Source organism: Rathayibacter sp. AY1D2 (genome assembly GCF_002932695.1).
In the GTDB taxonomy this organism is placed as follows: Bacteria; Actinomycetota; Actinomycetes; order Actinomycetales; family Microbacteriaceae; genus Rathayibacter.
The window spans coordinates 1-53,035 of sequence record NZ_PSVX01000022.1; the positions used below are offsets into that span (position 1 = coordinate 1).

A 53,035-nucleotide genomic window follows, 5' to 3' on the forward strand; every position below is an offset into this window, starting at 1 on the left:
CATGGACGACCTCCTCGGTCGCCACCGCCCTCAGCCAGGCCGCGACCGGATCCGCCCCGACGGCGATCCTCGACCTGTCCTCCCTGCCCGACACCACGGAGAGCACGAGGGTCGTCGTCGGGACGAACGCGGCGAGAGCGCGGGTGGTGCGGGTCACGGACGGTCCAGTTCTGCGGGCTCTGCGATGCGCCCGCCTGTGATTACTACCATTAGCGTGAAGAGCTCTGCACCCCCGCTTCCGGGTGGAGTGCCGCGCAGCGCGCCAGCGGGGCTCGGCCGTGCTCGTGCGCCCACCTCTTCGACGAGGCGGCGCTGAGCCGGATCGATCAGGCGACCGATCTCCTTCTCGGGGAGCACCTGCGGGGGAGCGGCCGTTCCTTCCCGCCCGCGGAGATCGACGTGACGGCGCTCCCGCCCAGGCCCGGCACGTCCTTCGGCCTCTGGAGCCCTGAGCCGCGCACATCGAGCCCGCACTCGCCCTGCGCGTCGGATGATGCGCCGCACACGCAGAGGAGGATGCGCCCGCGGGCACTCCCTTCTCCGTCACGACCGGTCGACCGGCCGCCGTGCGCTCAGCAGACGCGGGCCGGGTAGGCCACCGTCTGCGCGAGGGTCTCGGAGCCCGCCGTGGCGGTCACCGTCACCTGGCTGCCCGGCATGCTCGCCAGGCGGGTGGTGAACGCGGCCGATCCGCTCGCGCCCGCGGCCACCGCGGTGACCGTCTTCGAGCCGTAGGCCGAGGCCATCGCGACGTCGATCGGAGCGGTGCCGCCGTTCTTGGCGAGGACCCGGTCCGCACGCCGCCCCTGCTCCACGACCTCGACGGAGTGGACGTCGACGTCGACATCACCCCTCCCGCGCAGCCCGGCTCCCTCTCGCTCTCCGTCGCCGCCGACGCCGTCGACCTCGCCGAGTCGGGCTCCACCGCCCTCCAGCGCCGGTTCACGGGCGGGCTGCCCACGGTCACCGTCACCGACTCGCGCGTCGGCGCGCAGAACAACTGGTACGTCCTCGCCTCGGCGAGCGCCCTCACCGGCCCGAGCGCCTCGATCGGAGCCGACCACCTCGGCTGGACCCCGCGCCTGATCACCGGCACCGGCGCCGTCGCGGGCGATCCGGTCGCCTCCTCCCTCGAGGGCGGCGCGGGCCTGCGCGACGCGCTGCTGCTCGGAGCCGCCGGCGGGGCCGGCACCTGGAGCGCCGACGCCGAGCTGCGGCTGCTGGCCGAGCCGGACGTCGAGGCCGGCTCCTACCGCTCGACGATCACGCTGTCGCTGTTCGCCTAGGCGCGGACCAGCGCAACGGCCGGGGACCGCGCCCCGCGGTCACTCCTGAGCGACCGCGACCGCCACGACGAGCGCGGAGTGGACCGTCGGCTCCGAGACGGCGAAGTAGCGGCTCGAGCCCTCGATCCAGGCCTCGGTCGCACCCTCCCTGGTGCGGAAGCGGACGGGCTCGTCGCTCGAGGTCCCACGCCCGTCGGCCTTCGCGACCGCCTGCGAGCGCAGATCGGCGAGCACCTGCTCCGCCGTCGTCGCCCCGGAGGCCACGCGGTCGCGGACGGTGCGGGCGCGCACCGCGTCGATCCCGATGTCGCGTCCGGTCGCCAGCGCCGCGACCACCGCGCCGTCGCAGTGCGCGATGCTGATCCGCATCCGCTCCAGCGCCGGGTGCTCGCCGCGGAGCACCGGGCGGCCGTGCGGTCCGGAGCAGCGCTCGCAGTGCGCGTCCACGGCGACCTCGAGGGGATCGATCCCGAGCGTCTCAGCAGCCAGCTCGCGCACGAGGACCCGGCCGAGGAGGAAGCCGTCCCGGACCTCGCGCCGACTCGTCGCCTCGTAGCGCAGGCGCTCGGCGAGGGTGAGCAGGCGCAGCATCCGGTGGCGGGCGGAGTCGAGGACCTCGGGCCGCGCCCAGCGCAGCTGCACGTCGTCGGTGGCGAGGAGGGGGAGTCCGGTCATGCCCCGGACGCTACGCACGCCAGGCGACATCGGCGTGACGGGAGGGTGGCCGGAGGGAGACGGGCCGCTGTTGACTGGGAGGCGTGCAGACCTTCCTCCCCTACCCCGACTTCCACCGCAGCATCCGCGCCCTCGACGGCAAGCGGCTCGGCAAGCAGCGCGTCGAGACGCTGCAGGTCATGCGGGCGCTGACCGTTCCGGGGTACGGCTGGCAGAACCACCCCGTCACGCGGATGTGGCGGGGCTACCGACCGGCGCTGATGACCTACCAGCGCGAGACCTGCGCGGAGTGGACGGAGCGCGGCTTCGCCGACACGTGCCTCGTGAAGACCGAGGAGGCCCTCGCCGCTGCCCCGGAGGATCTCGCCGCCTACCTGACCGGCGACTACGCGCTCCCGCCGTGGTTCGGCGACGAGCGGCTGCACCTCTCGCACCGCTCGAAGCTCGTGGCCAAGGACGAGGACCACTACGGCCCGCTGTTCCCCGGCACGCCGTCGGGGCTCGACTACCTCTGGCCCGTCGGCGCCTGAGCTCAGGCCGCGGGCGGGCGGAGGAACGGGATCGCGATGCGCGGACGGAACACCTCGCGCTGGTTCGCCTTCACCAGTCCGCAGATGATCAGCACGAAGTGCACCAGCCAGAGCACGGCGAACAGCGTGATCGGGATGCCGATCGGGTAGAAGTCCTTCGCGAGCGGGGTGTCGGAGGCGGCGAAGAGCAGCACGACGTGCGCGCCGAGCGTCACGACCCCGATCAGGATCACCGTCAGGCCCCAGTTCGCCGCGTTCCGCGCGTTCTCGGCGGCGAGCCCGCCCTTCCTCCGGGCGGACGGGTACACGGAGGCCATGACGATGCCGCCCACGATCAGGCTGAGGAACGGGATCCCGATGAACGCGAGGAAGCCGAGAGCGTACGAGAGGGCGCCCGTGGGCGGTGCGGGGACGGCCTGCGGAGGCGCGACCGGAGCGGCCTCCGGGGTCGTCGCGTCGGCCGGTCGGGGGTCGGAGGAGGGGCTCGCCATGCCGACAGCCTAGGGAACGCCGTCCCCCGGGTGGCGGTCAGGGTCTTTTCAGGCCTCTGGCCGGGCCTTCGTCTTCGGGGGCTCTCGGGTTAGTCTGTCGAGGTTGACCTGCCGCACGGAGCGTGCAGGGCGTCGGCCGCGGTCGTCGCAGCATCCGGGGGGATTCGCGAAGGAGAAGGTTTGGCGTCCGACAGAAGGACCACCGGTGGTGTGGTCAAGGCGATCGTGGGCTTCCTGGGCATGAGCGTCGTGGCCGGAGTCCTCGTGACCGCCACCGTCACCCCGGCCGTGGCGCTCGCCGGAGTCGCCGCGAACCAGTCGATCGGCGTCTTCGACGGCCTGCCCGACTACCTCGAGGTCGACAAGCTCTCCGAGAAGAGCAACATCTACGCGACCGGCTCCGACGGCCCGCAGCTGCTCGCCTCCTTCTACGTCGAGAACCGCGTCGAGGTGCCGCTCGACCGCATCGCCCAGGCCGCCAAGGACGCCGCCGTCTCGGGTGAGGACCCCCGTTTCTACGACCACGGCGGAGTCGACCTCCCCGGCACCCTCCGCGCCGTCGCGCAGACCTACGTGCTCGGCAACGACGTGCAGGGCGGATCCTCGATCACCCAGCAGTACGTGAAGAACGTCCTCGTCGAGAAGGCCGTCCGCAACATCTCGGACGACGCCGAGCGCGCGGCCGCGATCGACGAGGCCACCCGGACCTCCCCCGAGCGCAAGCTCCGCGAGATGAAGCTCGCCATCGGGCTCGAGAAGCAGTACACGAAGGACCAGATCCTCCAGGGCTACCTCAACATCGCGTTCTTCGGAGGCACCACCTACGGCCTCGAGACCGCCGCGAACTACTACTACGCGACCTCGGCCGCGGATCTCTCGATCGCCCAGGCCGCGAGCCTCATCGCGATCGTCAACAACCCGGCCGTCCTGCGGATCGACCAGCCCGACAATCCGGACAACGGCGCCGCGAACGGCTACGTCCGCAACAAGGACCGCCGCGACTACATCATCGGCAAGATGCTCGAGGAGGGGAAGATCTCGCAGGAGGACCACGACGCCGCCGTCGCCGCTCCGATCGAGCCCCGCATCACCCAGCCCAGCACCGGCTGCTCGACCGCGGGCAACGCGGGCTTCTTCTGCGACTACGTCACCAACGTCCTGAAGAACAACGAGATCTTCGGCGCCGACGAGGACACCCGCTGGACCAACTTCCGCCGCGGCGGCCTCGACGTCTACACGACGCTCGACGTCGGCCTGCAGGACGCGGCCGTCGCCGCCGTCGACGCGCAGGTCCCGCAGACCTGGAACTTCGACGTCGGAGCCGTCTCGGTCAGCGTCGAGGTCGGCTCCGGGCGCGTGCTCGCGATGACGCAGAACAAGAAGTACTCGCAGGATCCGGACGTCCTCACGACGGACCCGTCCTACAGCGCCGTGAACTACAGCACCGATCGGGCCAACGGCGGATCCTCCGGGATCCAGCCGGGCTCGACCTACAAGCTCTTCACCCTGGTGGAGTGGCTGAAGGAGGGCCACAGCATCAACGAGTCGGTCGACGGGACGCGCAAGTCCACCTGGGGCACCTTCACGGACTCCTGCGTCTCCGGCGGCACCGACACGAGCAACGAGACGAGCGCGAAGAACGACGAGGGCGGCACCGGCGAGGTCGGCACCCCGGTGTCCTTCACGAAGACCTCCCTCAACACCGGCTTCGTCGGCATGGCCCGTGAGCTCGACCTGTGCGGCATCCGCGACACCGCGGTCGACATGGGCGTGAAGCAGGGCAGCGGCGAGGAGCTCGAGCACAACCCGTCGTCGGTGCTCGGCACGAACTACGTCTCGCCCCTCTCGATGGCCGGCGCCTTCGCCACCATCGCCTCCGGCGGCACGACCTGCGACCCCGTCGCGATCGACCGCATCACCGACTCCGCCGGAGCCGACCAGCCGGTGCCCCCGGCGAACTGCCGCCAGTCGATCGACCGCAACGTCGCCGCCACCGCGGCCGTCGCGCTGCAGGCGACCTTCACCGGCGGCGGGACGGCCGTGGCCTCCCGCACCGGCGACGGCGTTCCGCTGATCGGCAAGACCGGCACCACCGACGACGCGAAGGCCACCTGGATGACCGGAGCGAGCACCCGCGTCGCGACCGCCGTCGGCGTGTTCAACGTGAAGGGCGACGCGAACCTGCGCCTCGGCCGCTACTCCTTCGACTCCGGATCCGCCGCCACCGCGCGCCACCGCATCTGGCCGGTCGTCATGCGCGCCGCCGACGCGACGTACGGCGGGACGGACTTCCCGGAGGCCGACGGCTCGCTGCAGGTCGTCCCGAAGGTGGACATCCCGGATGTCGTCGGGCTCTCCTCCGCCGACGCCGAGGCCAAGCTCGAGGCGGCCGGCTTCGGCGTCGTGCAGGGCGGCACGGAGGCGAGCGACGCCGCGGTCGGGACGGTCACCCGCGCCGCCCCGTCGGGCTCGGCCCCGCGCGGCACCGCGATCACCGTGTTCACCAGCTCCGGCAACCAGAAGACCGTGCCGAACGTGACGGGCCAGGACCTGGAGGCCGCGAAGAACGCCTTCGGCGCCGCCGGCTTCACGAAGATCACGCTCGCCTGCGCCGAGGACCCGAAGGCGCCCGACGCCGGCCAGGTCACCGGGCAGGAGCCGGCCGGCGGCTCCCCCGTCGCTCCGGACGCCACGCTGAAGGTGACGATCACCGCGAAGAAGTGCCCCTGACCGGCGCCTGACGGCTCGCGAGAACGCGTCCGGCCCGCGAGGATCCTCGGATCCCGCGGGCCGGACGCGTTCCTGTCGGACGACGGCGTCGGAGCCGGGGCTACTGCCCGCGCCCCCGGATCGCGCCGACGATCGCGACGGTCGCGAAGTAGACGATGAGGGCCAGCACGCCGAACGAGGCGAGCGCCCCGCTGGCCTCGGCCCAGGGCCGTCGCTCGTCCGTCATGGTGCCGGGCATGACGATGTCGAGGGCGAACATGCCCACCGCCAGGGCGAAGCAGACGAGGCTCAGCACGAGCAGCGCCCGGACCGCCTTGCCCACGGGGTCGTAGTAGCGCGGGTTCGACATCGTGCCTCCGGTTCTCGTGCTCTCGTGTCTATCCCGCCCGGACCGCTGTGGCAAGCCGTGGGGACGCGAAGACCCCCGCCCCCCTCCGCGGGCGCCGCTCGCGACGACGGGCGGTGCCGTCGTCACGAGCGGTGTCTCGCGGAAGGAGGAGGGACGGGGGTCGGAGCGGGACCGGCTACGCGGCCAGCGGGAGGGCGGCGGCCGAGGTCACCAGCAGCTCGCCGGCGACGGAGTCGACGCGGACAGCGACTCCGTCGGAGACCTCGCCGCTGACGAACAGGTCGGCGATCCGGTCGTCGATGGAGCGCTGGACGAGGCGGCGCAGGGGCCGGGCGCCGTACTGCGGCTCGTAGCCGTTCTCGGCGAGCCAGTCGACGGCCGCCTCCGTCACCTCGAGCGTCACCTCGCGGGGAGCGAGGCGGGAGCGCGTGGTGTCGAGGACGATGCCGACGATCTCCCGCAGCTGCTCGCGGCCGAGGCGGCGGAACAGGACGATCTCGTCGATCCGGTTGAGGAACTCGGGGCGCATCGCCTCGCGGAGACGGCCCATGACGCGATCGCGCAGGTCCTTCTCCGAGGCGAAGCCCTCGGCCGACGCGTCGCTCTGAGCGACGAAGCCGAGCGCACCCGACCGCGAGGCCAGGAACTCCGAGCCGAGGTTCGAGGTCATGATGATCACCGTGTTGCGGAAGTCGACCGTCCGCCCCTGGCCGTCGGTCAGACGCCCGTCGTCGAGCACCTGCAGCAGCAGGTTGAACACGTCGGGGTGCGCCTTCTCGATCTCGTCGAACAGGACCACCGAGTACGGGTTCCGGCGCACGCGCTCGGTCAGCTGACCGGCCTCGTCGTAGCCGACGTACCCGGGAGGGGCGCCGACCAGCCGCGAGACCGTGTGACGCTCGCCGAACTCGCTCATGTCGAAGCGGATGACCGACTGCTCATCGGCGAAGAGGGAGCCCGCGAGGGTGCGCGCCAGCTCCGTCTTGCCGACACCGGTCGGGCCGAGGAAGAGGAACGAGCCGACCGGGCGCGAGGAGTCGCCGAGGCCGGTGCGGCTGCGGCGGACGGCCCGCGCGACCGCGGTGACCGCGTCGTCCTGGCCGATGACCCGCTGGTGCAGCTCGGTCTCGAGGTGCGCGAGGCGCTCGCGCTCCCCCTCTGTGAGCCGCGACACCGGGATGCCGGTGGCGCGGGCGATGACGGCCGCGATCTCGGTCTCGCCGACGACCGCCTCCGCGGGGGCGCTGCCGGTGGCCGCGTCGAGCTCCGCCTGCACAGCGCTGATCTCGTCGCGGACGCGGGACGCCTCCTCGTAGTGCTCGGCCGAGACGGCCGCGTTCTTGTCGGCCTCCAGGGTCGCCAGACGCTCGAGCAGAGCTCCGGTGTCGACGCCGGCTCCGAGGCGGAGGCGGAGGCGCGCGCCGGCCTGGTCGATCAGGTCGATCGCCTTGTCGGGCAGCACGCGGTCGGTGAGGTACCGGGCCGAGAGCTCGACGGAGGCGCGCAGGGCCTCGTCCGTGAAGCGCACGCGGTGGTGCTCCTCGTAGGCGGGGCGCAGGCCGTGCAGGATGGCGACCGCGTCCTCGATGCCGGGCTCGCCGACGCGGACCGGCTGGAAGCGCCGCTCCAGCGCCGGGTCCTTCTCGATGGTGCGGTACTCCTTGAGCGTGGTGGCGCCGACGAGGTGCAGGTCGCCTCGGGCCAGACGCGGCTTGAGGATGTTGCCCGCGTCCATGCCGCCCTCGCCGCCGCCGCCCGCACCGACGACGGTGTGGACCTCGTCGATGAAGACGATCAGCTCGCCGGAGTGCGCCGCGATCTCGTCCATGGTGCCGGTGAGGCGCTCCTCGAAGTCGCCGCGGTAGCGGCTGCCGGCCAGCATGCCGGGGAGGTCGAGCGAGATCACGCGCTTGCCGCGCAGCTGCTCGGGGACCTCCTCCGCCACGATCGCGCGGGCCAGGCCCTCGACGATGGCGGTCTTGCCGACGCCGGCCTCGCCGACGAGCACCGGGTTGTTCTTGGTGCGGCGGCTGAGGATCTCGACGGTCTGCTCGATCTCGTCGGCGCGCCCGATGACCGGGTCGAGCCGGCCCTCGCGGGCGAGAGCGGTGAGGTCGGTACCGAACTTGTCGAGCAGCGGAGTGTCGGAGGCGGGCTGTCCCGCCTCCTGCTGCTGCGGGGCCTCGGTCTCGCGCATGCCCTGGGTGAGGGCCTCGGCGGTGACGCCGGCGCGGGCGAGGACCTGCCCGGCGGGGGCGTCCTGGCCGAGCACGAGCGCGAAGAAGAGGTGCTCGGGCTCGATGTAGGTCGAACCGCTGGAGCGGGCGACCTGGTAGGCGTGGAACAGCGCGCGCTGCGCGCTGGGGGTGATGGTGGCCGCGTTCTGCGAGGCGTGGGCCTCGTCGGCCTGCGGGAGGCGCGCCTCTGCGGCGGTGGCGATGGCGGCGGGGTCGACGCCGATGCGGCGCACGGCCTGCGAGACGGTCTCGTCGTCGATGAGCACGCGGAGCACGTGCAGGGCGTCGAGCTCGGTCTGGCCGCGCTCGAGGGCGAAGCGTCCTGCGGACTGCAGGATGTCGCGGGTACGGGCGGTGAGGAATCGGCTGAGGTCGATCAACCGCGCCGCGCGGGCGCGCTCACCGTCGAGGTAGCGGGCGAGGAAGTCGTCGAACGAGCTCGCTCCGGCCTCGCTGTAGTTGTCGGGCACCTGTCCTCCTGAGGAAGTTGAGTCGGTTACGCTCAAGTTCAACGCAGGGATGCTGTTCCTATTCCCGCCCCTCCCCCGCGAGATGCCGCTTCGGTCCACGGCACACCGCGGCGGGCGTTCCGACCGGCGTCTCGCGGGGACGGGAAGAGGCACGGACTCCCCGGAGTCCGTGCCTCTCTGCGCCGACGCGCATTTCCTCCGGGGTGGGAGCTCTAGGGGACGAGGTAGCCCGCCGCGCGGAACAGCTCGTACCACTCCGGGCGCGTGAGCGGCAGATCGGAGCCGAGGGCCGCATCGCGCACGCGCTGCTCGTTGGTCGTGCCGAGCACGACCTGCATGCCCGCCGGGTGGCGGGTGATCCAGGCGGTGGCCACGGCGATCGCCGGGACCCCGTACGTCGCTGCGAGCCGGTCGATGACGGCGTTCAGCTCGGGGTAGGCCGGGTTGTCGAGGAAGACGCCGGTGAAGAACCCCGCCTGGAAGGGCGACCAGGCCTGCACGGTGATGTCGTTCAGGCGGCAGTAGTCGAGGATGCCGGCGTCGCGCATGACGGACTGGTCCTCGCCGACCATGTTGGAGGCGACACCCTGCGCGATCAGCGGCGCATGGGTGATCGAGAGCTGCAGCTGGTTCGCCACGATCGGCTGGTTCAGCGACTTCTTCAGCAGCTCGATCTGGTACGGCGTCTGGTTCGAGACGCCGAAGTGCTTCACCTTGCCGGACGCGTGCAGCTCGTCGAACGCGCGGGCCACCTCATCGGGCTCGACGAGCGCGTCGGGCCGGTGCAGGAGCAGCACGTCGACGTAGTCGGTGCGCAGCGCCTTCAGCGAGCCCTCGACCGAGGCGATCAGATGCTCGTACGAGAAGTCGAAGTAGGGGCCGTCCGGGACGATGCCCGCCTTGGTCTGCAGGACGACCTGCTCGCGCTCCGACGGGGTGAGCGCCATCGCCTCGGCGAAGCGCTCCTCGCAGCGGTGCAGCTCGCCGCCGTACACGTCGGCGTGGTCGAAGAAGTCGATGCCGGAGTCGCGGGCGGCGCCGACGAGGCCGCGGATGGCCTCGTCGCTCATCTCGGGGATGCGCATGAGGCCGAGGACGACGTTCGGGGAGTCGACACCGGAGGTGCCGAGGGGGACGTGCTTCACAGGGAGTGCTCCTTCGTTGGATGCCTCGTCCACCGTAGGTGCCCCGGCTGAGCGCCGTCCAACAGGGGGTGCTGGTGCGATTCATCCGGTGGAGTGGTGAATCGGCGGAGTGCGTTCACGATGCAGGACGAACGTGGTGCCACGACCCCGATTCCGCGGCAGGGAGGAAGTCCTTCGTCGTTCGTCCTGAGTTCTGAACGGCTTGTCCGCGCACCCCGACGGTGGAAGGCTGCCGCCATGACGATCGAGGTGCGCGCAGCCACCGTCTTCGACGAGCTGGCGACGATGGTCGGCCCGAAGCGGAATGCATTCGCATCGACCGGAGCGAGTTGCGGAAACCTGTGGGGGTGCGCGAGGGCGATGGCTTCGTTGATCGTTGTCTTCCCTGCACCATTGGCACCGAGCATCAAGGAGAAGCGCCCAGGGAGCTCACAAACAATCGGCGCGTTGGCGGAGGCACGATAGCCTTCGACCTCAACTCGTCTCAGATGCACAATGCCACCCCGACCAGACCTCGGGCGCGGCAAGGATTGGGCACCAAGAACTCCAGCATCAGATGTCCTCGCGGATGTAGGTCACGCCGAATGCCTTGACCTGGCGGAACTCCTGGCGCGTCGTTCCGAAGTCGAACCAGCCGCCCTCAGACTTCTGGAAGATGTCGAGTCCACGGCCGAGGTTGATCCGCCAACCCATGTCGGTACGGATCCATCGATCGTGACCGCCGGGGTCCTTGCCGACCTCGACCTTGATGCCCTGCTGCGCCGCACCGTTCACGATCTGGTTGAGCATCTGAAGCTGGCGCTGCTGGTAGTCCATGTCATCTTCGAGCAGGGTGAAGAGCTTGAACGTGACTTCGTCAGCGGGGTCCTTGGCCGCAGCGATCAGAGCCAGCAGCTCTACGAGGTTGCGACCTTGGTGAGGCTGGCGGATGTACGGATCGTGAAACTCGATCTCGGTCGCGCCCTGCAGGTACGGCAACAGCAGGTTCTCGTAGGAGATGCCTCGCTGGTTCTCCACGAAGTCACGCTGCCCTTGGAACAGCTCCGCCCGCACCGGCTCGGGTGCAATCGGACGGTCGGCTGCACCCGCAGGAGCTTCTGCTGCGGGATCGACACCGGGAGCAACTGTCCGGCCGCGATAGTAGTGCGACGGGTACTCGTCCTCTTCCAGGGTCGTGACGGCGGTCCAGCCCGCGGTGAGCGAGTTGTACCCGAACTTCACGTCGACCATCGTGTCGTCGATTCGCAGGATCTGATCCTTGACCCGCTTGCGGCCCTCGATCGCGAATCGCAGGACCTCCTCGATCTCTTCAGTCGTTGCCTGCTCGTGCGGGTAGAGCAACTTCATGAGACCGGAGAAGGTCTTGTGGATGCCGTCGCGATCACGAGTCGAGATGTCCGAGCCGAGGGTGAAGTACTGCTGGTACCTGTCGGAGTAGTCGAGGTTGCGCATCGACTTGAGCACCTCGGCGATGTAGTCGACCACGAACCCGTAACCGTTCGAGAACATCTCGCCGCGGATCGTTTCGATCTCCCACCCGGGGATGTAGAAGTGCAGACGATCGAGGAAGGCAGGGTCGTGGTAGCTCTCAGGCAGCTGGTCGAACAGGTCAGAATGCTTGAGCATGTATGGAACGGTATGGGAGGTGTTGCCGATGAACACCATCGAGGCTTCAGCGCCCTGGGGATCGTTACCGCGCGAGAAAGACTTGTTGGCGAGATAGTTCTTCATGACGTCGACCAGGTTCTTATCGACCCGCTTCTTTTTGCCTGCGAACTCGTCGAAGGCCACCACGTCCCAGTACCCGACAAGGCCGAGGCGACCATTGGCGTTGTTGACAAACAGCTTGGGCACGGTGACCTCGCCGCCGGAGATCAGCATGCCGTGTGGCGAGAACTCCGAGTAGATGTGCGACTTGCCAGTGCCCTTCGGACCGAGCTCCACGAGGTTGTAGTTCCGCTCGACGAACGGGATCAGACGGATGAGCTGCAGCAGCTTGGCGCGGCGTCCAAACATCTCGGGATTGAACCCGATCGACTGGATAAGCAAGTCGATCCACTCGTCCGTGCTGAACTTCGCGCGGGACTCGAGGTAGCCCTGGTAGTCGAAGTTCGACATCTGAATTGGCTTGAGTGATCCCAGAATCCACGGAGAAACGCGAACATCTTCAGATCGGAAGTACTCCATATCGCACAGACACCAGACACCACCGACGAGCAACTTCTCGTGTGACGTAACGGTCGCTGGGCCGACAAGAATCCCGTTGATCCCCAGGTTCGCAAACGAGGCTTCGTAGGTTCCTGTCTTCTCGTTGAAAGTGACACCAACCTTGTCGATGACCCTGTACCTGCCGCGCTGCTCAATCTTCGACTTGACGAGTTCCGACTCGTTGCGGTGCACGTAGTGCTGCGCGAGGATGCCCCGCACCTTGTCGATGCCCGCTTGGATCGTCGCCTCGTCGTCGGACGCCGCATATTGGCCGAGCAGGTATTCCAGCACATACGACGGCACGATCGCGTTGCCCTTAACAGCCTTGACGAGATCCTTGCGAACAACGGCGCCAGCGAAATGCTCGTTGATCTTCCGGTCGAGTTCACTCTCCGGGGCAGTCTCCTGCGTGGCCTCGCCATCGACAGCCTCCGCGAGAGGCGGGGCTGCGGTGAGGTCGATGTCGTCGCTCATCAGAAATCCCATCCGTCGTCGCTCGCGAAGGTGCGCTTTACCGTGTACGGCACACCCCGATACTTCTTCCACTGGTCGGTGCCTTCGATTGGTTCCGACAGCCGGAACTCAACGCTCTGGTTGTTCGCGCTGTCGGCGTCTTTGCTCAGCAGCAGTGTCACGCTTTGGAACCGGTCGCGTCCTTCAGTGCTGTCCGAGTCGAAGGTCATCTCTTGCTCGTTCGAGATCAGTTGGTCCCCGAAGTAGAGTCCAGCGCGTAGCCGCCGCGCGGGCCGGTTCGGCGCCACCTTGGTCGACTGGTACAGCTTCACCACGACCTGCCCGGTCGTGATCTTGTCGGACTCCGGATGGATCTCAACGTTGACGGACTCGACTGTGTCGCTGCGACCCTTGTTGATCGAGATGACGGGCACGACGATCTCCTGCAGTGACGCTCCCCCATGCACGAACTGGAACCCGGCACCCGGCTGCACGATGCGCTGAATCGAGTTCGGGATCTGCACCTCGAGGTCGCTCGAAAGCCCGATCTGCTCCGGCTGGAATGTCCGGAATGCTGGATCCTGCTTTAGACCCCGGCCGAGCACGTAGCGACGCTTCTCAGCCACGATCTTCTCGCCCTGCGGCTTCACGGTGAGGTTGAACTGTGGCGCCAGCGTCGACCTTTGGTAGAGGAAGCCGTGGTCTGCCGTCACGAAGATGTTCGTCGCGTTCGAGCTCGCGAGCTTCTTGATGATGTCGAGCAGCTCGCGGATCGCATCCGTTGCGGCGGCGAATGTGCGGTGCTCTGACACTGCCTTGTCGCCGGTGGCGTCGATCGTGTCGTGGTAGACGTACAGCACCTGGTGGGATGCGTACAGGTCTCGGCGATCGCCCGGCTTCATCTCGATGAAGGTCTTAGCTTGGATCGCCGCTCCACCAACTGCGCCGAGAATCTTCGTCCGGTTCGAAGTGCCATCCGACTTCTGTCCATCGACGAGCACGGGATCGCCGTTTGGCGAGTGGGCCAGCGTCTGGTTCGGCAGCAGAGATGCCATCCCCAGCTGGGTGTAGCTCGGAAGCACACCCAGCATCGCTTCGATCTTGGCTTCGAACTTGTTCTCGCCGCGAATGCTCGACGTGAGTTCTTCAGCAACCTCGTACCGCAAAGCATCCGAGATGACGACGACTGCCTTTTTGCGGCCCTTGAGGATCTTGGCCACGTAGTGCTCGTAGAACGATGATTGCGGAGGGACGTTCAGGGTGCGCCAGCGCTCGACCCCGTCGACCTGCGCCTGCCAGCTCACGCCGAGTTTCGCCAGGAAGTCTGTGACGTATGCGTTCTCCACGAGGTCACCCAACGCTTCGAGCGGCTGTTTGAACTCCGCGGTCAGGTATGCATGGGTGAACAGGCGGTAAAGCTGATCGATGCGGAACCACTCATCGCGATACCGCGTCAGCCCGTCGTCGAAGGATGCGATCTCAAGTTTCGCAGTACGGATCGCCGGGATCAGTTCTGCCGCGGCGCTTAGTCCGTCGTATAGCGTCGCGTAGTCGTCGGACCAGAAGCTCTCGCGGCGTCGAGCGCTGATCGTGTCGAGGACATCTCGCGTCGGCATGCTTTGCGACGCGACGCTCTCGACGAGGCGGTGGATGACTTCACGCTCGGATGCCTCAAAGACGTCTGCGTCTTGGAGCGTCTCCCAGGGCAGCTGCGTAGCGACGTCCTTATAGTTGAGGTCGTCTTCGATCTTCCGGGCAAGTACCTTCATCGCGGGTGCGCTCCGCTTTGAATCGCGGAAGCTGCGGAAGTCGATGGCGAGATTTCGCGCCTTGTTTGAGGAGGCGGTATCGAAGCCCTCGGCGGCGCGTTGGAACATCCAGAGCGCGAAGCCCGCGATGGTCGGCACGTCCGTTGCATAGCCGTAGATGTGCTCGGCGCCGCCCCAATGGAAGTCTGCGAGCTCGTGCTTCTGAAGGGCATCCACCCCGGCAGTACTGCCGTCTGCGTACTGGATGAGCAACGCGCGCGTGAGCTCAGAGAAGCTGTGCTCCTTCTGCCCTAGCAGGGCCGCGCACATCTTGGCACGCACGACAGTCGGGTCGTCTCCAGGCGAGAGCAGTGCTCGGAACCTAGACACCAACCTGTTGTCCCCGAAGAACCTGGAATGCTGCGCGACGAGTTCGGTGGCACCCGGTCCGGTCAGGCCGAGGGTCGCCCCCATGAGCGCGCTGCGGTCGGCGGTGAAAATCGGGCCGTTCGCGAGCTCAATGTCCAGCAGCCAGTTCCCCACACCCTCAGGCACCCTGCCGGTGCGATAGACCAGGAACTTCGACACCCTGTCCTCGCGCAGGATCCGATGTTTGAGGGCGAACTCATTGTCGGCAACGCGCAGCACCGTGACGCCGACGGGCACCTGACCGTCAAGCTCGTCGGCATAGCTGCCGTCAGTATCGTGCCACACGACGATGCGCGCACCCTCGAATCGGGCCGCGAGATGATCGGCAATGGTTGGCGTCTTGCTCATTTGTCTTCCTCATCGTCTCGGCCTGGACCGAGCGCTCGGCGCGCGACCCGTTCCTGGGCTGCGCGGTAGATCTGTGCAATGCGCTGCTGCAGTTCTTCCTTGGACGGGAGGGCCGTCCAGTACTCCGCCACGACGATGCCGTCTTTGTGCATCTCGAGCAACTCGATCTGCTCACGACTCGTCTCTGTGCACAGGATGAGTCCGAGCGGCGCCTCCTCATCGTTTCGACGCTCGTAGCGATCGAGCCACTTCAAGTACAGATCCATCTGCCCCTTGTACGCAGGACGGAACTTGCCGACCTTCAGCTCGACCGCAATCAAGCGATGCAGAGGTCGGGAGTAGAAGAGTAGGTCGAGGTAGAAGTCGTCGTTGTCGACAGCCATCCGCTTCTGCCTCGCCACGAAGGTCCAGCCGTTCCCGACTTCGAGGAGGAATGCCTCCATCTCGCGGATCAGTGCCTCTTCCAGGTCGCGCTCCGCGAAGGTGTCTTTGAGCCCGAGGAAGTCCAGGAAGTATGGGCCACTGAAGGCGTCCAACGGCACCGCGGATCCGCCGGGAGTCTGTGCGTTAGCGATCTCCCGGCGCTCGAAGCCCTGACGTCCAATTAACTCGCGGAGGGCGCGAACGCTGAGCCGCGCATCGAGTGCCTGCTTGATGTAGAAGGCTCGCGCCTCGTCGGAGTAGACCGGAATGAGCGCCTTGAAGTGAGTCCAACTCAATCGTTGCCCCAGCGAGGCCACAATCTCGACGTCGGGGAAAACCTGAGCAAACTTGATCATCCGGTAAAGGTTGGCGCGGTCGTAGCCGCGTCCATACAGTCCCGTCAATTGTTGCCCCAGCGAGGCCACAATCTCTTCGGCATACCCGGCACGCTGATCTCCGAGTACCTCCGCGTCAATGAGATGGCCGATCTGCCAGTTCATCATCGTGAGCGCAGCGTTCGCCTGTGACGCCACGGACGCGCGAGTCTGCTCGATCAGGGCCGCGACACGATCGAACAGGTCGCTCGCTCCGCCGTTCTCGATCCTTTCTAGGTCAGCCATCGCTCGCCTCCAGACCGGCGATCCTCTTCACCGCGGGGTAGAACTTCGGGTAGTTTGCCTTCACGCCATCATCAAGGTCGATCGCGATCTGCTGGGTTGCGAGCGGGTAGAGAACATCGTGCTCGTAGTCTCGCAGCTCCGCGAGCACCTTGCGGATCCGGTCGGCTTCTTTTTGGTCCTTCGCTGACCCGCCAACGACAGCGGACGATTCAGCCTGCTGGAGAGCGACTGTGAGCTTGGCCTCGTACTCGCGCAGGTACTCGTTGAGGACCGTTGAGACCGTCGACGGCGTGTAGCGGTGCAGGTAAATCAGCGCGTTGAATGATCCTTTCGGGCTGGAGAACAACCAGTAGATCGGCCGCTTCTTGTAGCGCTGCACGTGATCGTCGTAGAACTTCGACTTGCCCGACTTCGTGATGAAGTAGTCGCGCAGATTCTTCACGCCAAGCGACTCCTCCACGAAGCGCAGATTCGCCTCGAAGTGCTCAGCGCCGAACGCCGAACGCAGGAACTGGCGGAACCGATCGACGATGTCATCTTCGAACCACCCGTCGTCAACGAAAGGAATCACGTTGTCAGTGTCGGGTCGGAACGACGGCGACGGAACCCTCGCGAGGTAGTCCCGGAGCGTTGCACCCTGGTCGGCGAGGATCAGGCCCGGCTCGTCGAGGCTGTAGCGACCGAACATGTAGCCAATGGCGAGCGAGATCAGATCAACAACAAGCTCGTGCGCTGCCTCGCGCTCGGGATCATCGGCGGTCCCGAATGTGTACTGTGCATTGCCGAAAAGCATGATGTCCGAAACCGCGACCAATGCCGAACTATCATTTTCCTCACCCAACGCTTCACCAACTGCATCCTGGACTCCTTGCTCGATCCCGAGCAGAGCTTCGGTGCGTTCCCGTCCTAGCGAGCGACAGCGCTCAACCCATGACGACACTTTGCCTGGCTCCAAGGCAACCGGAGGCCCCATGAACTCCGGAGCAGTCTCCTGCGTCAGCCAGTCATTTCGAGCGATCTCGATCGCCTCAATAGCCTGACGCTCGATCTGCTCGGCGTCGATCTTGGGAAGTGGAAGGCGCGCAAAGTCACCAGCCTTGAAGTGATGGGTCGGGTTCAGGAGGTCGGCGAATTCCGACCCATATTTGGTGTTGACCAGGGCCAGCGCGGCAAACATGGTCTCCCGCCCAGAGCGAGGATAGGCGCACAGGCCGGTCGCGTCGAAGAGGTAGCCAGGCGGGTAGTACCTCAGAGCAAGCCCACGACTCGTGATGGACGACCACGAGACAGATTCCTTGAAGATGAACTCCAAGTTGAAGTTGTGCGCCCAGATGCGCGAGCCACTCGGATGCAGGGTGGTCTGAAGTTCGGTCCCATCGTTGTACCAGTCGACGACGAACTCGTCGTGACCGTACCAACGCCTGGGCCCACCTCCCTTGTTGTATGGGAACCAGCGCTTTCCGCTCGACTTTGCAGCCTCACGACTATCCGCCGACCGGTTCGTCACAGACGCCGACACCTCCCACCAAAATCGAAGATATCGAGCGTTGTTTCCCGTCGCCATTCCCTCTCTAGGGTTTAGCACGTCACCGAGGTAGGGGCCTGAGGCAAGAGCGGTAAGCCCGGCGTCTGACATCCAGTAGCAGATAGGAGCGCCAGGGATCGCGAGGAAGTCACTGAGCCTGCGCCGGAAGACCCTTCGGGAAGCCGTGATGGCGTCACGCAGGATCAGCTCCTTTTCTGACTCATTCGTGCCATCAACGAGACGGGCAAACCAACACTCACGGCCTGAGTCGTCGAGCCTCAAGATGAACGCTGCAGTAGAGGCTACTTCGCCACTCAGGCTGTCGAACGCACCAGCACCAAAGTGCAGAACTTGCTCAAGTTGATGAGCCGCCAAGAGCTTGCTGCGAAGTGAGGAGAAGGCGGGACGGAAGAGCCAATTCTGTTTGGCGATCATCGCGACAATGCCCCCGCGCACGGCGAGGGTCAACGCCCGCTGAATGAAAGTCGCGAAGAGATCAGCTTTGGCGTCGGCCATATGGTGCTGAATGAAGTCTTCCAGCACACCAGCCATGTTTGACGAGCCCATGTATGGGGGATTTGCCACCACAATGCAGTAGCGCTGGCTCAGATACTCGGCCTGCTCAACAACCCGGAGAGCCCGATCCACAGCGTCGCTAAGGAACAGGTCGCCGTGGTCATCGAGGGTCTCAAGGTGTCGCCTGAGCGGTGCGATCAGCGCGGCCTCGGGCTGGATGAGGGAGCCGAGGGTATCCGCCTCGGCGAATTGGTTCCAGAACTCTTCCACGGCGTGCTTATCGCCACCCTTGCCGATGAGAAACTCAACCTCATCCGGGCTAAACGCGATCGGCTCGATCACACAGATCTGCGGTTCTATAGCACGAGCAAGGAACCGGCGGTCCTTCGCCCGCGCCTTCATGGTGAGCGCGAACGCAGCAAGCGCACCAGCACGAGGGTCGATCTCAGTGCCGTAGACGTTGTGCGCAAGGATCAGGCTCGGGATATCGGAAGGCGCATATCCCTCCTCCTCATAGATCGCATAGAGGAGATCGAAGGCATAGGTGAGCATATGACCCGAGCCGCAGGCTGGATCAATCACGCTCAGCTCTTCCGGCCCGGAGAGCTTCAGGAAGTCCGTTTCTACGTCGACGGGTGCGATGTAGTAGTCCATGCGATCGACGAGTCGAGAGGCTGGCCTGTTGAGCATCCATAGCCTGCCGACGGAGTTCTCGACGAGGTAGCGGACGATCCAGTGCGGGGTGAAGAGCTGCGTCGCGGCAGGAATCTCGTCGGCCCCAGCCTTCTTGTTCTTCTTGAACCCGGCGAACACCTCGTCTTTCCGCTCCGAGATGTAGAATTGGTAGAGCCAGCCGATGACCTCGACGTCGTCACAGACCTCTTCGGTGAGCACGTTACGTGCGCGGGCCACGATGGCGCCATCGGCGAGCAAGCCCGCGGGGACGAGCAGTTCGGTGTAGTCGCCTTCGCGTTCGAACATGAACGGCATCGACTTGTGCCAGTAGCGGCAGTACTCGGTGAGTAGCAACGCGTACGCTTCGCCCTCCGCATCGGTGCTGCGGCGAGTGCCATCGAGCAGTCCGAGAATGGCACCTCGCGTGGCAGAGCTCGTGACGACATCGGCGTCGATGTCTCCGTGCTTCGCATCGGCGAGAATCTCGGGCTGGCCGTGTACTTGGGCTAGCACGGGCGAGACAATCCCAGCGCCCGTGTAGCCCTTCGCGTCCATGAACCGCAGTGCGATGAGTCGGTTGAACCAGGTGTACGCGACCTTGTCGATCACGTGCTCGTGGCCGTGTTCTGCGATCTCGGTTTCGAGTCGACGCACCGTCTCCGCTCGCTCAGTTCGGGCGACGGATCCGGGGGCGAGCACTGCCGACGCCTGCGCCGAGACCGCAGCGATCAGTTCGCGGCGAGCAGCTTTCGCAAAATTCTCCAGGGCTTTAGTGTCCATGCCTGTTCCTTAGAGCGTGATGCGCTTGTTGTCGTTGATCGTGTTAACGAGTAGCGCACGGAGTTCGCCGAGGTACGCGTTGATGTCGTCCTCGGTTTCGAGCAATCCACCGGCCATCGGAAGCGAGAGCTTCTTGATCGAGATGCTCTGCTTCAGCAGTTGCTTCGGAGGGATGGGACCGTCCGGTGTCGATTCAGTGTCGGGTTCCACAGAAGGATCCGGGTCCAGCGGCGGCTGTCTCGTCGATTCCAGCTCGTCCAGGATGGCCGGGTAGGTCGTGTCGGCGAACTGCGCTGCGAGATTGCGGATCGCCGGGATCTGCGTCTCGTGCTTCACCCGCTCGAGCACGGCCTCTGCTTTGCGAGTCACGGACTCCCGAGAGGCCTCGGTCGCACGCTCAAACGCTGCGCTGACCGGCACCTGCTTCCAGTAGTCGTTGATCGACCCGATGGCAGCGTCGCGCTCCGTGGAGACGATGCCGCCGAGCTGCGCCTGCAGGTCAGTGATCGCAGCCCCAAGCTGGGTCGTCCTATTGCCACGGAAGATCTGCGCATCTTCGAGTGCGATCTCGATTCCATCGGAGATGCTGGCCGTCAAGAAGCCAAGGTTCGTGCGGTTGAGCTGCATGAACTTCGCTGCGTTGTCGTAGATGCTGCGCTGATTCCCGTTGAGGAACGCCTTGATCGGATCGATCGCGTTGTCCTTCGCGTCTAGCAGTTCGTCCGCCGTGGTGGCAGCCTCGTTGAAATGCTCCAGGAACCAATCCGAGCTGTTTGCCGTCAGTTCACCCAACAGCCGGATCGGTTCGTCCAGCTGGTCGATGAACGGGTACGCAGCTGCACCGGACCGCAGTGCCTTCAGCTCGACGAGCTTCGATTCGAGGTGTTCCTTCCCTAGACGTCCGAGTTCAGCCGCATCCTTCGTGAGGCTTCCGTCGTTCGTGAACTCGATGACGAACTTGCGGAAAGCGTTCACGATCTTCTGGTCATAGACCCTCTGCGGAGCGACGACGAGGTTCGGGTATCGCTGCGTGTTGCGCAGCGTCCCGGTTATCTCGGTGCGAGCGAGTGTCTTGCCGTCGAGCTGCAGCTCGATCTTCGACTGTCCAGCGAGGTGGGCCACAACCGCAGCGATCGACCATTGGTCCCAGCCAAAGGGCTTGGCGGAGTACCGGTCGACGAGCTGCTTCATCGTGACCATCTCATGCCGCTTGCCCCGCATCTCCAGGTGCCCGAGCACATCATCGGCGGGCACCTCCAAAATGCTGAGGCTCTCATCGAACATCCCGTCTGCCGGGTTTACCAGTCCATTGAGACCCTGCTCGCTGAAAGTCTTGCCCCCCAGCATGCTCAGATTGGTGTACGTGGCCGCAATGACCTTCGCGAAGCCGTCATTGATTCGATTCTGTGCGTCGCTGGCGGTGACATCGATCACTGCGGCATTGTGAATCAGCGTCGCGCTGCCAACGGCAGTGCGGAGCCTTTCGACGATCTCCTTCTCGCGCTCGGCGTTCTGGGTGCCCTTCTCGCCGAGGATGCGGGTCTCGATCGCCGTGCGACTCGAACCCTGCGCACGCTTGACGTACTTCTCGGTCTTCAGCAACAAGCGAAGATCGGCGAGGATCCGGTTCGCCTCGACCGGGAGAACAACGCGCAGCTCATCGAGACCCGCGCTGTGCGCCTTGATCTGATCCAAGCTGAACTCGGTCTCGGGACTGGTGAAGTGCAGCGCCAGCTCGTGCTGCTTGCCATACGGGGTGCCATCGAGCTTGTAGCCGAACGGGAAATTCTGGCCATTCTTCGCGACCGTCTTGGTCGTCTTCACGACCGACTCAGCGAGAAGCTTGTTGAGCTTCGCGGAGACCTCGGAGTTGTCGATGTCGACGTCCTTGATCTCCTGCTCAATCTTCTGCTCTTCGTTCGTCAGGTAGTCGTACAGGTCGCCGTTGCGCTGAATGTAGGTCTGCGCCTCGAGCACGTTGAGGGCTTCGTTGACGTCCTTACCGAGCTGGATGAGATCCGTACCGAAGCGGTCGTATACCAGGACCGTGAGATTGCGGGCCGTGGCCTTGAAGCTGTCGACGTACTTGACCAAGAACAGCGCCTTCAACAGGCGCACCGCGAGCGCGCTGAGCTTGCCGCTGCCGGTGGCGCTCTCGGCGTTGATGATCGCCCGCTGATTTGCCGATTTCAGTGAGGCACGGATGCCCTCGAACATCTGATCGAACGATGCCAACGATCCGAGCGGCCGATCGGCAAGGTGGGTTGCGACCTGCTGCACGACGCCGAGCATCGACCGCTCGCCCACCGAGCTGTTGCGTCCTTCGAAGATGTTGTGGTCGCTGATGCCCTCGATCGCGGCTTGGAAGAGGGGGAACTGGTACGTCACGAACGGGTACGTGCCGACGAAGTGTGACTCGTCGCGATAGTTCGGGTAGTGGCGGCCCTCGACGAAGTCGAACAGCGTCTTGAAGTTCGCGTGCTCGCCGTCGTAGACCGCTGCGACCTCACTGGCAGCGGCATCCGTCTTCGCGAGAAGACGCTTGCGGATGACCTCTTCGACGTCCTGGCTGGTGAGCTTGAGCCGGTTCTTGAAGCGAGCCTGGATCTTGGAAAAGTCGTTCGCCTGCTGCTTGGTCCGGTCGCCGCCGACCTTCTCCATGTCCTCCTGCGAGGTCACGAAGATCCACGCCCGGCCGTTGCACTTCGTGGCAAGTGACTCGGCAATGGTCTGCAAATTCAGCATGAGCTGCGTATTCGTACCGATGAACTGGCCGACCTCGTCGACGAAGAAGTTCAGCCGGAAGTCTGCTGGTTGCTTCTCAAGCCAAGCCGCGACCTCTTCGGCGAAGTCTTCGATCGATACCGAGTAGTTGGCGCTGTACTGACGGATGATGCCCGGGCTCTCCACGCCGTTCACCTCAGCGAAAGCCTTGTCGATGTTCCCTGCTTCGAGCGCCGCCTGTTCGCGGCCACGCGCCCATTCGATTCCCGCAGCGCGCGCGAACGCCGCTTTGAAGTCGTCATACTGGCCACGCGAATCAAGGTCCCGCTCGAATCGAGCGATGTGCCCCTGGTTGCCGTAATATCCCCGCGCTTCATCGAAGATCTTCACAAACACCTTCAGCAGGGCATCGTTCTGATCCTTGGAGATCAGCGTTGCCTTCTGATCGATGTTGAACAGCAGGCTGCGCGACTGGATCCGGTCGGCCTTCTCGATCAGTGCGGGCAGGAACGCGTCGTCGGCCTTGGAACGGAACTGCTCAGACACGAGGGCACGAGGGAAGTCATGGCCTTCGATGTCCCCCAGCAGGTGCGCCAGCATCTTCAGCAGGTGCGACTTACCGGATCCGAAGAAGCCCGAGATCCACACGCCGTTGGCATTCGTGTAGTTGGTGTATGCCTCAAGCACATGCTCAAGCCCCTTGGCGGCTTCGTTCGTGAGGACGTACTCCTCGACCTCCGTCGCGAGATGCGAGGTGTCATCTGCCTTGATGACACCCTCGATAGCGCGGCCGATCGGCTTCGCGAAAATCTCATTGATCACGGTCGCGCTCATGCTTCTTGCTCCAGAATGTCTTTGGCCCGGTAGTAGCTGTCACTGGCGCTGAGATTCAGCGCGCGCAACTGATGGCCAGCCGTCTGTGTGAACTCGTACGTGCCGGGGAACCACGCAAGCATCGGGCGCCGCACCACAACGCTCTGCAGGTTCTCCAACACCGTGTGGGTGCGGATGAAGGGGAAGACCTCGCCAAGTCCGGTGAGGAAAACGATGTCGCTCGACTGGCCCTGCAAGCGAATACGGATGGCTGGCGCGATGTGATCGTGCGGATCGAGCATCCCCTGCAGTACCTCACGGAACTCGCCCTTGTCCATCGTCGGCTCCAGCTCGACGACTCGCTCCCAGACGCCTCGCTCGGTGAGGAGCTCAACGGCGAGATCGTACAAATCGATCTGGGCGACAGTGAGTCCGTCGTCACTCTGGAGCTTCGTCCGCACCCGGTCCCGCATGCTCTCAACGTCGTGCGTCCACGAGGGCGGGAAGTGGTAGATGAAGAAGGGGACCTCTTTCGAGAGCCCCTCCATCTTCAGGAATCGCTCGCTTCGGAGCACGTCGTAGACGTGCCTCTCGTCGCTCTGCAAGCTGCGCTTCGTCTGTGTCATTGCTCGGCCCCTGCGGATGTCGTCGTCGGGAAGAATCGGATGTCGCTCGGGGTACGCCTGTTCAAGGTCTCAATGACACGTTCCGACATCACCGCGGGAACGATGCTCCCGCTCTCCGTGAGCAACCCGGCGTCTTGCAGCATCCGGAATACGTTCTGACGCAGCTTCATACTCGTCGATGGCTTCAGCTCGTCCAGCTCGGGACGCCACAAGCTCTTTCCAACGAGGAAGCGATCGAAGTCGTCTGTGCTCAAGCTCGGCGTCATCAGCAGGAACCGTTCGCGGACGACCTCTTCGGCGAACTCCCCGATCAAACCGTACCGACGGCATGCTGCGGCCCACATCAGGATCTGCTGCTCACTCGGGCCAGCGTCTGCGAGCAAGCTGATCTCGGCGTCTGTCAGCACGGATAGCCGCTGGACTGTTTCACGGATCACCCGCACGCTTGAGGAGGAAGTGCGCGCCTGCAGGACGTTTCGCTCGACGGCGATCTTCCGCACCTGGCCCCAGTCGCGCTCCGCGAGGTAGAGGGATGCGAGCACGGCGGCTTCGCGCATCAGGAGACCACCGCTCGTAAACGACAGCGCATAGCGCTCGGGGGAGTCAGCGAGCACGGGACCTCCTCTCGTTTTTGGGCAGTGGATCAGGATACAAGGGACCGCCGACACTGCTGTGGGCTGCTGTGGCTTGGGCTGTTCGTCAGGGGGATTCGGCTTCGTCTGGCGCGGCAGCTCCACCGCGGCGCACCCAGTCGTCGACCTCGCTCGCCTGGAACTTCCAGAGGCGCCCGATCTTGTGCGCGGGCATGCTCTTCTCGGCGATCCAGGCGTAAACGGTGTCCTTGGTGACCCCAAGATGGGAAGCGATGTCGTCGGCAGAAAGCCACGGCTCAGTCACTAGGGTCCTCCCTCTCGACCTCGGCGGGCCGACGTTCCCGATGATATCGGAGCAATACCGGGTTGAGTAGGGTTTTTCCGGGTGTGGCCGCTCTACGTCAGTCAGCCAGGTTCCTCAACAGCCATGAGCTGACAGTTGAGCGCCACCTCTCTGAAGCCGAGTTCCAGGCAAGCGTGTGCCCCGCGTCGAAGAACACCAGCTCCACGAGGTCGGGCCGTCGATCGCGGAGCGCATCCGAGACGCGAATCGGAGCCGAGTCGTCTCGGCTGCCGTGCAGGATCAACGTGGGTACGGAGAGTTCTCCGGCGCGGTCGATCCAGTCCATTTCCCGAAGCGGGATGCCTCCCTGCAGCCCGGCCGTGCGGGCGAGTGGATCAATCGTCAACCACGGTGTAGCGAGATGGCCCCCCACGACAGGAAGACCGCTGCGCACGCAGTTGGCCTTGATCACCTCGATCCAGCTGAGAACTGGAGAGTCCAAGACCAGCCCCGCGATCACGCCGCTGGAGCGCATCCGATCGGCTGCTCGTAGCGCGATGGCCGCACCCATCGACCACCCGAACAAGACGATGCGTTCGGCGCCGTGCTCGACGGCGTACTCGACCGCAGCCTCAACATCGTCGGCCTCAAAGTACCCGAGTGTCGAGCGCCCGGTCCCGGTCCGCGGCCCTTCGCCATCATTGCGGAAGCTGACGACGAGCGAGGGGTAGCCAAGCTCAGTGGTCACCTGCACGCCACGTAGCGTGCCGCGTCGGCTGCTCCCCATGCCGGCCGCTCGCCAACCCGAAATTTCAGGTGCCGGACCCTCTCGCCTCCTTGAGGGAGGTGTGCTCGTGCCACCCGCATGCCCCACCGAACGGGTATTCCTGGTCACCTCTGTCCTCCTCTGTCATTTCGAAGAGGGCACGAAAGAGGCCCGAGACCGCGAGATTTCGCGGATCCGGGCCTCTGACCAGGTGTTCGCCGGGGCCTCAGAGAGAAGCTCTCAGAAGTCCCAGTCCTCGTCTTCGGTGTTCACGGCCTTGCCGATCACGTAGGAGGAGCCGGAGCCCGAGAAGAAGTCGTGGTTCTCGTCCGCGTTGGGCGAGAGGGCCGACAGGATCGCGGGGTTCACATCGGTGACCTGCTTGGGGAACATCGGCTCGTAGCCGAGGTTCATCAGCGCCTTGTTGGCGTTGTAGTGCAGGAACTTCTTGACGTCCTCGGTCAGGCCGAGCTGGTCGTAGAGGTCCTGCGTGTACTGCGCCTCGTTGTCGTAGAGCTCGTAGAGCAGCGAGAACGTGTAGTCCTTGATCTCGTCGCGCTTGGCCTGGTCGACCCGCTCGAGTCCCTTCTGGAACTTGTAGCCGATGTAGTAGCCGTGCACGGCCTCGTCGCGGATGATCAGGCGCACGAGGTCGGCCGTGTTGGTGAGCTTGGCGCGCGAGGACCAGTACATCGGCAGGTAGAAGCCCGAGTAGAAGAGGAACGACTCCAGCAGCGTGGAGGCGACCTTCCGCTTCAGCGGGTCGTCGCCGCGGTAGTAGTCCATCACGATGGACGCCTTCTTCTGCAGGTTCGGGTTCTCCATCGACCAGCGGAAGGCCTCGTCGATGTCCTGTGTGTTCGACAGGGTCGAGAACACCGAGGAGTACGACTTGGCGTGGACCGACTCCATGAACGCGATGTTCGTGTAGACGGCCTCCTCGTGAGGCGTGATCGCGTCCGGGATGAGCGAGACGGCGCCGACGGTGCCCTGCACGGTGTCGAGCAGGGTGAGCCCGGTGAACACGCGCATGGTGAGCTGCTGCTCCTGGTGCGTGAGCGTGTTCCACGACTGGATGTCGTTCGACAGCGGGACCTTCTCGGGCAGCCAGAAGTTGCTCGTGAGGCGGTTCCACACCTCGACGTCCTTGTCGTCCTGGATCCGGTTCCAGTTGATCGCCTGGACGGAGTCGACGAGCTTGAGCTTCTCGGGGGGAGTCATGATTCCTTCTCGCTGCTGCGGATGGGTCGTGCGGAGGGGGGTGGGGCTGCGTGCTCTAGAGCATGCACGAGACGCACTGGTCGAGCTCGGTGCCCTCGAGCGCCAGCTGACGGATGCGGATGTAGTAGATCGTCTTGATGCCCTTGCGCCAGGCGTAGATCTGGGCGCGGTTGACGTCGCGGGTGGTCGCCGTGTCCTTGAAGAAGAGCGTGAGCGAGAGGCCCTGGTCGACGTGCTGCGTGGCGGCGGCGTAGGTGTCGATGATCTTCTCGTAGCCGATCTCGTACGCGTCCTGGTAGTACTCCAGGTTGTCGTTCGTCATGAACGGCGCCGGGTAGTAGACGCGGCCGAGCTTGCCCTCCTTGCGGATCTCGATCTTCGACGCGATCGGGTGGATCGAGGACGTCGAGTTGTTGATGTACGAGATCGAGCCGGTCGGCGGGACGGCCTGCAGGTTCTGGTTGTAGATGCCGTGCTCCATGACCGAGGCCTTGAGCGCACGCCAGTCGTCCCGGGTGGGGACCGCGATGCCCGAGTCGGCGAAGAGGCGGGAGACGCGCTCGGTGGCCGGCGCCCACTCCTTCTCGGTGTAGGTGTCGAAGAACTCGCCCGAGGCGTACTTCGAGTCGGCGAAGCCCTCGAAGGTGGTGCCGCGCTCGATGGAGAGGTTGTTGGAGGCACGCAGGGCGTGGAACAGCACCGAGTAGAAGTAGATGTTGGTGAAGTCGATGCCCTCCTCGGATCCGTAGTGGATCCGCTCGCGGGCGAGGTAGCCGTGCAGGTTCATCTGGCCGAGGCCGATGGCGTGCGACTTGTCGTTGCCGTCCTCGATCGAGCGGACCGAGGTGATGTGCGACTGGTCGGACACCGAGGTGAGGCCGCGGATCGCGGTCTCGATGGTGCGGCCGAAGTCGGGCGAGTCCATCGTCAGCGCGATGTTCAGCGAGCCGAGGTTGCAGGAGATGTCCTTGCCGATCTGCGCGTAGGAGAGGTCCTCGTTGTAGGTCGTCGGAGTGTTGACCTGGAGGATCTCGGAGCAGAGGTTGGACATGTTGATGCGGCCCTTGATCGGGTTCGCCTGGTTCACCGTGTCCTCGAACACGATGTAGGGGTAGCCCGACTCGAACTGGATCTCGGCGATGGTCTGGAAGAACTCGCGCGCCGAGATCTTGGTCTTCTTGATGCGCGGGTCGTCGACCATCTCGCGGTACTTCTCCGAGAGGGAGATGTCGCCGAAGGGGATGCCGTAGACGCGCTCGACGTCGTAGGGCGAGAAGAGGTACATGTCCTCGTTGTTCTTCGCGAGCTCGAACGTGATGTCGGGCACGACGACGCCGAGGGAGAGCGTCTTGATGCGGATCTTCTCGTCGGCGTTCTCGCGCTTGGTGTCGAGGAAGCGGAGGATGTCGGGGTGGTGCGCCGAGAGGTACACCGCTCCCGCGCCCTGGCGCGCGCCGAGCTGGTTGGCGTAGCTGAAGCTGTCCTCGAGGAGCTTCATCACGGGGATGATGCCCGAGGACTGGTTCTCGATCTGCTTGATCGGGGCGCCGGCCTCGCGGATGTTCGAGAGCGAGAGGGCGACGCCGCCGCCGCGCTTGGAGAGCTGGAGCGCGGAGTTGATGCCGCGGGCGATCGACTCCATGTTGTCCTCGATGCGCAGCAGGAAGCAGGAGACGAGCTCGCCGCGCTGGGCCTTGCCGGTGTTGAGGAAGGTCGGGGTCGCGGGCTGGAAGCGGCCGGCGACGATCTCCTCGACGAGGGCGGTCGCGAGCGTCTCGTCGCCCTGGGCGAGGCCGAGGGCGGTCATCACGACGCGGTCCTCGAAGCGCTCGAGGTAGCGCTTCCCGTCGAACGTCTTGAGCGTGTACGAGGTGTAGTACTTGAACGCGCCGAGGAAGGTCGCGAAGCGGAACTTCTTCGAGTACGCCAGGTCGTTGAGCTGCTGGATGAACTCGAACGAGTACTGGTCGAGCACGGCCTGCTCGTAGTACTCCTTCTCGACCAGGTAGTCGAGGCGCTCCTTGAGCGTGTGGAAGAACACCGTGTTCTGGTTGACGTGCTGCAGGAAGAACTCGCGAGCGGCCTCGCGGTCCTTGTCGAACTGGATCTCTCCGTTCGGGCCGTAGAGGTTCAGCATCGCGTTGAGCGAGTGGTAGTCCATCTGTGCGGCGTCGCGGGGAGCGTCGATCACTGCTGCGTCCAAAACGTGTCCAATCCTTCGTCGACGGCGCGGACGTCGTCGGGTGTTCCGAATACTTCGAATCGATAGAGGTGCGGCACCTCGCACTTGCGGGCGATGATGTCGCCGGCGAGGCAGTACGCCTCGCCGAAGTTCGTGTTGCCGGCGCCGATGACGCCGCGGATCAGGGAGCGGTTGCACGGATCGTTGAGGAACCGGATGACCTGCTTGGGGACCGCTCCTCCGCCGTTGCCGCCGCCGTAGGTGGGGAGGACGAGCACGTACGGCTCGTGGACGTGGAGCGTGTCGAGGGCGGCTCCGTCGCGGCGGGCGTGGAGCGGGATGCGCTGCGCCGGCCGTCCGAGCTTCTCGATGAACCGGTGCGTGTTCCCCGAGCTGCTGGAGAAGTACACGAGCCCGCTCATCCTCCGGCCCCTCTCCCCGTCAGCTGCTGTTCTCGGTCCCGCCTCCGAGGCGGCTGCGCGGTGAGCCGCAAGGCGGAGGAGGAAGCCGCAGCGGCGCTACGGCGCCCGCCGACGACGCTGCGGATCGCCGTCCGTGCGCCTCAGAGGGTCGCGATCTTGTCGGGGCGGAAGCCGGACCAGTGGTCGTCGTCCGTGATGACGACCGGCGCCTGGAGGTAGCCGAGGGCCTTGACGGCCTCGAGGGCCTTCTCGTCCACGGAGAGGTCGAACACCTCGTAGTCGATGCCCTTGCTGTCGAGGGCGCGGTACGTCGCGGTGCACTGGACGCAGGAGGGCTTGGTGTAGACCGTCACAGCCATGGGTGTCGCCTTTCGGAGGGGGTGTCCCGGTGCCGCTCCCCGACCGGCGGCTCGCGATGCGGGCGGGGTCGGAGGGTGGTCCGGGTGAGTTCTTGGTGCCGGTGGGGCTCTCGCTCCGACCTGCTCAGCAATACTACATATAGGGGGCGGGCCGGCGTCAGCCCACTAGACGTAGTAGTTACAGCCGTGTAGTTATCCACCGGTTCCTCCCCCGTTCATCCACAGGCCGGAGCCCGTGGAACCGCGGAAGGACGCGGATCCGGACGAACCATCCACAGGTGTGGACAGAAGGATCCCGTTCACTGTGTACAACGCGCCACGGCGTGTCGGCATGCCCGACCGGTGGGGTCCGCGCGGCGGCTCGACCACAAGATGTGGTGGTCGGATCGCATCGCGGGGCATGCCCGGACGGTACGCCCGACCACCGACAACGCGAACGGTCAGAGGAGCTGCGCGGCCCACTCCCGGGCGACGGCGCGCAGGTGCGGGAACGGGTCCGCGAGGGCCGCGGACGAGGAGCCCGCCGCTTCCGTCAGCGACACCGCCGCGGTGAAGCCGGGAGTCGGCGCCGCGATCGCCCCGGCGACGAGGAGCGTCCGCACCCCGGCCGCCTCGGCGAGCGCGAGGACGTGCACCGGGACCTTGCCGGCGGCGGACTGCGCGTCGAAGCGCCCCTCCCCCGTGATGACGACGTCCGCGCCCGCGAGGAGCGCCGGGAGCCCGATCGCCCGTCCGACGGCGTCGGCGCCGGAGGTCGGGCGCGCGCCCCAGGCGAGCAGCCCGAAGCCCGTCCCGCCCGCCGCCCCGGAGCCCGGCGCATCGGGATCCGCGTCCAGGTGCGCAGCGAGACGGCGGAGGCCGCTCTCGAGGAGGAGGACGTCCTCGGGGCCGGCCCCCTTCTGCGGTCCGAAGACGCGGGCCGCCCCGGAGTCGCCGAGCAGCGGGGTCGCGACGTCGCTGAGCACGACCGCGCCTCCGGGCGGCAGAGGACGCAGCGCGCGGAGGTCGGCGGCGGCGAGCGCGGGCAGCGCACCGCCTCCCTCGCCGAGGTCGCGGCCGGAGGTGGTGGAGAAGCGTGCGCCGAGCTCGCGGAGCGCTCCGACTCCGCCGTCGGTCGAGGCGCTGCCGCCGATCGCCAGCAGCAGGGCGTGCGCCCCCGCGTCGAGGGCGGCGGCGATCGCGCGGCCGAAGCCGCGCGTGTGCGCGGTGAGCGGTCGGAGCGGGTCGAGCAGCGTGATGCCGCTCGTGGAGGCGAGCTCGACGACGGCTGTCCCGTCGGGGAGCAGCAGCCACCAGGCGCGGACCGGCCGGGAGTCCGGGCCGGGGACGACGACCGGCCGCCGAAGCGACCCCGGGACCGCGAGTGCGAAGGCCTCGACCGTGCCCTCTCCTCCGTCGGCCATCGGCGCGAGGACGATCTCGTCCCCCGGGCGCGCAGCGCTCCAGCCCTCGGCGATCGCCCGCGCGACCTCGACCGCGCTCGCCGACCCCTTGAAGGAGTCGGGCGCGACGACGACCCTCAGCCTGCCCACGCGCTCAGTGTGGCACCGCGCCGCCGCTCAGAGCGGGGTCGCGAGCCGGTAGCCGCGCTTGATCACCGTCGCCACGAGCCGCGGTTCGGGGAGGGCCTGACGGAGGCGGCTGATAGCGACGTCGACCGCGTGGTCGTCGAGAGCCTCCGGCGCGGAGGCCGCGAGGACGTGACGCGCGACGGTCGCGCCCTCGGCGGCGACGAGAGTCCGGAACAGCGCGAGCGCGACCGGGGTCAGCGCCACCCGGGTCCCGGCCAGAACGGCGTGCCGGCCTCGGAGCTCGAGAGTGCCGAAGGCCGTCTCGATGCGGGGCGACGCCTGCTCGAGGTGCTCGCAGGTCAGGCGGATGAGCGCGCCCATCCGGAACCGGTCCGGCACGACCGGGAGGATCCCTGCCTCGACCAGGGGTGCTGCGGTCACCGGGCCGACGGCGGCGGCGACCACCGTCTCGCGGAAGGCCGCCTGGAGGTCGTCGAGGCGGCCCGCGGCCTCCGCGACCGTGAAGAGCGCCTCCACCGCCGGCGCGCTGGTGAAGGTGACGGCGTCGATGCCCCCTCCGCAGACCGCGTCGATCAGCCGCAGCACCCGGGCGGAGTCCTCGTGCACGCTCCAGCGGTAGGGCGCGGCCGTGAGCACCCGGGCGCCGGCGTCGCGGAGACGCTGCAGCTGAGCCGGGTCGGTGAATCCGTGCAGCTGCACCGCGATCGTGCGGCCGGCGACGCCCTCGCGCAGAGCCAGGTCGACGAGGGAGGTGGTCGTCTCGCGCTCGCTCATCCCGTGGTCGTCGAGACCCGCCGCACGGATCGCTCCGCGCGCCTTGGGCCCGCGGACGAGGATCCGCGCGGAGGACAGCGCGTCGGCCAGCTCGATCCCCGCGGCGTCCGCGGCCTCGAGCCAGCGCCGCAGGCCGTAGGAGGTGGTGGCGAGGAGCACGTCGGGACGGGCGGCGACGATGGCGCGGGTCTCCTCCTCGAGCGCGCCCTCGGTGTCGACGCCGCGCATTCGGATGGTGGGGGCGTGCGTCACGGCGGCACCGCGGCGCTCGAACGCGGCGATCAGGTCCTCGGAGCGGCGGTCGGAGGTGACCCCGATGCGGAAGCCGTCCAGCTGGTCGGGTCGGAACCCCACGGCGGCGTCGGGATCAGTGCCGGTCATGCTCGGCCCCCTCGAGATCTCACGCGGTCAGTGCATCGACCGCTCGGGCGATGCTCTCGGGGTCCCCCGCATCATGGCACGCGGCCTGCCGGACCACCTCGCCGATGACGATCACGGCGGGCGAGCGCGGTGCCAGCTCGGGGAGCAGGCCGAGCACTCCGCCGACCGACGAGACCGTCGTGCGCTGGTCGCGCGACCAGCCCCGCTCGACGATCGCGAGGGGCGTGTCGGCGCGCATCCCCGCGCGCTGCAGCCCGGCGACGAGGTGCGGGAGGGTGTTCACGCCCATCAGCACCACGATCGTCCCGCCCAGCCCGGCCAGATGGCCGAGCTCCTGCTCGCTGAACGGCGCATGGCCCGAGACCACGGTGAAGGCCCTGCTGACCTCGCGATGCGTGACCGGGATCCCGGCGGCGGCGGGCACCGAGATCGCGCTGGTCACTCCGGGGACGACCGTGGAGCCGACGCCGGCGAGCCGGCACGCGCGCACCTCCTCCGACCCGCGGCCGAACACGAACGGATCGCCGCCCTTCAGGCGCACGACGTCCAGACCCGCGAGGGCCCGCTCGATCATCAGCCGCTCGATCTCGTGCTGCGGCACCGCGTGATGACCCGGCGTCTTGCCGACGTCGATCAGCTCGGCGCCGGGCGCCCACTCGGCCAGGCCCTCGTGCGGACCGAGCCGGTCGTAGAGCACCACGTCCGCGTCGCGGAGGGCGCGGCGGGCGGCGAGGGTCATCAGATCCGGATCGCCGGGGCCGCCGCCGACGATGCTGACGTGCCCGACCGGCCGGGTCGGCGCGGGGGCCTCGTCGACGATCCAGGGGCAGAGCTCGGCCGCCGCTGCTCGGAGCGGCGCCGGCCCCTCCACCCACACGATCAGGGCCGGGGGCGCCGTGGTGAGCGCGTCCTCCGCCTCGTGCCGCTCGACGAGTGCGCCGGCGGCTCGGTAGCGGGCGAGCACGCGGCGGGTCCCGGAGGCTGTGCCGATCACGAGCACACGGCGTCCGGCGAGGTCGAGGGAGAGCTGCATCACGAGTCCGATCCGATCCCGGCCGGACCGACGGGGATCCTCGGCCCCGCGACCAGCACGGGTCCGTCCGGTCTCTCGTCCCGGCCGGCTGGCCGGACCTGCCCGCGCTCGCGCACGGTCGCGACGCGCGGATCCGCGGTGTCCGGGGCGTTCACGAAGGAGCGGAAGCGGCGGAGCCGGTCGGGATCGGCGAGGGTCGCCGCCCACTCGTCGACGTAGGTGTCGACGTGCGTGGCCATGGCGGCCTCCAGCTCGGCGGCGATGCCGAGCGAGTCCTCGCAGACCACCTCGCGCACGTGCTCGAGTCCGCCGGGGAGCTCCTCCTGCCAGCGTGCGGTCCGCTGGAGCCGCTCGGCCGTCCGCACGTAGTACATGACGTAGCGGTCGATGTAGCGCACCAGGGTCTCGTCGTCGAGGTCCTGCGCGAGCAGCTGGGCGTGCGCCGGCTGGTAGCCGCCGTTGCCGCCGACGTAGAGGTTCCAGCCGAGGTCGCTCGCGATGACGCCGATGTCCTTCCCCCGCGCCTCGGCGCACTCGCGGGCGCAGCCGCTGACCCCGAGCTTGAACTTGTGCGGCGAGCGGAGACCCCGGTACCGCTCCTCGAGGAAGACCGCCATCCCGACCGCGTCCTGGACTCCGAAGCGGCACCAGGTCGATCCGACGCACGACTTGACCGTGCGCAGCGACTTGCCGTACGCCTGACCCGACTCGAAGCCGGCGTCGACGAGGAGGCGCCAGATCTCGGGCAGCTGCTCGAGGCGGGCGCCGAACATGTCGATCCTCTGCCCGCCGGTGATCTTCGTGTAGAGGCCGTACTGCTCGGCGACCTCGGCGATCACCTTGAGCTTCGCCGGCGTGATCTCGCCCCCGGGGATCCGCGGGACGACGGAGTAGGTGCCGTCCTTCTGCATGTTGGCCAGGGCGCGGTCGTTGGTGTCCTGCAGCGGCGCCTGGCCGCCGTCGAGGATGTAGGCGTTCGTCTGGGTGGCGAGGACGGAGGCGATCACCGGCTTGCACACGTCGCAGCCCAGCCCGGAGCCGAAGCGCTCCATCACCTGCTCGGCCGAGTGCAGCCCGAGGATGCGGACCGACTCGAACAGCTCGCTGCGGCTGAGCGCCACATGCTCGCAGAGGGCGCGGGAGACCTCGACGCCCGCACGGATCAGCTCCGTGTCGAGCAGCTTCTTCACCAGGGGCACGCACGATCCGCACTGGGTGCCCGCGCGGGTGCAGGCCTTGAGCGGCCCCAGCTCGGTGCACCCCTCGCCGATCGCGTGGCGGACCTCGCCGACCGAGACGTTGTTGCACGAGCAGACCTGGGCGTCGTCCGGAAGGTCGCCCGAGGGCGCCTCCGCCCCCGCCGCCGCGAGGTAGGCGCCGGGCTCGGCCGGCAGCTCGCGCCCCAGCAGCGGGCGGAGGGAGGAGTAGGGGCCCGCGTCGCCGACGAACATCCCGCCGAGCAGCGTGCGCGCATCGTCCGAGACGACGACCTTCTGGTAGAGACCGCGGGCCGGATCGGCGTAGACGACCTCGAGCGCTCCCTCCGTGGTGCCGAGGGCGTCGCCGAAGCTGGCGACCTCCACGCCCGAGAGCTTGAGCTTGGTGGCGTCGTCGACCCCCGGGAAGGTCGCGTCGCCGCCGAGGATCCGGTCGGCGACCACCTCCGCCATCGCGTTGGCGGGTGCGACGAGCCCGACCGTGCGGCCGGCGATCGCGGCGACCTCGCCGATGGCCCAGACTCCCGCCCTGCTGGTGCGGCAGGCCTCGTCGACGACCACGCCTCCGCGCGGTGCGACCTCGATCCCGACCGCTCGGGCGAGCTCGTCGCGCGCCGTGATCCCGATGGAGAAGACCACGAGATCGGCGCTGATGCTGCTGCCGTCGGTCAGCGCGACGCCGAGCACCGTCCCCGTCGGCGAGGTGAGGATCGCGGTGGGCCGGTTGCCGAGGTGCAGCGCGATCCCCTGCGCCGAGATGATGCGGCCGAGGGCCTGCCCGGCGCCCTCGTCGAGCTGCGCGCTCATCAGCCAGCGGCCGGAGTGGACGAGGGCGGTGCGCGCACCGAGCCGGTGCGCGCCTCCCGCCGCCTCGAGGCCGAGCAGACCGCCGCCGACCACGACCACGATCGCGGGGCGGCCGCGCCGGGCGCGGAACGCGGCGAGCTCGGCGACGAGCCCGTCCACGTCCTCGAGCGTGCGGTAGACGCGGCCGTGCTCGGCGCCCTCGATCGGCGGGACCGTGGCGGAGGAGCCCGTCGCCAGGACGATCTCGTCGCCCTCGAGGGAGCGGCCGTCCGCGAGCTCGACGCGCAGGCGGTCGGGATCGATCGCGACGACACGGGAGGAGGTGATCAGCCGCGCCGACTCCCACAGAGCGCCGTCGCCCAGAGTCAGGTCGTGCTCGCCGTCGAGGCGCTTCGAGAGTGCGACGCGGTCGTAGGGACGGTGCACCTCCTCGCCGAGGACGGTGATCTCCAGCGCCTGGTCGCCGGCCCGGGCGACGAGCGCGTCGACCAGGCGGTGCGCGGCGGGTCCCGCTCCGACGACGAGCACGCGTCGGGGCCGGGCGGCTGGGTTCGCTCCAGGAGTCATGACGTCCACCGTAGGGACGGCCCGTTTCCCCGCCGTTGCCCCGGTGTAACAGCGTGTGACGCGCGCCTCTCGGCGAGCGCCGCAGGCCGTGAGGGCTTCGTTACGCCCGTGACACCGAAGGCGTGCTCGCACGAAACGCGCGATCCCTACCGTTGCCTCATCGCGTCCGACCGGATGCGGTGGCCCACCCGCAGGAAGAAGGCGCAGCGATGACCCTCCTCGATCGGCTCGCCCCCGCGACCGCCACCACCTGGGTGCCGGTCTGCGCCGTCGGCGACCTCGAGCCGCTCTGGGGCGAGGCCGCCCTGGTCGGCGGTGTGCAGCTCGCCCTGTTCCTCCTGCCCGACGGGCGGGTGCGGGCCGTCTCGAACCTCGACCCCGCGACCGGCGCGGCCGTGCTCTCGCGCGGCATCGTCGGCTCGCGTCTGGTCGACGGGGTGCAGCGGCCCACGATCGCCTCCCCCCTGCACAAGGACGTCTTCGACCTCGAGACCGGCGCCTGCTTCACACGAGCGGAGCTGCACCTCGCCACCTGGCAGGTGCGCGAGAGCGACGGCACGATCGAGGTCGCCCAGCGGACCGCTCTGGTCGCCGCGTCCCACGGGACCTCCGACGACGACGGGAGGCGTGCCGTCGCCGCGCTGGTCGAGGCGGTCCGCCGGGCCAACCCGGCGCTGGACGTGCTCGACTCCTTCGTCGACGTGCAGCAGCCCGACGTCCCCGCGACCCTGGGCTCTCTCGAGCCGGGCCGGCCGGCGGTGGTCGTGCCGCTGCTGCTCTCGGCCGGCTACCACGTGCACGTCGACCTCGCCGAGGCCGCGGCGGAGGCGGAGCGGCCGGTGCGGGTCTCGGGCGCGCTCGGACCCGATCCCCGCCTGGCGCGAGTGCTCGCCCGCCGGCTCCACGAGGCAGGGCTCGACGACGGCGACCGCGTCGTGCTCGCCGCTGCCGGCTCGAGCGACGCCGGTGCCGTCGCGGACTGCTGGACCACCGGCCGCCTCCTCGCCGCCGAGCTCGGCCGCGAGGTGAGCACCTCGTTCATCTCGGCCGCCGAGCCGCGGATCGCGGAGGCGGTCGCCGCCGAGCGCGCCGCCCACCCCGGCGCGCGCGTCGTGGTCGCCACCTACCTGCTCGCGCCCGGCTACTTCGCCGGCCTGGCCGCCTCCGCGGGGGCCGACCTCGCCTCCGCTCCCCTCCTCACCGCCGTCGATCCGCCCGCCCGCGAGCTGGTCGACATCGTCTCGGAGCTGTTCGGGCGCAACGCCTGACGCCTCCTCCCCGCACCACCACCGCTCCACCTCCCCGTCCCGAGCGCGCCCTCGCGCGCGCCGCCCACCCTCCGGAGGACCACGATGACTGCTGCACCCCCGACCACCGTCCCCACGACCGCCGCCACATCCACCGGCATCATCCGACGGCCGGGCCGCTGGATCGACGGCTGGAACCCCGAGGACCCCGCCCAGTGGGAGGCGGAGGGACGCTCCGTCGCCGCCCGCAATCTGAGGTGGTCGATCTTCGCCGAGTTCCTCGGCTTCGTCGTCTGGCAGCTCTGGTCGGTCGTCGTCGTCTCGCTGCCGGCGGCCGGGTTCGCCTTCGACACCGGGCAGATCTTCTGGCTCATCTCGATGCCGAGCCTCGTCGGCGCCACCCTCCGGATCCCGTACACGTTCATGGTCCCCCGCTTCGGCGGCCGCAACTGGACGATCGTGTCGGCGGGCCTCCTGCTGATCCCGAGCGTCGGACTCGGCATCGCGGTCTCGAATCCGGAGACCCCGTTCGGCGTCATGCTCCTGGTGGCCGCGCTCGCCGGCTTCGGCGGCGGCAACTTCGCCAGCTCGATGGCGAACATCACCTTCTTCTACCCGCACGCGCAGAAGGGCTGGGCTCTGGGGCTCAACGCCGCGGGCGGCAACCTGGGCGCCTCCGTCGCGCAGCTCGTCGTGCCGATCGCGATCACCGTCGGCGCCGCGGCCACGCTGAACCTGCCGATCGCCGGCTTCCTCTGGGTCCCCCTGATCGTCGTGGCGATGATCGGCGCCGCCAAGCGCATGGACAACCTCTCGACCGCGAAGTCCGACGTCGCCGCCTCCCTCGCCGCGCTCCGCGAGCCGCACCTCTGGCTGCTGGCCGTGCTCTACATCGGCACCTTCGGGTCCTTCATCGGATTCGCCGGCGTGTTCCCGAAGCTCATCGCCGACACCTTCCCCGAGTTCTCCGGCTTCGCCGTCGGCTCGGCGACGGTCGGCCTCGCGTTCCTCGGCTCCCTGGTGGGCTCGCTGTCCCGCCCCTCCGGCGGCCGTCTGGCCGACCGCTTCGGCGGAGCGCCTGTCACGGTCCTCGCCTTCGTCGCCATGGGCGCCGGGATCCTCGGCGTGATCGCGACACTGCCGCTCGGCAGCTTCTGGCTCTTCCTCGCCTGCTTCCTCGTGCTCTTCTCGGCGGCCGGCATCGGCAACGGCGCGACCTACCGCATGATTCCCACGGTGTTCGCCCTCCGCGCCCGCCAGCGCGGCGACGACGGCATCGGCGCCCAGCGCACGTCCGCCGCGGCGCTCGGCCTGATCTCGGCGATCGGCGCCTACGGCGGCTTCGTGATCCCCCAGCTGCTCGGCTTCTCCAAGACCGAGTTCGGCGACTACACCACGGCGCTGGGCTGGTTCGTCGGCGCCTACGCGGTGATGCTCGCGATCACGGCCGGCGTCTACCTCCGCCTCGCCGCGAAGACGGGGACCCGGATCTGACGATGAGCGCACCCGCCCCGACCGACTCCCACTGCCCGTACTGCGCCCTGCAGTGCGCGATGACGCTGACACCCGCGGCGGGCCCCGTGCCCCTGGCGGTCGAGGGGAGGGAGTTCCCGACGAACCGGGGCGGGCTCTGCGCCAAGGGCTGGACCTCCGTCGAGCTGCTGGCGAGCGGACAGCGCCTGGTCTCCCCGCTGCTGCGCGGCGCCGACGGCGTCCTCGCGGAGGCGTCGTGGGAGGAGGCGCTCGACGCGGTCGCCGGGGCGGTGCGCGGCGTCCGGGAGCGGCACGGCGCCGACGCGGTGGCCGTCTTCGGCGGCGGGGGGCTCACCAATGAGAAGGCCTACCAGCTCGGGAAGTTCGCTCGGATCGCTCTCGGCACCTCCCGGATCGACTACAACGGCCGCTTCTGCATGTCCTCGGCCGCGGCGGCCGGCAACCGCGCCTTCGGCGTCGATCGCGGACTGCCGTTCCCGGTGTCCGATCTCGACGACGCCGACACGATCCTGCTCCTGGGCTCGAACGTCGCCGCGACGATGCCGCCGCTGCTCGCCCACTTCGCCGGTGCCCGCTCGCGGGGCGGCCTGGTGGTCGTCGACCCGCGCCGCTCGGCCACCGCGCGGCTGACGGAGGAAGGCGCCGGCACGCATCTGCAGCCCGCCCCGGGGACGGATCTGCCGCTCCTGCTCGGGCTGACCCACCTGGTCTTCGCCGAGGGCCTCGCCGACACCGCCTACCTCGCCGCGCGCACGACCGGCGCCGAGGCGGTGCGCCGCAGCGTCTCGGCGTGGTGGCCGGAGCGCACGTCCGCGGTCACGGGCGTGCCGACCACGCTCCTCCGCTCCCTCGCGCGCCGGCTCGCCGCGGGGCGGTCGTTCGTGCTGACCGGCCGCGGGGTCGAGCAGCACGTCGACGGCACCGACACCGCGACCGCCGCGATCAACCTCGCTCTCGTGCTCGGCCTGGTGGGCCGCGAGGGGTCGGGGTACGGCACGCTCACCGGTCAGGGCAACGGCCAGGGCGGACGCGAGCACGGCCAGAAGGCCGATCAGCTCCCGGGGTACCGCTCCATCCGCGATCCGGAGGCGCGGCGCCACGTCGCCGCCGTCTGGGACGTGACGCCCGAATCGATCCCCGGCCCGGGCCTGCCCGCCACCGCCCTGCTCGCCGAGCTCGGACGCTCCGTGCACTGCCTGCTGGTGCACGGCTCCAACGTGGTCGTCTCGGCTCCGGACGCCGACGCCGTCCGCGCCGGGCTCGAGGCCCTGGACACGCTGGTCGTCTGCGACTTCTTCCTCTCCGAGACCGCCGCGCTGGCCGATGTGGTGCTCCCGGTGCCGCAGTGGGCGGAGGAGGAGGGCACGATGACCTCGCTCGAGGGCCGGGTGCTCCGCCGCCGCCGGGCGATCGACCCGCCGGCGGGAGTGCGCAGCGAGCTCTGGATCATGAGCGAACTGGCGCGCCGTCTCGACGCCCCCTCGAGCTGGTCGACCGTCCCCGCGGAGGTGTTCGACGAGCTGGCCCGCGCGTCCGCGGGAGGCGTGGCCGACTACTCCGGCCTCTCGCACGTCCTGCTCGACACCGGGATCGCCGCCCACTGGCCCTACCCCGCGGGCGGCACGGGGACGCCGCGCCTCTTCGCTGAGCGCTTCGGGCACCCCGACGGCCGGGCGCGCCTGGTCGCCGTCATCCCCGCCGTCCCCGTCGTCGTGGACCGCGGCGAGGAGCTGACCCTCGTGACCGGCCGCTACCTCCAGCAGTACCAGTCGGGCACCCAGACCCGGCGGGTCGCGGAGCTCGATGCGGCCCGCCCCGAGGCTCGGCTCGAGATCCACCCGGCGACCGCCTCCCGGCTCGGCGTCCGCGACGGAGCACCTGTGGCGATCGGGAACGCGCGCGGCGTGGTCCGCGCCCGCGCGAGCGTCACCGCGGACATCCGCCACGACACGGTGTTCCTGCCCTTCCACTACGCGGGTGAGCAGTGCGCGAACCTCCTCACCGAGGCCGTCGTGGACCCGGTGTCGTCGATGCCCGAGTTCAAGCGCACGCGGGTCTGGGTCCGCGCGGAAGGGACGGCACATGCCTGAGACACCTCCCGAGCGGATCGTCCTGATCGGCTATGGCCCCGTCGGCTCGCGCTTCGTCGAGGAGCTGCTGCCGGCCGTGCGGGCCGGTCTGGTCGCGCTGACGGTGGTCGGCGCCGAGAGCGACGACCCGTACAACCGTGTCCTGCTCGCGGAGTACGCCGTCGGCCGGGCGACCCGCGAGCGCCTCGACCTCGGCGACCGGACGGCGGCGGAGGCGGCGGGCGTCGTCCTGCGCCTGGGAGCGGCCGTCGTGGGGATCGACCGCGCGCGGAACGTCGTGCGGCTGCACGACGGCGAGCGGCTGCCCTACGACCGCCTCGTCCTGGCCACCGGCGCCCGGGCGAACGTGCCGACCCTCGCCGGGATGGAGCGGTCCCGACGCGAGCGGACGGTGCGCGCCGCCGATCCGGAGTCGCTCGACGCGGGCTCCCGGCCCCTCCCGGAGCGGGTGGTGGCGCTGCGCGACCTGGCCGACGCCCGGGTGGTCCGCGAGTCCGTGCGCTCCGGCGCGCGCCTCGTCGTGCTCGGGGCGGGAGTGCTCGGGATCGAGTTCGCCCTCGCGGCCGCCGAGCAGGGCGCGCAGGTGGTGGTGGTCTTCCACGGCGACATCCCGATGGCCCGCAATCTCGACACGGGCGGGGGCCGGATGCTGGCCGCGGCCGCCCGCGCGGCCGGCGTCGAGATGGTGGCGCACGCCCGGTCCGAGAGCGTCCTGCTCGCGCACGACGACCGCGGCCGTGCGCACTTCCAGGCGCTCGTCTGCGCTGACGGCAAGCAGATCGAGGGGGATCTGCTGGTGCTCTCGTGCGGTGTCGGTGCGCGGGTCGAGCTGGCCGCGGGCGCGGAGCTCGCCGTCTCGACCGGGATCCTGGTCGATGAGCAGCTGCGCAGCTGGAGCGACCCGGACGTCTTCGCGATCGGCGACTGCGCGCACGTCGCCCCCCGCGGCTCGGCCCTGCCCGACGGCCGCGTGCCCGGCGGACCGAGCGGACTGATCGGTCCGGGATGGGAGCAGGCGGACCGGCTCGCAGCGCGGATCCGGGCGGAGGCGGAGGGCCGCTGCGGCGAGGAGCGCGTCCCCGACGCCCGACCGGCGGTCGTGATGCTGAAGGCCGAGGGTGTCGACCTCGTGGCAGGAGGCGACGTGGCCCCGGAGCCGTGGGACCCGCACCGCCCGGGCGAGGAGCACCTCGAAGTGACGCTATGGGCTGACCCCGCCCGCGGGGGCTACGCCAAGCTCGTGACCGCGGGAGGAGTGCTGCGCGGGTTCGTCTCGGTGGGTCTGCCCAGGGTCGGCGCCGAGCTCAGCCTCCTCTTCGAGCGGGGCTCGGAGCTGCCGGCGGACCGGTCGAGCCTCCTGCGTCTGGACGCCCCGGATGCGGGTGCCGCGGCGACCGGCGATCCGTTCGCCCCCGATGCCACGGTCTGCTGGTGCAACGGCGTGACGGCGGCGGTGATCACCGATGCGGCTGCGGCGGGACACGGGACGGTCGCCTGCGTCGGGCGGGCGACCCGCGCCGGCACGGGCTGCGGCGGCTGCACCGGGCGCATCGCCGAGCTGCTCGCGCGGACGGCGGTCCCCGCCTGATCGCCGCGAAAACCGGGCCTCGCCGCCTCAGCGGTCGAGCGCCTCCGCGAGGCGCCGGGTGACCGCCCGCAGTTCGAGCTCGGCCCCGCGGACGCGCTCGTCGAGAGCCGCCGCGGTGTCGGCAGCCTGCTCGGCGGCCGCCGCACCCGCCGCCTCGGACGAGGCTCGGTCGGCCGCGACCGACGCGCTGAGCTCGTCCAGCGCCTCCCGGAGGCCCGCCGACTCGTCGCGCAGCACGGAGACGTCGCCCTGCACCGCGCTCAGCTCGCCGCGGAGCCCGGCCACCTCGTCGCGCAGGGCCGCCGTCTCGGCGCGCAGCTCCTCCGTGCGCAGCCGCGCCTGCTCGAACCAGGGGGCGACCAGCCGGTGCACCGCATCGCGGAGCACGACGCCGCCGCGGCCGAGCCGGGTGGGCGCGGAGCCGGGGTCCTGGAGGAAGTCGTGGTCAGTGGTCATCGTCGTGGTCCCGTCCGGAGAAGCGGCGGTGGAGCACGTCCATCGCCCGCAGATCCTTGTCCATGATGTCGGCCTCGAGGGTGGTGTCGGCGAGGCGGTCGGCGAGGCCAGGCCGGGAGCGGCGCTCGAGCGAGGCCTCGATCAGCTCGACGGAGCGCTCGAACGAGAGCGGTCCGCGCGCCGCGGCCCGGCCCCGCCGACCGAGCGCCTCGAGGTCCACCGCCCCGCTCGCCACGTCCCGCATCGCCTCGAGGAGCGCCGGGGCGGAGCGGGTGATCTTGATGCAGTCGACCCCGTCGATGAGGAACTCCGCGACTCCGCTGGCCGCCGTCACGATCGGCACGGCGCCCGCCGCGGCCGCCTCGACCGGCGCGACGCCGAACGCCTCTCCGGCCCAGGTCGGGAAGAGGAACGCGTCGGCGCGGCCGTGCGCGGCGAGCACCTCGGCGTGGGGCGTCGGTCCGTGGAACTCGACCAGGCCGTCCAGGCCCGCCTCGTCCGCCCGGGCGCGCCAGCCGTCCACGTCTCCGTCGCCGTAGAGGTCCACGCGGAAGTCGCGGGTCTCCTCCGCGAGAGACGCCGCCGCCTCCAGCACCAGCCCGACGCCCTTGTGCTCGCCGAGCGACGCGGCGAACGTGAACCGGGTGGTCCCGCCCTCGCGGTAGCGCCGCGGCTCCGCGGTGTCGGGGGGAACGGACACTCCCCGCCCGATCACCTCGACCTCGCCCAGGCTCAGCCCGCCGGCCTCGATCGCGTCGACGAGCGAGCGGCTGACCGCGACGATCTCGCCGCGGTCGAAGTGGTCGGGGGCCTGGGCGCCGTAGACGCGGAGCACGCGCTCGGGCAGCCCGTCGACCAGGGCGTTCGGGATGCGGTCGCCGAGGTTCCACATCCACGGGGCCTCCACCGCCCGCAGCAGGTCGATCAGCGCGAGGCCGCCGATCCCGAGCAGGTTGAAGGCCACCACGTGGGTCGGCGCGAAGTCGCGCAGCTCCTCGAGCAGGATGCGGGTGTTCTCGAACCGCGAGACGGCGCTCTCGTGGTGCAGCAGCTGAGCGATCTCGCCGCCGGTCTGCGGCAGCGGGAAGTAGGTGCGCAGGCTCAGCGTGCGGTGCACCTCGACGCCCGAGGGCTCCGGCGGCAGGTAGGTCGGCGTGGTCAGCACGCGCACGGTGTGGCCGCGGGCCGCCATCGCCTCCGCGACGCGCGCACAGGTCATCTCGTATCCGCCGAGCACCTGCGGCGGATAGAGGTTGCTCACGAACAGCAGGCGCATCACCGCACCTCCCCTCTCGCGGAGGCGTCCGCCGCGATCCGCGCCGTCACCTCGGGCGTGTAGGCCGCGCGGGCCTGGCGGTCGTTGCCGCCGTCCCAGTAGTTGACGAGGTAGAGCCCGGACTGCTGCGTGCGCGGCACGAACGGGAACAGCTGGGCCCGGGGCTCGATCTGCGCGATCCGGTAACCGGCGTCGACCGCGCGCACGTGCAGCCAGATGTCGTCGGCGTCCGGGGCGATCTCGCGGAACGCCTCCCCGTGCGCGGCGATCTCGCCGAGGAGCGCGGCGGGCAGCAGCTGCCCGGAGACGGAGGTGCCGAAGACGTCGGTCGACGCGCGCGTGTCGGCGACCGGCGTCCAGCTCGTGTACGGAGCCACGGCGCCGTCGACGATCCCCACCCGGTGGGCGCGGTAGCAGAGCACGGTCTCGCGGGGGTAGCGCGAGCGGGCGTCGAGCAGGCCCCTCAGCCAGGTGCGCGGGTACACGATGTCGTCGTCGGAGGTGACGAGGTCGCGCTCCCCCGCCCGGCCCGAGAGCAGGTGCGGGTAGTACTTCGTGTGCACGCGGTAGCCGTCGACCAGGCGGATCTCGACGCCGCGGCGGCGGAGGCGGCGCAGCGGCGCGGGCAGGTCGGCGTGCAGGGCCGGGTCGTCGAGCCAGAGCACCAGGCGCGCGGGCCGGGCGTCGCCGCGGGCGATCGACTCGAGCGCCACGTGGACCCGCTGCAGCCGCTCGCCGTGCGTGGTCATCGTGACCACGACCTCGCCCGCCGGATCGACCGCGGAGCGGCGGGAGAAGCGGTTGGCCAGGTCGAGCAGCAGCAGCTCGCGCCGGAGCGCGGGCGAGGGGTGGTCGATCGGCCGGGCGGCGATCACGGCGGCGCGGCGCTCCGAGAGGCGCTGAGGGGCGGAGCGGACGACCCGGGCCGCGGAGCGCAGCCGCGTGCGGGGGCGGACACGACGGCCCAGCGCCGCGAGGCGCGTGCGGGGCCGGACGCGCCGGCCGACGGCGGCGAGAGCGGGATGCATCGGTCCAGGTTAGCCGGAGGCGCCCGGGCGCCCTGCGCCGGTCAGGGCTCGTCGACGACCGCGAAGGCCCGCACCGGGAAGGTCCCGAAGCCCCGCACCTTCGGCGGCACGGCGGTGAAGCGCGCCCCTGTCGCCGGCAGCCCGCCGAGGCCGGTGAGGTGCTCGACGACGTGCACTCCCGCAGCGAGGAGAGCCGAGTGCGCGGGCCGCGATCCGCCCGACTCCGTGTCGTCGATGTTCACCGAGTCGATGCCGACCAGCACCGCGCCGGCGGCGACGAGCGCCTCCGCCGCCTCGCCGCTGAGGAAGGGGGCGCCCCTGCCGTACCCGGGCGTGGCGAAGTGCGCGTCCCAGCCGGTGCGGAGGAGGACGGCGGCGCCGCGGACGTCGAGTCCCGCGACCGCGTCCGCACTGATGCCCCGTCCGGTGGCTCCGGTCGCGTCGACCACGACGGCAGGCAGATCGACCAGCGTCTCGAGGCGGAGAGCGGCGAGATCGGCTCCTCCCTCGTAGCGGTGGAACGGGCTGTCGAGGTAGGTGCCCGTGTTGCCGATCATCTCGATGACGTCCATCGCGAACTCGGTGCCGGGCGCGTAGGAGGCGCGGGACGCCTCACGCGTGAGGTGTGGCCGGATGCGCGGAGCGGGCAGGCCCGGGTAGGTCACCAGCCCGTCCGCGACGGTGTGGCTGAGGTCGACGAAGCGGCGCGAGGAGGTCATGCGCCCGATCCTGGCAGGGGCCGGATCGGGCGCACCATCGAGATGCCGCCCCGCGGGGCGGCGTTCCCGCCTCTACTTCTTCGGCAGCGCCGCCGACAGGTCCGCGATCAGGTCGGACGAGTCCTCGAGGCCCACCGAGAGGCGCACCAGCGACTCCGAGACCTCCAGCGGCGTGCCCTTCACCGACGCGTGCGTCATCTCGCTCGGGTAGCCGATCAGCGACTCGACGCCGCCCAGTGACTCCGCGAGCTGGAACAGCTCGGTCGACTCGGCGAACTTCCGGGCCGCGCGCGGCGTCGCGAGCTCGAGCGAGAGCATCCCGCCGAACCGCGACATCTGGCGCTTCGCCAGCTCGTGGCCGGGGTGCGAGGGCAGGCCCGGGTAGTGCACGGCCGTCACCGCCGGGTGCTCGACGAGGAACTCGGCGACTGCCTGCGCGTTGACGGAGTGGCGCTCCATCCGCACCCCGAGGGTCTTGATGCCGCGGACCGTGAGCCACGCGTCCATCGGGCCCGAGATCGCTCCGACCGCGAACTGCAGGAACGCGATCTTCTCGGCCAGCGGCCCCGAGCGCAGGGCGAGCGCGCCGCCGACGACGTCCGAGTGGCCGCCGAGGTACTTCGTGGTCGAGTGCACGACCACGTCGGCACCGAGGGCCAGCGGCTGCTGCAGGGCGGAGGAGGCGAAGGTGTTGTCGACGACGACGATCAGGTCGTGCGCGTGGGCCAGGTCGGCGAGCTCGGCGATGTCGCTGATGGTCATCAGCGGGTTCGACGGGGTCTCGACCCAGAGCATCTTCGTCTCGCCGGGGACGATCGCCCGCTGCACCTCGCGGAGGTTCGACATGTCGACGGCCGTGTTGCGCACGCCCCAGGCGCTGTGCACCCGGTCGATCAGGCGGTGGCTGCCGCCGTACGCGTCATTGCCCAGGACGACGTGGTCGCCGGGCGCGAGGGCGGCGCGCAGCAGGGTGTCCTCGGCGGCGAGGCCGGAGGAGAAGGAGTAGGCGACGTCGGCGCCCTCGAGCGAGGCGATGAGCTCCTGGAGCGAGTCGCGCGTCGGGTTCGCCGAGCGGGCGTACTCGTAGCCGCCCCGGAGACCGCCGATGCCGTCCTGGACGAACGTGGAGGTCATGTAGACGGGCGGCACGACCGCCCCGGTGGTCGGATCGAACTCCTGGCCGGCGTGGATGGCGCGGGTGTCGAAGTGCTGCTTCTTGGGCATGGTGCGGGCTCCCTGGGTCGGAGGTGCGGAGGCGGCGGCCGTCAGGCCGTGGCGTAGGTGAGGAGGTCCTGTCGGGTGATCACCGCGACGGGCTTGCCCTCGTCGGTGACGAGGAGGGCGCTGTGCTCGGTGAGCGCGGCGCGGGCGGCGGTGATGCTCTCGCCGAGCCCGATCAGCGCGAGCGCATCGCCCACGCAGTCGCCGAGCGGGTCGTTCATCGAGGCGGATCCGGCGAAGACGCGGTCGAGCAGCTCGCGCTCGTCGACTGCTCCGACGACCTCGCCCATCACGACCGGCGGCTCGGCGGTCAGCACCGGGAGCTGCGAGACGCCGTACTCGGTCATGATGCCGATCGCGTCGCGGATCGTGTCGGTCGGGTGCGCGTGCACGAGCGCCGGGAGGTCGGCCTGCCCGCTCGCCGCCCGCGCGCGGAGCACGTCGCGGACGGTGCCCTCGTCGCGCATCTCGAGGAAGCCGTAGGAGCGCATCCAGCGGTCGTTGAAGATCTTGCCGAGGTAGCCGCGCCCGCCGTCCGGCAGGAGCACGACGACCACGTCGTCCGGCCCGAGACCGGCGGCGGCCTTGAGCGCGACGGAGACGGCGAGCCCGCTCGATCCGCCGACGAGCAGCCCCTCCTCGCGGGCGAGGCGGCGGGTCATCGCGAACGACTCGGCGTCGCTGGAGGCGATGATCCGGTCGACCACGCTCGGGTCGTACGCGCTCGGCCAGAAGTCCTCGCCGACGCCCTCGGTCAGGTACGGGCGACCGCCGCCGCCCGAGTAGACGGAGCCCTCGGGGTCGGCGCCGACGATCTGCACGCGGCCCTCCGACACCTCCTTGAGGTAGCGGCCGACGCCGCTGATGGTGCCGCCCGTGCCGACTCCCGCGACGAAGTGGGTGAGCCGACCGGCGGTGTCGCGCCAGATCTCGGGGCCCGTGGTCTCGTAGTGGCTGAGCGGTCCGTTGAGGTTCGCGTACTGGTTAGGCTTGAAGGCGCCGGGGATCTCGCGGGCGAGGCGGTCCGAGACGGAGTAGTAGGAGGCGGGGTCCTCCGGAGCGACAGCCGTCGGCGTCACGACGATCTCGGCCCCGTAGGCGGTGAGGACGTTGCGCTTGTCCTCCCCCACCTTGTCCGGCAGCACGAACACGCAGCGGTAGCCGCGCTGCTGCGCGACGAGGGCGAGGCCGATGCCGGTGTTGCCGCTGGTCGGCTCCACGATGGTGCCGCCGGGCTTCAGCAGCCCGTCGCGCTCGGCGGCGTCGATGATGCGGGTCGCGATGCGGTCCTTCGACGAGCCGCCGGGGTTCAGGTACTCGACCTTGACCAGCACGGTCGCCTGCACGCCCGCCGCGACCGGGCCCAGCTTCACCAGCGGGGTGTCGCCGATGAGGTCGAGGACCGAATCGGCGTAGGCCATCCCGGTCTCCGGGCGTGCGGGAAGGGCGCGATCCAGGCTCATCCCGCCAGCGTAGCAACCGGCTCCGGGCGTGTGACGGGGGTGGGCGGAGGCACAGGGAGCGGTCTCGGGAGGGGAGTGCCGCCGGTCGCGCCGGTGCCCTATCGTGGGGGTCCGCGAGCGCCGCCGTCGACCCGGAACGGACCCCGAATGACCTCACCGATCGCCGCACCGCCGCGGCGTCCGGCCGACATCCACCTCCTCCGCCTGCTCGGCCCTGCGCTGGTCGCCGGAGTCGCCTACCTCGACCCGGGCAACGTCGCCAGCAACATGACGGCCGGCGCCCGGTTCGGCTACCTCCTGGTCTGGGTGGTGGTGCTCGGCAACCTGATGGCCTGGCTCATCCAGTACCTCTCGGCGAAGCTCGGCCTGATGACCGGCCGCAGCCTCCCCGAGCTGCTCGGCGACCGCCTGCGCGGCCGCTGGGGCCGCCGGGCCTACTGGCTGCAGGCCGAGACGGTCGCGATGGCGACCGACCTGGCCGAGGTGATCGGCGGTGCGATCGCGCTGAATCTGCTCTTCGGACTGCCTCTGCTGGCCGGCGGCGTGGTCACCGGCGCGGTCTCGCTGGTGCTGCTGCTCGTGCAGACGCGGGGCGGGGCGCAGCCGTTCGAGCGGGTGATCACGGCGCTGATGGTGCTGATCGCCGTCGGCTTCACGGTCGGCGTGGTCGTCGATCCGCCGGACGCGGGCGCGACCGTCGCCGGTCTCGTGCCGCGCTTCGAGGGCTCGGAGTCGGTGCTGCTCGCCGCCTCGATCCTCGGCGCGACCGTCATGCCCCACGCGATCTACGCCCACTCCGCGCTCGCCCGCGACCGCTTCGGCCACGTCGAGGGCGTCGGCGCGCGCCGGAGGATCCTGGTCGCCACCCGGATCGACGTGACGATCGCGCTCGCCATCGCCGGCACCGTGAACCTCGCGATCCTGCTCCTCGCCGCGCACTCCCTCGCGGGAGTCGCCGGGACCGACAGCCTCGAGGGCGCCCACGCGGCCATCGGAGCGGCGCTCGGCCCGGTGGTCGCGACCCTGTTCGCCGTCGGCCTGCTCGCCTCCGGCCTCGCCTCGACCTCGGTCGGCGCGTACGCGGGGGCCGAGATCATGCACGGTCTGCTCCAGGTGCGGGTGCCGCTCGTCGCCCGTCGTCTGGTCACGCTGATCCCGGCGCTCCTCGTGCTCGCGATCGGCTTCGACCCGACGCGCGCGCTGGTGCTCAGCCAGGTGGTCCTGTCGTTCGGCATCCCCTTCGCGCTCGTGCCGCTCGTGATCCTGACCCGCGACCGCCGCCTGATGGGCGACCAGACGAACCGCTGGTTCACCACCCTCGCCGCCGCCCTGGCCGCCGTCTTCCTCATCGTCCTGAACGGCCTGCTGCTCTGGCTCACCTTCGCCCCTTGAGCGGAGCGGCGGCGCATCCTGCGGATCGAGCGGGCCCGTTGGGCATCCCGCTGATCGAGCGGCCCGCTCCTCGGGCGCATCGAGATCCCCCTGACCGCGCATTGATCCGATCCGAAGCCTCGCTCGTTATCCTCTGAGAGCGCCTCTCAGGCGCCTGCGCCCGCCCCAGGCGCCTTCCGCCCTCAGAACGAGAGACGCCGCCGTGCCCAAAGACACGATGTCCGCCAAGAACCGCGCCCGACAGGAGAAGCTCGAGGCCTACAAGCGCGAGCAGGACCGCCGCAAGCGCGGCTCCCGCATCTGGATCTGGTCGCTGTCGGCCCTGGCCGTCCTCGCCGTCGGCGGCATCGTCGCGGTCACCGTCTTCGGGAACCAGCAGATCGTCGAGGCGCGCGAGATCGACGGCCTGCAGACCTTCGACAACGACGCCACCCACGTCGCCGGCGCCGTCGACTACCCGCAGACCCCGCCGGCGGGCGGCCCGCACAACGCCGTGTGGATGAACTGCGGCGTCTACGACGAGCCCGTCCCGAACGAGAACGCGGTGCACGACCTCGAGCACGGCGCCGTCTGGGCCACCTACGACCCCGAGCTCCCGCAGAGCGAGGTCGACGCGCTGATCGCCGCGATGCCCGACACCTACTCCGTCGTCTCGCCCTACGAGGGCCTCGAGTCGCCCATCGTGCTGAGCGCCTGGGACGCCCAGGTCGCGATCGACTCGCCCGAGGACCCCCGCATCGATGCCTTCGTCGAGCGCTTCTGGCAGTCCTCGAGCGCTCCGGAGCCCGGCGCCCCCTGCACCGGAGGCATCGATGCGCCCGGCAAGCAGTAGGGGCCGGATCCTCGTCGCCGCGGTCGCCGTGGTCGCGCTCCTCCTCGGGGCGGCCGGCGGCTACCTCTTCGGCGCGCTCGCCCCGTTCGCCTCCGCCGCGACGCCCTCGAGCGCCAGCGCCGAAGCGGGTTTCGCGCGCGACATGCAGGTGCACCACCTGCAGGGCGCCGAGCTGGCGATGATCGCCCGCGAGCGCAGCGCCGACGACGAGGTCCTCACCGTCTCGAAGGACATCCTGCTCACCCAGCAGCAGCAGGCCGGGCAGCTCTTCGGCTGGCTGAACTCGTGGGGCCTGCCGCAGGCTGCTCCGGAGCCCTCGATGACCTGGATGGGCCGGCCGACCCTGGCCGGAGCCGCCGACGAGCACTCGTCGATGGGGATGGGGACCGAGGACGGCGTCGTGCCGGCGAGCATGCCCGGTCTCGCGACACCGGACCAGATCACCGCCCTCAGCAGCGCGTCGGGCCGCGACTTCGACCGGATGTTCCTCGAGCTGATGATCGCCCACCACCGCGGCGCGATCGACATGGCCGAGGCGCTGCTCGCCCGGAGCCGCGTGACGGTCGCCACCGACTTCGCCTCCTCCGTCGTGAAGGCCCAGGAGGCCGAGATCTCGCTGATGGAGCAGATGCTCGAGGACCGCCCGGCGGAGTGACCGCTTCCGGCGCGCACGACATCGGCTGAGAGTGGTGCGCCTCCCCCACCGGGGAGGGGCACGTTCTCTCCGCCGACGTCGTGCACGGGGCCCGGCGACTCAGACGGCGTCGGCCGCGAGTAGCCCCGCAAAGTCCGGCCGCCGATCCGCGGCTCAGCCCTGGAGGGCCGACTCCGTCTGCTGCGCGTAGAGCGAGGCGTAGAGGCCGCCGAGGCCGAGCAGCTCGCGGTGGGTGCCCGATTCGACGATCCGGCCGCCCTCGACGACGTGGATGACGTCGGCCGACACGATGGTCGAGAGCCGGTGGGCGATCGCGATCGTGGTGCGGCCGCGGGCGGCGTCGTCGAGCGCGGTCTGGACGATCCGCTCCGAGACGGTGTCGAGGGCGCTGGTCGCCTCGTCGAGGATGAGGACCGCCGGGTCCTTCAGCAGGACGCGCGCGATCGCGAGCCGCTGCTTCTCGCCTCCGGAGAGCCGGTAGCCGCGCTCGCCGACCAGTGTGTCGTAGCCGTCGGGGAACGACGTGATCGTCGCGTGGATGTTCGCGGCGCGGGCGGCCGCCTCCAGCTCCTCCTGCGTCGCGTCCGGGCGGGCGTAGCGGAGGTTGTCGCCGATCGTCGCGTGGAAGAGGTAGGTCTCCTGGCTGACGATGCCGATGTGCGAGACGAGCGACTCCTGCCGCAGCTCGCGCACGTCGGTGCCGGCGAAGCGCACCGCTCCCCCGGCCACGTCGTAGAGGCGCGGGACGAGGTACGAGATGGTGGTCTTGCCCGCGCCGGAGGGACCGACGAAGGCGACGAACTGGCCCGGCTCTATGGCGACCGAGACGTGGTCGAGCGTCGGGCGCGCGTCCTCCGCCTGGTCGGGGTAGCGGAACACGACGTCGTCGAGCTCGACCCGGCCGAGCTCGCCCGAGACCTCGCGTGCATCGGCCCGGTCCGTGATCGCCGGGCGCAGGTCCAGGTACTCGAAGATGCGAGCGAACAGCGCTCCGGCCGTCTGCAGGTCGAGCGCGACGCGCATCAGGCCCAGGAGCGGCCACATCAGGCGCGCCTGCACGGTGGTGAAGGCCACGACGGTCCCGGCGGTGACGGTGGTGCCGCCGAGGATCAGCCAGGCGGCCACGAGGTACACGATCACGGGGATGACGGAGAGGAAGATCTGCACCATCGCGAAGAACCACTGGCCGGACATCTGCTGCCGCACCTGGAGCTCGATCTGGCGGCCGTTCTCGTCGGCGTAGCGCGTCACCTCCGACTCCTGGCGGCCGAAGCTCTTGGCCAGGAGGATGCCCGAGACGCTCAGGGTCTCCTGGGTGATCGCGGTCATCTCGGACAATGACTCCTGCGTCTTCGTCGCGATGCGCGCCCTCACCTGGCCGACGCGGCGCTGGGCCACGACGAGCACCGGAGTGAGGACGAGGGCGACGATCGTCATCTGCCACGAGAGCAGGAGCATCGCGACGACGGCCGCGATCACGGTGACGGTGTTGCCGAGCACGCTCGAGACGGTGTTCGTGAGCACGTTGGCCACGCCGCCCACGTCGTTGGCGAGGCGCGACTGGATGACGCCGGTGCGGGTGCGGGTGAAGAAGCCGAGCTCCATCGCCTGCAGGTGGCGGAAGAGGCGGATGCGC

40 protein-coding genes are annotated in these 53,035 nt (G+C 69.1%); 10 read left to right on the forward strand and 30 right to left on the reverse strand.

The annotated features are described in order from the left end of the window. Positions 1 to 572 precede the first annotated feature (572 nt). Positions 573 to 815, reverse strand: a complete 243-nt coding sequence (locus C5D04_RS07510) for a hypothetical protein (protein WP_104347509.1) — start codon at positions 813 to 815, stop codon at positions 573 to 575. Between the two features lie 12 nt (positions 816 to 827). On the opposite strand from C5D04_RS07510, the gene C5D04_RS07515 reads away from it, so the two are divergent. Next, on the forward strand, positions 828 to 1,286 hold the full coding sequence (locus tag C5D04_RS07515) for a hypothetical protein (protein WP_104347510.1): 459 nt from the start codon (positions 828 to 830) through the stop codon (positions 1,284 to 1,286). Positions 1,287 to 1,325: 39 nt separating this feature from the next. On the opposite strand, the gene C5D04_RS07520 is transcribed toward C5D04_RS07515, so the two are convergent. Then, positions 1,326 to 1,961, reverse strand: coding sequence for a 4'-phosphopantetheinyl transferase superfamily protein (locus C5D04_RS07520; RefSeq protein WP_104347511.1), 636 nt, complete (start codon positions 1,959 to 1,961; stop codon positions 1,326 to 1,328). A gap of 83 nt (positions 1,962 to 2,044) precedes the next feature. On the opposite strand from C5D04_RS07520, the gene C5D04_RS07525 reads away from it, so the two are divergent. Beyond that, the gene (locus C5D04_RS07525) at positions 2,045 to 2,491 is read left to right on the forward strand and encodes an MSMEG_6728 family protein (protein WP_104347512.1); all 447 of its coding nucleotides are present in this window, start codon (positions 2,045 to 2,047) and stop codon (positions 2,489 to 2,491) included. 2 nt (positions 2,492 to 2,493) lie between these two features. Here C5D04_RS07525 and C5D04_RS07530 read toward each other — a convergent pair whose 3' ends face one another. Further along, a complete protein-coding gene (locus C5D04_RS07530) occupies positions 2,494 to 2,982 on the reverse strand; it encodes a DUF4870 domain-containing protein (RefSeq protein ID WP_104234617.1) in 489 nt (162 codons plus the stop codon). Between the two features lie 180 nt (positions 2,983 to 3,162). On the opposite strand from C5D04_RS07530, the gene C5D04_RS07535 reads away from it, so the two are divergent. Beyond that, complete coding sequence (locus C5D04_RS07535; protein ID WP_258068862.1) at positions 3,163 to 5,712, forward strand: transglycosylase domain-containing protein; 2,550 nt, start codon at positions 3,163 to 3,165, stop codon at positions 5,710 to 5,712. A gap of 100 nt (positions 5,713 to 5,812) precedes the next feature. Here the strand turns inward: C5D04_RS07535 and C5D04_RS07540 are convergent, their stop codons facing one another. The 20 genes from C5D04_RS07540 to nirB form a co-directional block, all read right to left on the reverse strand. Beyond that, on the reverse strand, positions 5,813 to 6,061 hold the full coding sequence (locus tag C5D04_RS07540) for a hypothetical protein (RefSeq protein WP_104224361.1): 249 nt from the start codon (positions 6,059 to 6,061) through the stop codon (positions 5,813 to 5,815). A gap of 175 nt (positions 6,062 to 6,236) precedes the next feature. Beyond that, the gene (locus C5D04_RS07545; RefSeq protein WP_104347513.1) at positions 6,237 to 8,768 is read right to left on the reverse strand and encodes an ATP-dependent Clp protease ATP-binding subunit; all 2,532 of its coding nucleotides are present in this window, start codon (positions 8,766 to 8,768) and stop codon (positions 6,237 to 6,239) included. A gap of 212 nt (positions 8,769 to 8,980) precedes the next feature. After that, entirely contained in the window at positions 8,981 to 9,913 is a 933-nt protein-coding gene (locus tag C5D04_RS07550) for an aldo/keto reductase family oxidoreductase (RefSeq protein WP_258059515.1), read from the reverse strand. Positions 9,914 to 10,465: 552 nt separating this feature from the next. Continuing rightward, the gene (gene brxL / locus C5D04_RS07555) at positions 10,466 to 12,595 is read right to left on the reverse strand and encodes a BREX system Lon protease-like protein BrxL (protein ID WP_104347514.1); all 2,130 of its coding nucleotides are present in this window, start codon (positions 12,593 to 12,595) and stop codon (positions 10,466 to 10,468) included. Further along, the gene (pglZ, locus tag C5D04_RS07560) at positions 12,595 to 15,099 is read right to left on the reverse strand and encodes a BREX-1 system phosphatase PglZ type A (RefSeq protein ID WP_104347515.1); all 2,505 of its coding nucleotides are present in this window, start codon (positions 15,097 to 15,099) and stop codon (positions 12,595 to 12,597) included. The genes brxL and pglZ overlap by 1 nt, the downstream gene beginning before the upstream one ends. Then, positions 15,096 to 16,142, reverse strand: a complete 1,047-nt coding sequence (locus tag C5D04_RS07565) for a YhcG family protein (protein WP_104347516.1) — start codon at positions 16,140 to 16,142, stop codon at positions 15,096 to 15,098. The genes pglZ and C5D04_RS07565 overlap by 4 nt, the downstream gene beginning before the upstream one ends. Further along, entirely contained in the window at positions 16,135 to 19,638 is a 3,504-nt protein-coding gene (gene pglX, locus C5D04_RS07570; RefSeq protein ID WP_104347517.1) for a BREX-1 system adenine-specific DNA-methyltransferase PglX, read from the reverse strand. Before pglX ends, C5D04_RS07565 begins: the two co-directional genes overlap by 8 nt. A gap of 9 nt (positions 19,639 to 19,647) precedes the next feature. Continuing rightward, entirely contained in the window at positions 19,648 to 23,196 is a 3,549-nt protein-coding gene (gene brxC, locus C5D04_RS07575; RefSeq protein WP_104347518.1) for a BREX system P-loop protein BrxC, read from the reverse strand. Continuing rightward, positions 23,193 to 23,801, reverse strand: a complete 609-nt coding sequence (locus C5D04_RS07580; protein ID WP_104347519.1) for a DUF1788 domain-containing protein — start codon at positions 23,799 to 23,801, stop codon at positions 23,193 to 23,195. Before C5D04_RS07580 ends, brxC begins: the two co-directional genes overlap by 4 nt. Beyond that, entirely contained in the window at positions 23,798 to 24,415 is a 618-nt protein-coding gene (locus C5D04_RS07585; protein ID WP_104347520.1) for a DUF1819 family protein, read from the reverse strand. Before C5D04_RS07585 ends, C5D04_RS07580 begins: the two co-directional genes overlap by 4 nt. Before the next feature lie 85 nt (positions 24,416 to 24,500). Then, a complete protein-coding gene (locus tag C5D04_RS07590; protein WP_104347521.1) occupies positions 24,501 to 24,698 on the reverse strand; it encodes a helix-turn-helix domain-containing protein in 198 nt (65 codons plus the stop codon). Between the two features lie 97 nt (positions 24,699 to 24,795). Continuing rightward, positions 24,796 to 25,425, reverse strand: a complete 630-nt coding sequence (locus C5D04_RS07595) for a S9 family peptidase (protein ID WP_258068863.1) — start codon at positions 25,423 to 25,425, stop codon at positions 24,796 to 24,798. A 258-nt stretch (positions 25,426 to 25,683) separates the two neighbouring features. Continuing rightward, the gene (gene nrdF / locus C5D04_RS07600) at positions 25,684 to 26,664 is read right to left on the reverse strand and encodes a class 1b ribonucleoside-diphosphate reductase subunit beta (RefSeq protein ID WP_104224358.1); all 981 of its coding nucleotides are present in this window, start codon (positions 26,662 to 26,664) and stop codon (positions 25,684 to 25,686) included. Between the two features lie 55 nt (positions 26,665 to 26,719). Next, complete coding sequence (gene nrdE / locus C5D04_RS07605) at positions 26,720 to 28,825, reverse strand: class 1b ribonucleoside-diphosphate reductase subunit alpha (protein WP_104250945.1); 2,106 nt, start codon at positions 28,823 to 28,825, stop codon at positions 26,720 to 26,722. 26 nt (positions 28,826 to 28,851) lie between these two features. Next, positions 28,852 to 29,268 carry a class Ib ribonucleoside-diphosphate reductase assembly flavoprotein NrdI gene (gene nrdI / locus C5D04_RS07610; protein WP_104224357.1) on the reverse strand — a complete coding sequence of 139 codons (417 nt, stop codon included), beginning with the start codon at positions 29,266 to 29,268 and terminating at the stop codon, positions 28,852 to 28,854. Positions 29,269 to 29,408: 140 nt separating this feature from the next. Next, complete coding sequence (gene nrdH, locus C5D04_RS07615) at positions 29,409 to 29,627, reverse strand: glutaredoxin-like protein NrdH (RefSeq protein ID WP_068255139.1); 219 nt, start codon at positions 29,625 to 29,627, stop codon at positions 29,409 to 29,411. A 440-nt stretch (positions 29,628 to 30,067) separates the two neighbouring features. Next, a complete protein-coding gene (locus tag C5D04_RS07620; RefSeq protein ID WP_104347525.1) occupies positions 30,068 to 31,150 on the reverse strand; it encodes a glycerate kinase in 1,083 nt (360 codons plus the stop codon). A 36-nt stretch (positions 31,151 to 31,186) separates the two neighbouring features. Continuing rightward, positions 31,187 to 32,314: a uroporphyrinogen-III synthase gene (locus C5D04_RS07625; protein ID WP_104288800.1), complete on the reverse strand. Its 1,128-nt coding sequence runs from the start codon at positions 32,312 to 32,314 to the stop codon at positions 31,187 to 31,189. A gap of 19 nt (positions 32,315 to 32,333) precedes the next feature. Continuing rightward, a complete protein-coding gene (gene cobA, locus C5D04_RS07630) occupies positions 32,334 to 33,347 on the reverse strand; it encodes a uroporphyrinogen-III C-methyltransferase (RefSeq protein ID WP_104347526.1) in 1,014 nt (337 codons plus the stop codon). After that, a complete protein-coding gene (nirB, locus tag C5D04_RS07635) occupies positions 33,347 to 35,938 on the reverse strand; it encodes a nitrite reductase large subunit NirB (RefSeq protein WP_104224354.1) in 2,592 nt (863 codons plus the stop codon). Before nirB ends, cobA begins: the two co-directional genes overlap by 1 nt. Positions 35,939 to 36,147: 209 nt before the next feature. On the opposite strand from nirB, the gene nirD reads away from it, so the two are divergent. The 4 genes from nirD (at position 36,148) to C5D04_RS07655 (ending at position 42,357) form a co-directional block, all read left to right on the forward strand. Then, entirely contained in the window at positions 36,148 to 37,206 is a 1,059-nt protein-coding gene (gene nirD / locus C5D04_RS18815; protein ID WP_104224353.1) for a nitrite reductase small subunit NirD, read from the forward strand. Positions 37,207 to 37,290: 84 nt separating this feature from the next. Then, positions 37,291 to 38,679, forward strand: coding sequence for an MFS transporter (locus C5D04_RS07645; protein WP_104224352.1), 1,389 nt, complete (start codon positions 37,291 to 37,293; stop codon positions 38,677 to 38,679). Between the two features lie 2 nt (positions 38,680 to 38,681). Further along, a complete protein-coding gene (locus tag C5D04_RS07650; RefSeq protein ID WP_104347523.1) occupies positions 38,682 to 40,769 on the forward strand; it encodes a molybdopterin oxidoreductase family protein in 2,088 nt (695 codons plus the stop codon). Beyond that, on the forward strand, positions 40,762 to 42,357 hold the full coding sequence (locus C5D04_RS07655; RefSeq protein ID WP_104227174.1) for an NAD(P)/FAD-dependent oxidoreductase: 1,596 nt from the start codon (positions 40,762 to 40,764) through the stop codon (positions 42,355 to 42,357). Before C5D04_RS07650 ends, C5D04_RS07655 begins: the two co-directional genes overlap by 8 nt. A 27-nt stretch (positions 42,358 to 42,384) precedes the next feature. On the opposite strand, the gene C5D04_RS07660 is transcribed toward C5D04_RS07655, so the two are convergent. The 6 genes from C5D04_RS07660 to C5D04_RS07685 all read right to left on the reverse strand — a co-directional run bounded on the left by C5D04_RS07660 (position 42,385) and on the right by C5D04_RS07685 (position 48,478). After that, positions 42,385 to 42,813, reverse strand: coding sequence for a hypothetical protein (locus tag C5D04_RS07660; protein WP_104247711.1), 429 nt, complete (start codon positions 42,811 to 42,813; stop codon positions 42,385 to 42,387). Then, complete coding sequence (locus C5D04_RS07665; protein ID WP_104339193.1) at positions 42,803 to 44,089, reverse strand: glycosyltransferase; 1,287 nt, start codon at positions 44,087 to 44,089, stop codon at positions 42,803 to 42,805. Before C5D04_RS07665 ends, C5D04_RS07660 begins: the two co-directional genes overlap by 11 nt. Continuing rightward, entirely contained in the window at positions 44,089 to 45,117 is a 1,029-nt protein-coding gene (locus C5D04_RS07670) for a glycosyltransferase (RefSeq protein ID WP_104227176.1), read from the reverse strand. Before C5D04_RS07670 ends, C5D04_RS07665 begins: the two co-directional genes overlap by 1 nt. A 41-nt stretch (positions 45,118 to 45,158) precedes the next feature. Continuing rightward, positions 45,159 to 45,836: a cyclase family protein gene (locus tag C5D04_RS07675; protein ID WP_104247709.1), complete on the reverse strand. Its 678-nt coding sequence runs from the start codon at positions 45,834 to 45,836 to the stop codon at positions 45,159 to 45,161. A gap of 72 nt (positions 45,837 to 45,908) precedes the next feature. Next, positions 45,909 to 47,060, reverse strand: coding sequence for a cystathionine gamma-synthase (locus C5D04_RS07680; protein ID WP_104224345.1), 1,152 nt, complete (start codon positions 47,058 to 47,060; stop codon positions 45,909 to 45,911). A gap of 41 nt (positions 47,061 to 47,101) precedes the next feature. Beyond that, complete coding sequence (locus tag C5D04_RS07685; RefSeq protein WP_104234473.1) at positions 47,102 to 48,478, reverse strand: cystathionine beta-synthase; 1,377 nt, start codon at positions 48,476 to 48,478, stop codon at positions 47,102 to 47,104. Between the two features lie 189 nt (positions 48,479 to 48,667). Here C5D04_RS07685 and C5D04_RS07690 point away from each other — a divergent pair, with 189 nt between their 5' ends. The 3 genes from C5D04_RS07690 (at position 48,668) to C5D04_RS07700 (ending at position 51,399) form a co-directional block, all read left to right on the forward strand. Then, complete coding sequence (locus C5D04_RS07690) at positions 48,668 to 49,912, forward strand: Nramp family divalent metal transporter (protein ID WP_104227179.1); 1,245 nt, start codon at positions 48,668 to 48,670, stop codon at positions 49,910 to 49,912. A 202-nt stretch (positions 49,913 to 50,114) separates the two neighbouring features. After that, the gene (locus C5D04_RS07695; RefSeq protein WP_244230507.1) at positions 50,115 to 50,744 is read left to right on the forward strand and encodes a DUF3105 domain-containing protein; all 630 of its coding nucleotides are present in this window, start codon (positions 50,115 to 50,117) and stop codon (positions 50,742 to 50,744) included. After that, the gene (locus tag C5D04_RS07700) at positions 50,725 to 51,399 is read left to right on the forward strand and encodes a DUF305 domain-containing protein (RefSeq protein ID WP_104224341.1); all 675 of its coding nucleotides are present in this window, start codon (positions 50,725 to 50,727) and stop codon (positions 51,397 to 51,399) included. Before C5D04_RS07695 ends, C5D04_RS07700 begins: the two co-directional genes overlap by 20 nt. Positions 51,400 to 51,552: 153 nt before the next feature. Here the strand turns inward: C5D04_RS07700 and C5D04_RS07705 are convergent. Next, positions 51,553 to 53,035 (reverse strand): ABC transporter ATP-binding protein (locus C5D04_RS07705; RefSeq protein WP_104261752.1); only part of this gene is annotated, 1,483 nt, incomplete at its 5' end.

Excerpts from the sequence above, each read along its gene's own strand:
- C5D04_RS07520 (WP_104347511.1), bottom strand. The coding sequence starts at position 1,961 with ATGACCGGACTCCCCCTCCTCGCCACCGACGACGTGCAGCTGCGCTGG.
- C5D04_RS07530 (WP_104234617.1), bottom strand. The coding sequence starts at position 2,982 with ATGGCGAGCCCCTCCTCCGACCCCCGACCGGCCGACGCGACGACCCCG.
- C5D04_RS07540 (WP_104224361.1), bottom strand. The coding sequence starts at position 6,061 with ATGTCGAACCCGCGCTACTACGACCCCGTGGGCAAGGCGGTCCGGGCG.
- brxL (WP_104347514.1), bottom strand. The coding sequence starts at position 12,595 with ATGAGCGACGACATCGACCTCACCGCAGCCCCGCCTCTCGCGGAGGCT.
- pglZ (WP_104347515.1), bottom strand. The coding sequence starts at position 15,099 with ATGAGCAAGACGCCAACCATTGCCGATCATCTCGCGGCCCGATTCGAG.
- C5D04_RS07565 (WP_104347516.1), bottom strand. The coding sequence starts at position 16,142 with ATGGCTGACCTAGAAAGGATCGAGAACGGCGGAGCGAGCGACCTGTTC.
- pglX (WP_104347517.1), bottom strand. The coding sequence starts at position 19,638 with ATGGACACTAAAGCCCTGGAGAATTTTGCGAAAGCTGCTCGCCGCGAA.
- brxC (WP_104347518.1), bottom strand. The coding sequence starts at position 23,196 with ATGAGCGCGACCGTGATCAATGAGATTTTCGCGAAGCCGATCGGCCGC.
- C5D04_RS07580 (WP_104347519.1), bottom strand. The coding sequence starts at position 23,801 with ATGACACAGACGAAGCGCAGCTTGCAGAGCGACGAGAGGCACGTCTAC.
- nrdF (WP_104224358.1), bottom strand. The coding sequence starts at position 26,664 with ATGACTCCCCCCGAGAAGCTCAAGCTCGTCGACTCCGTCCAGGCGATC.
- nrdE (WP_104250945.1), bottom strand. The coding sequence starts at position 28,825 with ATGGACTACCACTCGCTCAACGCGATGCTGAACCTCTACGGCCCGAAC.
- nrdI (WP_104224357.1), bottom strand. The coding sequence starts at position 29,268 with ATGAGCGGGCTCGTGTACTTCTCCAGCAGCTCGGGGAACACGCACCGG.
- nrdH (WP_068255139.1), bottom strand. The coding sequence starts at position 29,627 with ATGGCTGTGACGGTCTACACCAAGCCCTCCTGCGTCCAGTGCACCGCG.
- C5D04_RS07625 (WP_104288800.1), bottom strand. The coding sequence starts at position 32,314 with ATGACCGGCACTGATCCCGACGCCGCCGTGGGGTTCCGACCCGACCAG.
- cobA (WP_104347526.1), bottom strand. The coding sequence starts at position 33,347 with ATGCAGCTCTCCCTCGACCTCGCCGGACGCCGTGTGCTCGTGATCGGC.
- nirB (WP_104224354.1), bottom strand. The coding sequence starts at position 35,938 with ATGACTCCTGGAGCGAACCCAGCCGCCCGGCCCCGACGCGTGCTCGTC.
- nirD (WP_104224353.1), top strand. The coding sequence starts at position 36,148 with ATGACCCTCCTCGATCGGCTCGCCCCCGCGACCGCCACCACCTGGGTG.
- C5D04_RS07645 (WP_104224352.1), top strand. The coding sequence starts at position 37,291 with ATGACTGCTGCACCCCCGACCACCGTCCCCACGACCGCCGCCACATCC.
- C5D04_RS07650 (WP_104347523.1), top strand. The coding sequence starts at position 38,682 with ATGAGCGCACCCGCCCCGACCGACTCCCACTGCCCGTACTGCGCCCTG.
- C5D04_RS07655 (WP_104227174.1), top strand. The coding sequence starts at position 40,762 with ATGCCTGAGACACCTCCCGAGCGGATCGTCCTGATCGGCTATGGCCCC.
- C5D04_RS07660 (WP_104247711.1), bottom strand. The coding sequence starts at position 42,813 with ATGACCACTGACCACGACTTCCTCCAGGACCCCGGCTCCGCGCCCACC.
- C5D04_RS07665 (WP_104339193.1), bottom strand. The coding sequence starts at position 44,089 with ATGCGCCTGCTGTTCGTGAGCAACCTCTATCCGCCGCAGGTGCTCGGC.
- C5D04_RS07670 (WP_104227176.1), bottom strand. The coding sequence starts at position 45,117 with ATGCATCCCGCTCTCGCCGCCGTCGGCCGGCGCGTCCGGCCCCGCACG.
- C5D04_RS07675 (WP_104247709.1), bottom strand. The coding sequence starts at position 45,836 with ATGACCTCCTCGCGCCGCTTCGTCGACCTCAGCCACACCGTCGCGGAC.
- C5D04_RS07680 (WP_104224345.1), bottom strand. The coding sequence starts at position 47,060 with ATGCCCAAGAAGCAGCACTTCGACACCCGCGCCATCCACGCCGGCCAG.
- C5D04_RS07685 (WP_104234473.1), bottom strand. The coding sequence starts at position 48,478 with ATGGCCTACGCCGATTCGGTCCTCGACCTCATCGGCGACACCCCGCTG.
- C5D04_RS07690 (WP_104227179.1), top strand. The coding sequence starts at position 48,668 with ATGACCTCACCGATCGCCGCACCGCCGCGGCGTCCGGCCGACATCCAC.
- C5D04_RS07700 (WP_104224341.1), top strand. The coding sequence starts at position 50,725 with ATGCGCCCGGCAAGCAGTAGGGGCCGGATCCTCGTCGCCGCGGTCGCC.